The organism is Streptomyces sp. NPDC101132, from assembly GCF_044759225.1.
Classification (GTDB): domain Bacteria; phylum Actinomycetota; class Actinomycetes; order Streptomycetales; family Streptomycetaceae; genus Streptomyces.
On sequence record NZ_JBIVYX010000004.1, the window covers coordinates 200,429 to 257,213 of the forward strand.

Annotated in this window: 50 protein-coding genes and 2 riboswitches (1 of these 52 only partly in view); of the genes, 25 read left to right on the forward strand and 25 right to left on the reverse strand. The window is 72.8% G+C overall.

The window, feature by feature from the left end:
• Positions 1–124: 124 nt before the first annotated feature.
• From ACIQUR_RS11380 to ACIQUR_RS11415, 8 genes are all read right to left on the reverse strand, one after another.
• Positions 125–1,207: an ABC transporter ATP-binding protein gene (locus ACIQUR_RS11380; RefSeq protein ID WP_403661910.1), complete on the reverse strand. Its 1,083-nt coding sequence runs from the start codon at positions 1,205–1,207 to the stop codon at positions 125–127.
• Positions 1,208–1,212: 5 nt separating this feature from the next.
• Positions 1,213–2,271 carry an ABC transporter ATP-binding protein gene (locus ACIQUR_RS11385; protein ID WP_399948999.1) on the reverse strand — a complete coding sequence of 353 codons (1,059 nt, stop codon included), beginning with the start codon at positions 2,269–2,271 and terminating at the stop codon, positions 1,213–1,215.
• Between the two features lie 62 nt (positions 2,272–2,333).
• Positions 2,334–3,335, reverse strand: a complete 1,002-nt coding sequence (locus tag ACIQUR_RS11390) for an ABC transporter permease (protein WP_399948835.1) — start codon at positions 3,333–3,335, stop codon at positions 2,334–2,336.
• A 117-nt stretch (positions 3,336–3,452) separates the two neighbouring features.
• A complete protein-coding gene (locus tag ACIQUR_RS11395) occupies positions 3,453–5,219 on the reverse strand; it encodes an ABC transporter substrate-binding protein (protein WP_403661914.1) in 1,767 nt (588 codons plus the stop codon).
• A 48-nt stretch (positions 5,220–5,267) separates the two neighbouring features.
• Positions 5,268–6,257 carry an ABC transporter permease gene (locus ACIQUR_RS11400; RefSeq protein WP_403661917.1) on the reverse strand — a complete coding sequence of 330 codons (990 nt, stop codon included), beginning with the start codon at positions 6,255–6,257 and terminating at the stop codon, positions 5,268–5,270.
• A 500-nt stretch (positions 6,258–6,757) separates the two neighbouring features.
• Positions 6,758–7,498 carry an enhanced serine sensitivity protein SseB C-terminal domain-containing protein gene (locus ACIQUR_RS11405; RefSeq protein WP_403661920.1) on the reverse strand — a complete coding sequence of 247 codons (741 nt, stop codon included), beginning with the start codon at positions 7,496–7,498 and terminating at the stop codon, positions 6,758–6,760.
• Positions 7,499–7,596: 98 nt separating this feature from the next.
• Complete coding sequence (locus ACIQUR_RS11410; RefSeq protein WP_403662673.1) at positions 7,597–8,373, reverse strand: enhanced serine sensitivity protein SseB; 777 nt, start codon at positions 8,371–8,373, stop codon at positions 7,597–7,599.
• A gap of 69 nt (positions 8,374–8,442) precedes the next feature.
• On the reverse strand, positions 8,443–9,180 hold the full coding sequence (locus tag ACIQUR_RS11415) for an AAA family ATPase (RefSeq protein ID WP_403661923.1): 738 nt from the start codon (positions 9,178–9,180) through the stop codon (positions 8,443–8,445).
• Between the two features lie 484 nt (positions 9,181–9,664).
• Positions 9,665–9,776, forward strand: a riboswitch (glycine riboswitch).
• A 191-nt stretch (positions 9,777–9,967) separates the two neighbouring features.
• Between ACIQUR_RS11415 and gcvT the strand changes: the two genes are divergently transcribed.
• The 11 genes from gcvT (at position 9,968) to ACIQUR_RS11470 (ending at position 20,516) form a co-directional block, all read left to right on the forward strand.
• Positions 9,968–11,083: a glycine cleavage system aminomethyltransferase GcvT gene (gcvT, locus tag ACIQUR_RS11420; RefSeq protein ID WP_403661926.1), complete on the forward strand. Its 1,116-nt coding sequence runs from the start codon at positions 9,968–9,970 to the stop codon at positions 11,081–11,083.
• A gap of 91 nt (positions 11,084–11,174) precedes the next feature.
• Entirely contained in the window at positions 11,175–11,549 is a 375-nt protein-coding gene (gene gcvH, locus ACIQUR_RS11425; protein ID WP_399948826.1) for a glycine cleavage system protein GcvH, read from the forward strand.
• Between the two features lie 18 nt (positions 11,550–11,567).
• Positions 11,568–12,824 carry a serine hydroxymethyltransferase gene (gene glyA / locus ACIQUR_RS11430; protein ID WP_403661929.1) on the forward strand — a complete coding sequence of 419 codons (1,257 nt, stop codon included), beginning with the start codon at positions 11,568–11,570 and terminating at the stop codon, positions 12,822–12,824.
• Between the two features lie 176 nt (positions 12,825–13,000).
• On the forward strand, positions 13,001–14,662 hold the full coding sequence (locus ACIQUR_RS11435) for an APC family permease (RefSeq protein ID WP_403661932.1): 1,662 nt from the start codon (positions 13,001–13,003) through the stop codon (positions 14,660–14,662).
• 122 nt (positions 14,663–14,784) lie between these two features.
• Complete coding sequence (locus ACIQUR_RS11440; protein WP_399948820.1) at positions 14,785–16,167, forward strand: L-serine ammonia-lyase; 1,383 nt, start codon at positions 14,785–14,787, stop codon at positions 16,165–16,167.
• 162 nt (positions 16,168–16,329) lie between these two features.
• Positions 16,330–16,869: a hypothetical protein gene (locus tag ACIQUR_RS11445; RefSeq protein WP_403661935.1), complete on the forward strand. Its 540-nt coding sequence runs from the start codon at positions 16,330–16,332 to the stop codon at positions 16,867–16,869.
• 111 nt (positions 16,870–16,980) lie between these two features.
• A riboswitch (cobalamin riboswitch) is annotated at positions 16,981–17,179 on the forward strand.
• Between the two features lie 29 nt (positions 17,180–17,208).
• Positions 17,209–17,922 (forward strand): energy-coupling factor ABC transporter permease, encoded by a 714-nt coding sequence (locus tag ACIQUR_RS11450; protein WP_403662676.1) that lies wholly within the window; start codon positions 17,209–17,211, stop codon positions 17,920–17,922.
• Positions 17,919–18,359: an energy-coupling factor ABC transporter substrate-binding protein gene (locus ACIQUR_RS11455; protein ID WP_403661938.1), complete on the forward strand. Its 441-nt coding sequence runs from the start codon at positions 17,919–17,921 to the stop codon at positions 18,357–18,359. The genes ACIQUR_RS11450 and ACIQUR_RS11455 overlap by 4 nt, the downstream gene beginning before the upstream one ends.
• A gap of 3 nt (positions 18,360–18,362) precedes the next feature.
• Positions 18,363–19,112 carry a cobalt ECF transporter T component CbiQ gene (gene cbiQ, locus ACIQUR_RS11460; protein WP_403661941.1) on the forward strand — a complete coding sequence of 250 codons (750 nt, stop codon included), beginning with the start codon at positions 18,363–18,365 and terminating at the stop codon, positions 19,110–19,112.
• A complete protein-coding gene (locus ACIQUR_RS11465; protein ID WP_403662679.1) occupies positions 19,112–19,942 on the forward strand; it encodes an energy-coupling factor ABC transporter ATP-binding protein in 831 nt (276 codons plus the stop codon). Before cbiQ ends, ACIQUR_RS11465 begins: the two co-directional genes overlap by 1 nt.
• Before the next feature lie 22 nt (positions 19,943–19,964).
• Entirely contained in the window at positions 19,965–20,516 is a 552-nt protein-coding gene (locus ACIQUR_RS11470; protein ID WP_403661944.1) for a PadR family transcriptional regulator, read from the forward strand.
• Between the two features lie 106 nt (positions 20,517–20,622).
• Here ACIQUR_RS11470 and ACIQUR_RS11475 read toward each other — a convergent pair whose 3' ends face one another.
• The 3 genes from ACIQUR_RS11475 to ACIQUR_RS11485 all read right to left on the reverse strand — a co-directional run bounded on the left by ACIQUR_RS11475 (position 20,623) and on the right by ACIQUR_RS11485 (position 22,899).
• Positions 20,623–20,835, reverse strand: a complete 213-nt coding sequence (locus ACIQUR_RS11475; protein ID WP_403661947.1) for an EF-hand domain-containing protein — start codon at positions 20,833–20,835, stop codon at positions 20,623–20,625.
• Positions 20,836–20,935: 100 nt separating this feature from the next.
• Positions 20,936–22,123 (reverse strand): YncE family protein, encoded by a 1,188-nt coding sequence (locus ACIQUR_RS11480; protein ID WP_403661949.1) that lies wholly within the window; start codon positions 22,121–22,123, stop codon positions 20,936–20,938.
• A complete protein-coding gene (locus tag ACIQUR_RS11485) occupies positions 22,120–22,899 on the reverse strand; it encodes a polysaccharide deacetylase family protein (RefSeq protein WP_403661952.1) in 780 nt (259 codons plus the stop codon). Before ACIQUR_RS11485 ends, ACIQUR_RS11480 begins: the two co-directional genes overlap by 4 nt.
• A gap of 415 nt (positions 22,900–23,314) precedes the next feature.
• Here ACIQUR_RS11485 and ACIQUR_RS11490 point away from each other — a divergent pair, with 415 nt between their 5' ends.
• Positions 23,315–24,082 (forward strand): ATP-grasp domain-containing protein, encoded by a 768-nt coding sequence (locus ACIQUR_RS11490; RefSeq protein WP_403661955.1) that lies wholly within the window; start codon positions 23,315–23,317, stop codon positions 24,080–24,082.
• Here ACIQUR_RS11490 and ACIQUR_RS11495 read toward each other — a convergent pair.
• The 6 genes from ACIQUR_RS11495 to ACIQUR_RS11520 form a co-directional block, all read right to left on the reverse strand.
• Positions 24,079–24,591 carry an ATP-binding protein gene (locus ACIQUR_RS11495; RefSeq protein ID WP_403661958.1) on the reverse strand — a complete coding sequence of 171 codons (513 nt, stop codon included), beginning with the start codon at positions 24,589–24,591 and terminating at the stop codon, positions 24,079–24,081. The genes ACIQUR_RS11490 and ACIQUR_RS11495 overlap by 4 nt on opposite strands.
• Positions 24,592–24,831: 240 nt before the next feature.
• Complete coding sequence (locus ACIQUR_RS11500) at positions 24,832–25,599, reverse strand: enoyl-CoA hydratase/isomerase family protein (RefSeq protein ID WP_403661961.1); 768 nt, start codon at positions 25,597–25,599, stop codon at positions 24,832–24,834.
• Positions 25,600–25,649: 50 nt separating this feature from the next.
• Positions 25,650–26,894 carry an Ig-like domain-containing protein gene (locus ACIQUR_RS11505; protein WP_403661964.1) on the reverse strand — a complete coding sequence of 415 codons (1,245 nt, stop codon included), beginning with the start codon at positions 26,892–26,894 and terminating at the stop codon, positions 25,650–25,652.
• Positions 26,895–27,053: 159 nt separating this feature from the next.
• Complete coding sequence (locus tag ACIQUR_RS11510) at positions 27,054–27,770, reverse strand: L,D-transpeptidase family protein (RefSeq protein WP_403661967.1); 717 nt, start codon at positions 27,768–27,770, stop codon at positions 27,054–27,056.
• Positions 27,771–27,902: 132 nt separating this feature from the next.
• Positions 27,903–28,664: a SpaA isopeptide-forming pilin-related protein gene (locus ACIQUR_RS11515; protein WP_403661970.1), complete on the reverse strand. Its 762-nt coding sequence runs from the start codon at positions 28,662–28,664 to the stop codon at positions 27,903–27,905.
• A 114-nt stretch (positions 28,665–28,778) separates the two neighbouring features.
• Positions 28,779–29,978, reverse strand: coding sequence for an Ig-like domain-containing protein (locus tag ACIQUR_RS11520; RefSeq protein ID WP_403661973.1), 1,200 nt, complete (start codon positions 29,976–29,978; stop codon positions 28,779–28,781).
• Positions 29,979–30,159: 181 nt separating this feature from the next.
• Here ACIQUR_RS11520 and glgX point away from each other — a divergent pair, with 181 nt between their 5' ends.
• The 4 genes from glgX to ACIQUR_RS11540 all read left to right on the forward strand — a co-directional run bounded on the left by glgX (position 30,160) and on the right by ACIQUR_RS11540 (position 37,733).
• Positions 30,160–32,514, forward strand: coding sequence for a glycogen debranching protein GlgX (gene glgX, locus ACIQUR_RS11525; RefSeq protein ID WP_403661976.1), 2,355 nt, complete (start codon positions 30,160–30,162; stop codon positions 32,512–32,514).
• 51 nt (positions 32,515–32,565) lie between these two features.
• Positions 32,566–34,464, forward strand: a complete 1,899-nt coding sequence (locus ACIQUR_RS11530) for an ABC transporter ATP-binding protein (RefSeq protein ID WP_403661980.1) — start codon at positions 32,566–32,568, stop codon at positions 34,462–34,464.
• Complete coding sequence (locus ACIQUR_RS11535) at positions 34,461–36,269, forward strand: ABC transporter ATP-binding protein (protein WP_403661983.1); 1,809 nt, start codon at positions 34,461–34,463, stop codon at positions 36,267–36,269. Before ACIQUR_RS11530 ends, ACIQUR_RS11535 begins: the two co-directional genes overlap by 4 nt.
• A 384-nt stretch (positions 36,270–36,653) precedes the next feature.
• On the forward strand, positions 36,654–37,733 hold the full coding sequence (locus ACIQUR_RS11540; protein ID WP_403661986.1) for a helix-turn-helix domain-containing protein: 1,080 nt from the start codon (positions 36,654–36,656) through the stop codon (positions 37,731–37,733).
• 75 nt (positions 37,734–37,808) lie between these two features.
• Here the strand turns inward: ACIQUR_RS11540 and ACIQUR_RS11545 are convergent, their stop codons facing one another.
• Positions 37,809–38,315, reverse strand: coding sequence for a MarR family winged helix-turn-helix transcriptional regulator (locus tag ACIQUR_RS11545; RefSeq protein WP_403661989.1), 507 nt, complete (start codon positions 38,313–38,315; stop codon positions 37,809–37,811).
• A gap of 92 nt (positions 38,316–38,407) precedes the next feature.
• On the opposite strand from ACIQUR_RS11545, the gene ACIQUR_RS11550 reads away from it, so the two are divergent.
• Both ACIQUR_RS11550 and ACIQUR_RS11555 read left to right on the forward strand, forming a co-directional pair.
• Positions 38,408–39,619 carry an MFS transporter gene (locus ACIQUR_RS11550; RefSeq protein ID WP_403661992.1) on the forward strand — a complete coding sequence of 404 codons (1,212 nt, stop codon included), beginning with the start codon at positions 38,408–38,410 and terminating at the stop codon, positions 39,617–39,619.
• A gap of 54 nt (positions 39,620–39,673) precedes the next feature.
• Positions 39,674–40,405 carry a CDP-alcohol phosphatidyltransferase family protein gene (locus tag ACIQUR_RS11555; protein WP_403661995.1) on the forward strand — a complete coding sequence of 244 codons (732 nt, stop codon included), beginning with the start codon at positions 39,674–39,676 and terminating at the stop codon, positions 40,403–40,405.
• A gap of 106 nt (positions 40,406–40,511) precedes the next feature.
• On the opposite strand, the gene ACIQUR_RS11560 is transcribed toward ACIQUR_RS11555, so the two are convergent.
• Positions 40,512–41,000, reverse strand: a complete 489-nt coding sequence (locus ACIQUR_RS11560; RefSeq protein WP_403661998.1) for an adenylyltransferase/cytidyltransferase family protein — start codon at positions 40,998–41,000, stop codon at positions 40,512–40,514.
• A gap of 172 nt (positions 41,001–41,172) precedes the next feature.
• On the opposite strand from ACIQUR_RS11560, the gene ACIQUR_RS11565 reads away from it, so the two are divergent.
• From ACIQUR_RS11565 to ACIQUR_RS11575, 3 genes are all read left to right on the forward strand, one after another.
• The gene (locus ACIQUR_RS11565; RefSeq protein ID WP_403662682.1) at positions 41,173–42,378 is read left to right on the forward strand and encodes a glycosyltransferase family 4 protein; all 1,206 of its coding nucleotides are present in this window, start codon (positions 41,173–41,175) and stop codon (positions 42,376–42,378) included.
• Positions 42,375–44,159: a lipopolysaccharide biosynthesis protein gene (locus ACIQUR_RS11570; RefSeq protein ID WP_403662001.1), complete on the forward strand. Its 1,785-nt coding sequence runs from the start codon at positions 42,375–42,377 to the stop codon at positions 44,157–44,159. The genes ACIQUR_RS11565 and ACIQUR_RS11570 overlap by 4 nt, the downstream gene beginning before the upstream one ends.
• Positions 44,160–44,242: 83 nt before the next feature.
• On the forward strand, positions 44,243–45,499 hold the full coding sequence (locus tag ACIQUR_RS11575; RefSeq protein WP_403662004.1) for a hypothetical protein: 1,257 nt from the start codon (positions 44,243–44,245) through the stop codon (positions 45,497–45,499).
• Between the two features lie 194 nt (positions 45,500–45,693).
• Here ACIQUR_RS11575 and ACIQUR_RS11580 read toward each other — a convergent pair whose 3' ends face one another.
• From ACIQUR_RS11580 to ACIQUR_RS11590, 3 genes are all read right to left on the reverse strand, one after another.
• Positions 45,694–46,617, reverse strand: a complete 924-nt coding sequence (locus ACIQUR_RS11580) for an RNA polymerase sigma-70 factor (protein WP_403662007.1) — start codon at positions 46,615–46,617, stop codon at positions 45,694–45,696.
• Between the two features lie 32 nt (positions 46,618–46,649).
• A complete protein-coding gene (locus ACIQUR_RS11585; protein WP_403662010.1) occupies positions 46,650–47,123 on the reverse strand; it encodes a carboxymuconolactone decarboxylase family protein in 474 nt (157 codons plus the stop codon).
• Positions 47,124–47,209: 86 nt separating this feature from the next.
• Positions 47,210–48,331, reverse strand: coding sequence for an AI-2E family transporter (locus tag ACIQUR_RS11590; protein WP_403662013.1), 1,122 nt, complete (start codon positions 48,329–48,331; stop codon positions 47,210–47,212).
• Positions 48,332–48,463: 132 nt separating this feature from the next.
• On the opposite strand from ACIQUR_RS11590, the gene ACIQUR_RS11595 reads away from it, so the two are divergent.
• Together ACIQUR_RS11595 and ACIQUR_RS11600 are read left to right on the forward strand one after the other, a co-directional pair.
• Positions 48,464–49,339 carry a DMT family transporter gene (locus ACIQUR_RS11595; RefSeq protein ID WP_403662016.1) on the forward strand — a complete coding sequence of 292 codons (876 nt, stop codon included), beginning with the start codon at positions 48,464–48,466 and terminating at the stop codon, positions 49,337–49,339.
• A gap of 39 nt (positions 49,340–49,378) precedes the next feature.
• A complete protein-coding gene (locus ACIQUR_RS11600; RefSeq protein ID WP_403662019.1) occupies positions 49,379–49,741 on the forward strand; it encodes a DUF4180 domain-containing protein in 363 nt (120 codons plus the stop codon).
• A gap of 106 nt (positions 49,742–49,847) precedes the next feature.
• Here ACIQUR_RS11600 and ACIQUR_RS11605 read toward each other — a convergent pair whose 3' ends face one another.
• Entirely contained in the window at positions 49,848–51,371 is a 1,524-nt protein-coding gene (locus ACIQUR_RS11605) for a hypothetical protein (RefSeq protein ID WP_403662685.1), read from the reverse strand.
• A 144-nt stretch (positions 51,372–51,515) separates the two neighbouring features.
• Between ACIQUR_RS11605 and ACIQUR_RS11610 the strand changes: the two genes are divergently transcribed.
• Both ACIQUR_RS11610 and ACIQUR_RS11615 read left to right on the forward strand, forming a co-directional pair.
• Positions 51,516–52,055, forward strand: coding sequence for a WcaF family extracellular polysaccharide biosynthesis acetyltransferase (locus tag ACIQUR_RS11610; RefSeq protein ID WP_403662022.1), 540 nt, complete (start codon positions 51,516–51,518; stop codon positions 52,053–52,055).
• A gap of 10 nt (positions 52,056–52,065) precedes the next feature.
• On the forward strand, positions 52,066–53,184 hold the full coding sequence (locus ACIQUR_RS11615) for a glycosyltransferase (protein ID WP_403662025.1): 1,119 nt from the start codon (positions 52,066–52,068) through the stop codon (positions 53,182–53,184).
• An 80-nt stretch (positions 53,185–53,264) separates the two neighbouring features.
• On the opposite strand, the gene ACIQUR_RS11620 is transcribed toward ACIQUR_RS11615, so the two are convergent.
• Together ACIQUR_RS11620 and ACIQUR_RS11625 are read right to left on the reverse strand one after the other, a co-directional pair.
• Positions 53,265–53,942 carry a hypothetical protein gene (locus ACIQUR_RS11620; RefSeq protein WP_403662028.1) on the reverse strand — a complete coding sequence of 226 codons (678 nt, stop codon included), beginning with the start codon at positions 53,940–53,942 and terminating at the stop codon, positions 53,265–53,267.
• A 78-nt stretch (positions 53,943–54,020) separates the two neighbouring features.
• On the reverse strand, positions 54,021–56,785 hold the 3' portion of the coding sequence (locus ACIQUR_RS11625) for a DNRLRE domain-containing protein (protein WP_403662031.1). 22 nt of this gene lie beyond the right edge of the window; 2,765 of the gene's 2,787 nt are visible here — the last part of the coding sequence; its start codon lies off the right edge, out of view; it ends in the stop codon at positions 54,021–54,023.

Sequence of the window (56,785 nt, forward strand, 5' to 3'; positions counted from 1 at the left end):
GGGGGGGGTTTTTTACGTGGGTTGTTCCCGGACCCCCCCACGGGGGGGGGGGCGGGGGCCGCCCCCCCCGGGGGGGGGGGGGGGGGGGGCGGGGGCCCCCCCCCGGCCCCCCCCGCACCCCCGTCTACTCGGCGGCGTCCACCGCCTCCGGCAGCGCCGGGTCGCCCGGGGCCTGGTCCGGAGCGTTCTCCGGGTGGTGGCAGGCGACCTGGTGGCCGGTCTTGAGCGCCAGCAGCGGCGGCTCGGTGGTCTTGCAGATCTGCGTGGCCTTCCAGCACCGGGTGTGGAACCGGCAGCCGCTCGGCGGCGAGATCGGCGAGGGCACGTCGCCCTTGAGCAGGATGCGGCCGGTCTTGGCGCCGCGGCGCTTCGGGTCCGGCACCGGCACGGCCGACAGCAGCGCCTTGGTGTACGGGTGCATCGGCGCCTCGTACAGCGACTTGCGGTCGGTCAGCTCGACCATCTTGCCGAGGTACATGACCGCGATGCGGTCCGAGACGTGCCGGATGACCGACAGGTCGTGCGCGATGATCACGTACGTGAGGCCCAGCTCGTCCTGGAGGTCGTCCAGCAGGTTGACCACCTGCGCCTGGATCGACACGTCGAGGGCCGAGACTGGCTCGTCCGCGACCACGAGCTTCGGCTTGAGCGCGAGCGCGCGGGCGATGCCGATGCGCTGGCGCTGGCCGCCGGAGAACTCGTGGGGGTAGCGGTTGTAGTGCTCCGGGTTCAGGCCCACGAGGCTGAGCAGGCGCTGGACCTCCTGCTTCAGGCCGCCCTCGGGCTCGATGCCCTGGAGCTTGAAGGGGGCGCTGATGATCGTGCCGACCGTGTGGCGCGGGTTCAGCGAGCCGTACGGGTCCTGGAAGATCATCTGCACGTCGCGGCGCAGCGGGCGCATGCCCGAGACGCCGAGGTGCGTGATGTCCTTGCCCTCGAACTCGACCTTTCCGCCGGTCGGTTCGAGCAGCCGCGTGATCAGCCGGCCCATGGTCGACTTGCCGCATCCGGACTCGCCGACCACGCCGAGGGTCTCACCCGGGTAGACCTCGAAGTCGAGGCCGTCGACGGCCTTGACCGCGCCGACCTGGCGCCGCAGCAGCCCCTTGTTGATGGGGAAGTGCTTGGTCAGACCGGAGACCCTCAGCAGCGGCTCGGGCGAGGCGGTGGCCTGCGCGGGGACGGTGGCCGCGTCCGTCTTCTTCATGTCGGTCACAGCTTCGGCGCAATCTCTTCGGTCCAGATCCGGGTCCGCTCCTCCTGCGACATGTGGCAGGCGGACCAGTGCTTCGTCCCGTCGTCCGTCAGCTCGGGCCGCACGGTGCGGGTGACCCCGCCCTTGGGCACGTCGGCGTACGGGCAGCGCGGGTTGAAGGCACAGCCGCTGGGGATGTTGATGAGGCTGGGCGGCGAGCCCTTGACCGGGATGAGCCGCTCGGTCTGGTCGCGGTCGATGCGCGGCATGGAGCCCAGCAGACCCCAGGTGTAGGGGTGCCGGGGCTCGTAGAAGACCTTCTCGGCCGTGCCGCGCTCGACGCACCGGCCGCCGTACATCACGAGGATGTCGTCGGCCATCTCGGCGACCACGCCGAGGTCGTGCGTGATCATGATGACCGCCGAGCCGAACTCCTTCTGGAGGTCCCGGATGAGGTCGAGGATCTGCGCCTGGACGGTGACGTCCAGGGCGGTGGTCGGCTCGTCCGCGATCAGCAGCTCGGGGTTGTTGACCAGACCCATGGCGATCATGGCGCGCTGGCGCATGCCGCCGGAGAACTCGTGCGGGTACGCGTCGACGCGCTTGCCCGGCTCGGGGATGCCGACCCGGTCGAGCATCTCGATCGCACGCTTGCGCGCGGTCTTCTTGTCGACGTCGTTGTGGTTCCGGTACGCCTCGACGATCTGGGAGCCCACCGAGTAGTACGGGTGCATCGCGGACAGCGGGTCCTGGAAGACCATCGCCATCTTGCGGCCGCGCAGCTGCCGTACGTCGTCGGCGTCGGCGCGCAGCAGCTCCTGGCCGTCCAGCCAGATCTCGCCGGAGATCTGCGGGCGGTTGCGGCTGTGGCCGGTCCGGTGCAGGCCCATGACGGCGAGCGAGGTGACCGACTTGCCGGAGCCGGACTCGCCCACGATGCCGAGGGTCTTGCCGCGCTCCAGGTCGAAGGAGAGGCCGTCGACGGACTTCACGATGCCGTCGTCGGTCGGGAAGTGGACCTTGAGGTCGCGGACCGAGAGGAAGGCCTCCGGGCGGGGGCCGGCCTGCTCGGGGATGCCGACCGGGCCGGTGGCGGTTCCCGCGACCTGGGCGCCTTCGTTGTTCAGCGGGGTCTCGGTCACGTCAGCCTCACGCGCGGGTCTACGACGGAGTACATGATGTCCACGATCAGGTTGGCCATCACGATGAAGAAGGCGGCGACCAGGGTCACGCCCATGATCACGGGCAGGTCGCCCTGGCTGATCGCGCCGACCGCGGCGGTGCCGAGGCCGGGGAAGTTGAAGGTCGACTCGGTGAGGACGGCGCCGCCGAGCAGACCGCCCAGGTCGAGGCCGACGAGGGTGAGGACCGGGGTCAGGGTGGAGCGCAGCGCGTGCTTCCCGATGACCACGTTCTCCTTGAGGCCCTTGGCGCGGGCCGTCCGGATGTAGTCCTCGCCCAGGACTTCGAGCATGGTGGCCCGGGTGATGCGGGCGTACGTCGCGGCGAAGAGGAAGGCCAGTGTGATCCAGGGCAGCAGCATGCTGTTGAACCAGGCCGCCGGATCGTCGACGAGCGGCGCGTACTCACTCGCGTCCAGCCACTGGAGGGAGTAGACGAAGATCGCGGTCGCCAGCATGCCCGTGAAGTAGATGGGCAGGGACACGCCGGCCAGGGCACCGATCATGGTGAACCGGTCCCAGATCGTGCCTCTCCTGAGTGCGGAGATCACGCCGGTGAGCACACCGCCGATGACCCAGAGGATCACCGCTCCGCTCGCGAGGGAGAGGGTGACGGGAATGCGGTCGAGCAGCATCTCCCACACCGGCTGCTCGGCCTTGAACGAGTAGCCGAAGCACGGCGCGGGGCAGTGCGTTACCTCCGTGCCCTGGTTGTAGTCGCGGCCGGCGACGATGCCCTTGAGGAAGATTCCGTACTGCTCAGGGATGGACTTGTCGAAGCCCATCTTGACGCGGATGCCCTGAAGAGCCGTTTCGTTGGTCTCGCGGCCGGCGTACATCAGAGCCGGGTCGCTGCCGGTGATTTTCGGCACCGCGAAGAAGATGCCGAAGGTGACCGCGGAGACCACCAGCAGCGTGGCGACGACATTGAAGAGCCGCCGAATGAGGTAGACGAGCACTGCAGTCGGCCGCTCGGGCGGGCGGCCGCCGTCCCTTGTGGGGACGGCAGCCGCCGCCTGCGGCCTTCACCTGCCCTTCGAACTAGCGCATGTGTGGTGAAGGCACATGTCCTGCTGTTACTTGACGACACCCACGGTGGCGAGGTCGATCTTGCCCATCGACTCGTTGAAGTAGACGTTCGTCAGGCGCGGGTTGTGGTAGACGAAGGCCTTGTCGAAGTTGATCGGCAGGTAGAGCGCCTTCTCCATGACCTTCTTGTTGATGTCCGTGTAGAACGGGGCGGCCTCTTCCGGGGTGGCGGCGTCGGCGGCCTTGTCGAACAGCCCGTTGACCTCGGGGTCGTTCAGCATGGAGTAGTTGTTGTTGCCGTTCGGCAGGATGAAGCTGCCGTCGACCAGCGGCTGCAGGAAGCCGGAGCCGGAGTTGTAGTCGGCACCCCAGCCCATGACGATGATGCCGTAGCCCTTCTTCTTCACGTTCTCGGGCGAGCCGATCGTGGAGGAGGAGAGCTTGCCGTCGTACTGGTCGATGGAGGCCTCGATGCCGACGGCCTTCAGCGACTCCTGGAGCGACTCGGCGGTCTTGACCTCGGCGGCGCGGTTGTTGCGGACCGCGATCGTGGTCTTGAAGCCGTTCGGCTGGCCGCAGGCGGCCAGGGCGGCCTTGGCCTTGTCGACCTGCGGGGCGCCACCGGTCAGGCCGTACGGGTCGTACGACTTGTCGGAGCCCGGGATGCCCGGAGGCAGCATGTTCGCGCCGAGGTCACCCGAGGTCGGGCCGCCGCGGGCGGTCTGCAGGGACTTCGGGTTGGCCGCGTAGATGACGGCCTTGCGGCACTCGATGTTGTCGAACGGCTTGACCGTCTGCGGGAAGACGAAGTAGCGGATGTAGCCCGTGAACGGGTTGTCCGCGTTCTTCTTCAGCTTCGGGTCCTGCAGGATCTTGATCTTGGCGGCCTGCTGGACACCGGTGCCGTCGACGGCGAGGTCGATGTCGCCGTTGAGCAGGCGCGCGTCCATGTCCTCGGCGTTGGTGGTCACCGTGAACGAGACCTTGTCCGGCAGACCCTTGCGGATCGTGTCGGTCTTCGGGTCCCAGTTCGGGTTGCGCTCGAAGGTGGCGCCCTTGCTCGCGGTGAAGCTGGTGACCTTGTACGGGCCCGTGGAGATCGGGGCGTTGGTGTACTTGGCGCCCGTGTCCTTCGCGGCCGGGACCGGCGAGGAGGACGGCATGGCCAGCAGGTAGGAGAAGTCCGAGTTCGGCTTCGCCAGGTTGAAGACGATGGTCTTGTCGTCCGGCGTCTGGACCGACTTCAGACCCATCTTGTTGGGGTCCTTGTCCTTGTACGGGCCGGGGTACTTCTGGCCCTGGTCAAGGACGTCGATCAGGTAGGTCGGACCGCCGGAGAGGACGTCCTGCGCGAAGACGCGCTCGATGCCGTACTTGATGTCCTTCGAGGTGATCGGCGTGCCGTCCTCGAACTTCACGCCGTCCTTGAGCTTCAGCGTGTAGGTCTTGCCGCCGTTGCTCAGGACCGGCAGGGCCTCGGCGAGGTCCGGGACCAGCTTGGTGCCGTCCTTGCCCGGCTTGCTGTCGTACGCGAGCAGCTGGCGGATGTAGAGGCGCTGCAGGTTCCAGACGAAGCCGTAGTAGGCACGCGCCGGGTCGAGGTAGTCGACGTCCTGGGGCGACCAGAGCTTGAGCTCGCCGCCCTTCTTGTCGGACGGGTTCACGACACCGGTGGTCGCGGCGTTGAACGCGGCGTTGGAGGAGCCGCCTTCCTTGCCCTTGCCTTCATCCGAGCCGCCGCCGCACGCGGTGGCCGTGAGGGACAGCGCAGCCACCGTGGCGGCGATCGCGACTGCCTGCTTTCTGCGGATCACTGTGTTCCAACCTCCAGGAATGGATTCAGGTGAATCAGGTGAAACGGTTCAGCTGCCCTTGGGGTCGAGTGCGTCACGCAGCCCGTCCCCGAAGAGGTTGAACGCCAGGACGGTGAGGAAGATCGCGACACCGGGGACCACCATCGACATGGGGTCCGCCTGGTAGAGGGGCAGCGCGTCGGAGAGCATCTTTCCCCAGGAAGGGGTGGGGGGCTTGACGCCCGCGCCCAGGAAGCTCAGGGCCGCCTCGGTGAGGATGTTGGTCGGGATGATCAGCGTCGTGTAGACGAGGATCGGGGCGACCAGGTTGGGGAGCAGTTCCTTGAAGAGGATGTAGCCGCGGCCGGCGCCCAGGGAACGGGCGGCCTCGACGTACTCCCGCTCGCGGAGCGAGATGGTCTGGCCGCGGACGATGCGTCCGATGTACGGCCAGCCGAAGAAGCCGATGACCACGATCAGCACGCCCATCCGGACGCCCGTGCCGGTCAGGCCCCACAGCTCGTTGGGGACCACCGAGACCAGCGCGATCGTGAACAGCAGCTGCGGGAAGGCGAGCAGCAGGTCCATCGTGCGGCTGATGGCCGCGTCGACCCAGCCGCCGAGGAAGCCGGCCAGGGCTCCCAGGATGCTGCCCAGGACCACGGAGACGAACGCGGCGAGGAAGGCGACGAGCAGCGAGATGCGCGAACCGTAGACGATCCGGCTGAAGACGTCGCGTCCGTTGGTCGGCTCGACGCCGAGCAGGAAGTCCGAACTGATGCCGCCGAAGGCGCCCTTCGGGATGCCCAGGTCGGGGTCGAGCATGTCCTCGTGGAACTCGTTCGGCGGGTGGCCGAGGAGGCTGACGATCTGCGGTGCGAACACCGCGACCAGGATCAGGAAGATCACGACGAAGCCGCCGGTCAGGGCGACCTTGTCGCGCTTGAGGCGCATCCACGCGATCTTGCCGGGCGAACGACCTTCGATGGCCTTGGCAGGGACTTCGGCGGCGACGGCTGCGATCTCGTCCGCGGCTGTGTCGTGCAGTGGTGCCGTCATCGTGGTGGGGACCCCTCTCGGCCGACGGGTGGCCGGCCCATGCCCGCCGCTGTAGCGGCTTGGTTCACATCGGTGTCGCTGATGGTGCGATTGCTGGCTGATGTTGCTGCGTGTGCTGGCTGGAAAAGGGCTGCTGAAGTGCACGTGAAGAGCAGGTGGTTGCAGGTTCGCAGCTCTTGGTGGGGGGAGTCTTCAACGGTCGCGCGATCACCCGCCAGACCCGACGGGGATGTGATGCGCAACCGTGATGTGGCTCGATACCTTCCGTTATCCGGACCAAGCGCGCGGCTCAGCGGAGCAACACCGGCCGATCGGCGCGGATCGGACATCGGGCCCAACTGCCCTTTCGGGTGCGCTTTTTGGGCGGAACCAACCGCCCGGAGCCGGACATACGGCAAAGGCCGCACCGATGCGGATCGGTACGGCCTTCGAGATGCCCGTCTCACATTCCGGCCACCCGGCAGGCGGGGCACCGGACCGGCGCGGGGGCCGGGCGGGGGTCAGTACGCCGGGGCGTGCGCCTCGCGGTCGTAGAAGGGGCGGGCCTGCGCGCGCAGCCACATCGCCACCGGATCGTGCTCGTCGGCGAGCGCGACGGTGGACACGGGGAGCCCGTCGGGAACGGCGGAGACGGCCCGGCGCATCATGTCCCGCACCGACTCGACCGCCGGCGCGGAGGTGTCGTAGAGGTCGAGGCCGATCGCGAGGTACGGGGTCCCGAGCGCCGGCTGCACCCAGGCGCGGCGCAGCGAGCGGACGGCGGTGGTGCGGTGCGCGTGCTGCGTGAGCAGGGCGTAGAACTGCGGGAGTTCGATGGCCGGCTCGGAGATCCGCAGCGGGCCGGCCGGCATCCGGTCCAGGCCGGTGGCGATGCGCCGCAGGTCGGCCCACGGGACGCCGAGGCCGCCGCCGCTGGCGTGCGGGTTGAGCCAGATCCCCCAGCGCTCGGGGTACAGGGAGCGGGCCACCTCACGGCCGCTGACCACCTCGTACGCGCGGTTCCAGCCGCTGGCGGCGAGTTCCGCGGCGGAGGTCACGCAGGGCGCGTAGCCCAGGCCCTCGACCTCCATGCCGCCGTACTGGGCGTCGGGCGACCCGGGCCGGCCGTGCCAGAGCAGCATCCACAGCTGCCCGTCGGCCAGCGCCTGGAGCAGCGCCTCGTAGGTCTCGTAGCGCCCGGGCGTGACCTGGCGCAGCATGTGCTCGACCTGGCCTGCCGCGGCCGTGCCTGACGCACTCACCCGGTACCCCTCTTCGTCCGCCCGACGTCACGCGTGTCGGCCGCCCGGCGTCCGGGTGCGGCCTGCAACGGAAAACAGCTTACGGTCCCCGCTGCCGCTCAGGGCAGGTAGAAGGGGCGTACGCGCTCCAGCATCCAGTCGCCGACCGGGTCCTGGGCCACGTCGAGGAGCAGCAGGTTCACCTGCCAGGCCGGCCGGACCCGGGCCAGGGCGCGGCCGAGGGCCTCCATGGGGGCGTTGCTGTCGGCCAGTTCCCAGTTCAGGAACTGCACCCCGATGAAGAGGACCGGGTCGCCGCCCTCGATGCTCGCCAGGCAGCGGCGGGCCGAGGCGACCACACCGGTGGCGCGGAACTCCTCGCCGGCCGCGGCGAGGAAGTCGACCGGGTCCTCCTGCCAGTCCGGTTCGAAGAGCCGGACCCGGCCGCCGCTGGCGGGGCCGTCGAGCGCGGTGCGCCCGGCGCGGCACAGCTCGGCGACCGCGGGGGGCGGCAGGGGGACGCCGACGGCGCCCTCGGGGTTCACGGCGATGCCGAGCTGCGGGGGCAGGCCGCGGGCGAACTCGACCGCGGGGGCCACGGTGAAGGGCATCTGGGGGCCGGCGCACTGCTCGAACTGCTGCTGGGAGCTGTAGACGGGCACGTAGGGGGCGCCGTCGAGCTCCAGGGTGGGCAGCCGGAGGCTGGGGCTGTCGGGTCCGCCGCCCTCGGGCAGCGGGATCCAGAGCTGGCTGCGGCCGAGCACCTCGACGATGCGGCCGCCCGCGCCCGGGTTGCCGAGGGAGGCGCCGAGGGTCTCCTCGAGCTCGTTAGCGGGCCACCCGTGCCCGGCCAGGCCGGCGCCGCCGTAGGTGCCGTCGTGCGTGCCGCTGGTCATGTCCACCCCGGTCGTCCTCTCCGCGTGCCGCCCCGACCCTACCGGTCCCGGGCCCCGGGCGGCCGCCCGTCATCCCCCGAAGCCCACCCGCGTGAGACGGGCTGCCGCGGGACGGTCGAGGAGCGTGACCGAGGCGCAGCCGGCCGGCGGGCCGCCGCCCTCGGCGGTGGAGAGGAGGCGGGCGACCGTACGGCGGTGGCGCAGGAACGCGTACGCGGAGACGCCGCGGCCCCGCGCGGCCTGGCCGGACAGCGCCTCCTCGGGGCTCGCGTCCAGCAGCAGCAGGTGCAGGCCACGGCCGCGCCGCCGGGCGGCACGGGCCAGCAGCCCGCGGACCCAGGCCTGCGTGCCGCAGTCGTGGACGACCAGGCTCTCGCCGGAGCGCAGGGCCCGCCAGAGGCCGGTGTAGTGGGCCGCCCTGACCACGGGGCGGTAGACCGCGTACGGCAGGAGGGCCGGCATGCGCCGCTCCCAGCGCTCGCGCACGTCCTGGGAGTCGATGCCGCGCCCCGCGACGGCCCGCTTCATCAGCGTGCTCTTGCCGCTGCCCGGCAGCCCGGAGACCACCACCACGTCCCCGGCGGCGAACTCCAGCCGGGCCGGGCCGCGCGCGCCCGTACCCCGCAGGTCGCAGACGCCCTCGGGACCGGGGCGGACCACCGTCCGCGGCGGCAGTGCCCGGGACGCCTCGCGCGCCCCCGGCTGGGCCGGTACGGCCGGAGCGGCGGCCGGCACCGCGGGGACCGCGGCCGGCACCGCGGGAGCCGCCGCCTGGGCCGCGGGAACCGCCGCCGGCGCGGCCGCCACGCGTCCGGCAGCCTCCGGGGCCTCCCCGGGGCCCGCCGGTGCAAGGCCCTGGCCTCCCCCGGCGCCGCCGGGTCCGGGGCGCGCGGTCGCCCCGGGGCCGCCCGCTCCGGGGCGTGCCCCGTCCGGCAGGGCACGCGCACCGCCCGCCACCGCTCCGAAGATCCGCACAGTGCTCGCCTCCCCTGGGGGCCCCTCCCGGCGGAGGCCGGGAGGAAGGGTCACGGGACCCTTGCCCACTGAGTGTAAAGAGACGGTAATCCGACCGCCCCGGTTCCGTCCGGGACCCGTCCCCCCACTCGCCCCGCGGTCCCTCCGCGGTCCCCCCAGCCTCCCACCGCCGCCCGCTCCGGTCTCCCCCTTGTCCGCCCACTGACCGCCCGCTGACCGCCCGCTGACCGCCCGCGGGTGATTCCGCCGGGCCCCGGGCCCCCCGTTCCCGGCGGACGCGTGCAATGATGTGCGCGCCAACTCCATACAGGCCGCTTGAATCCGCGCGGGAGAGTGCCGGGCACCGCAGTCGTACGACCGCCGCCCCGGACGCCGAAGGAGCAAGACCCTCCCTTGAATCTCTCAGGCCCCGATACCGCGCGGGCGAGGCACATCTGAAAAGCGAGCCCGGCAGGCACGTCCACCGCCTGTCCCCGGCTCCACCCAAGGTGCAAGTCACCCCGCAGTCGCCTTACGTTCGTACGGGCGTGCGGTCGTGACGAACCTCTCAGGTTCCGATGACAGATGGGGAGGAACGTCCTTCAGTCACTCATGCGGGCCTGCCCTGGGAGCCACCCCTATGACGAACACCCCCCGTCTGACCGCCCTCGACGCCGTGCACCGCTCCCTCGGTGCCACGATGACCGACTTCGCGGGCTGGGACATGCCGCTGCGGTACGCGAGCGAGCGCGACGAGCACAACGCCGTGCGCACCAAGGCCGGCCTCTTCGACCTCTCCCACATGGGCGAGATCACCGTGACCGGCGCCGAGGCCGTGAAGGTCCTCGACCACGCGCTGGTGGGCAACATCTCCACGGTCGGCGTGGGCCGCGCCCGCTACACGATGATCTGCCAGGAGGACGGCGGCATCCTGGACGACCTGATCGTCTACCGCCTGGGCGAGACCGAGTACATGGTCGTCGCCAACGCCTCGAACGCCCAGGTCGTCCTCGACGCGATCACCGAGCGCGCCGCCGGCTTCGACGCCGAGGTCCGCGACGACCGCGACGCGTACGCGCTGGTGGCCGTCCAGGGCCCGGAGTCCCCCGGCATCCTGAAGTCGCTCACCGACGCCGACCTGGACAACCTGAAGTACTACGCGGGCCTGCCGGGCACCGTCGCCGGTGTCCCCGCGCTGATCGCCCGCACCGGCTACACCGGCGAGGACGGCTTCGAGCTGTTCGTCAAGCCCGAGCACGCGGTCGAGCTGTGGAACGCGCTGCTGAAGGCCGGCGAGGGCGTCGGCCTGGTCCCGGCGGGCCTGTCCTGCCGCGACACCCTGCGCCTGGAGGCGGGCATGCCGCTGTACGGGCATGAGCTGACCACCTCCCTGACCCCCTTCGACGCGGGTCTCGGCCGAGTGGTGAAGTTCGAGAAGGAGGGCGACTTCGTCGGCCGCGCCGCGCTGGAGGCCGCCGCCGAGCGCGCCGCGACCAACCCGCCGCGCAAGCTGGTCGGCCTGATCGCCGAGGGCCGCCGCGTCCCGCGCGCCGGCTTCTCCGTGGTCGCCGACGGCCAGGTCATCGGCGAGGTCACCTCCGGCGCCCCGTCCCCGACGCTGGGCAAGCCGATCGCCATGGCGTACGTGGACGCCGCGCACGCCGCGCCGGGCACCTCCGGTGTCGGCGTCGACATCCGCGGTACGCATGAGCCGTACGAGGTCGTGGCCCTGCCGTTCTACAAGCGGCAGAAGTGACGATCCCCGCCCGGGAATCCGTCGCGGCGTTCGTCTCACCCTCCAAGACATCCGTTCATCAGCAGTCCCCCGCATCCAGGAGAATCAGGTCATGAGCAACCCCCAGCAGCTGCGTTACACCAAGGAGCACGAGTGGCTGTCGGCCGCCGAGGACGGCGTCGCGACGGTCGGCATCACGGAGTTCGCGGCCAACGCGCTCGGTGACGTCGTCTACGCCCAGCTCCCCGAGGTGGGTTCCACGGTGACCGCGGGCGAGACCTGCGGCGAGCTGGAGTCCACCAAGTCGGTCAGCGACCTGTACTCCCCCGTCACCGGCGAGGTCGTCGAGGCCAACCAGGACGTCGTCGACGACCCGGCCCTGGTGAACAGCGCCCCCTTCGAGGGCGGCTGGCTGTTCAAGGTCCGCGTCTCCGAGGAGCCGGCCGACCTGCTCTCCGCCGACGAGTACACCGACTTCGCGGGCTGAACCGACCGAGGGATCCTGATGTCTGTTCTGAACACTCCCCTTCACGAGCTGGACCCGGACGTCGCGGCCGCCGTCGACGCCGAGCTCCACCGCCAGCAGTCCACCCTCGAGATGATCGCCTCGGAGAACTTCGCTCCGGTCGCGGTCATGGAGGCCCAGGGCTCGGTCCTGACCAACAAGTACGCCGAGGGCTACCCGGGCCGCCGCTACTACGGCGGCTGCGAGCACGTCGACGTGGTCGAGCAGATCGCGATCGACCGCATCAAGGCGCTGTTCGGTGCCGAGGCGGCCAACGTGCAGCCCCACTCGGGCGCGCAGGCCAACGCCGCCGCGATGTTCGCGCTGCTGAAGCCGGGCGACACGATCATGGGCCTGAACCTGGCCCACGGCGGTCACCTGACCCACGGCATGAAGATCAACTTCTCCGGCAAGCTCTACAACGTGGTCCCGTACCACGTCGGTGAGGACGGCCAGGTCGACATGGCCGAGGTCGAGCGCCTCGCCAAGGAGTCGAAGCCGCAGCTGATCGTCGCCGGCTGGTCCGCGTACCCGCGCCAGCTGGACTTCGCCGCCTTCCGCCGCATCGCGGACGAGGTCGGCGCGTACCTGATGGTCGACATGGCGCACTTCGCCGGCCTGGTGGCCGCGGGCCTGCACCCGAACCCGGTGCCGCACGCCCACGTCGTCACCACCACCACGCACAAGACCCTGGGCGGTCCGCGCGGCGGTGTCATCCTGTCGACGCAGGAGCTGGCCAAGAAGATCAACTCCGCGGTCTTCCCGGGTCAGCAGGGCGGTCCGCTGGAGCACGTGATCGCGGCCAAGGCGGTCTCCTTCAAGGTCGCCGCCTCGCCCGAGTTCAAGGAGCGCCAGGAGCGCACCCTGGCCGGCGCGAAGATCATCGCCGAGCGCCTGGTCCAGGACGACGCCAAGGCCGTCGGCGTGGACGTCCTCACCGGCGGCACCGACGTGCACCTGGTCCTGGTGGACCTGCGCAACTCGGAGCTGGACGGCCAGCAGGCCGAGGACCGCCTCCACGAGGTCGGCATCACGGTCAACCGGAACGCGATCCCGAACGACCCGCGGCCGCCGATGGTCACCTCGGGTCTGCGCATCGGCACGCCGGCGCTGGCCACCCGCGGCTTCCAGGCCGAGGACTTCACCGAGGTCGCCGACATCATCGCGGAGGCCCTGAAGCCCACGTACGACGCCGAGGCCCTCAAGGCCCGCGTGTCGGCGCTGGCCGCGAAGCACCCGCTGTACCCCTCGCTGTAAGCGGACCCGCCGCCGCGTGCGGCACGTGAGCGGGCCCGGCCTTCGGTTTCCACAGGCCGGGCCCTTCTCATGACCAACGTCCCTGGTGGATGCGTCCTCTTGCCTCTGAAAACACCAAAAAACGGCAAATAAGCTCCGGATAAAGGCATCCCGTCAAGGACGACAGGCAGGCACCCATGGACATGAGCGCGGGCAACCGGAAGGGACTCAGTCTCTTCGCCCTGGTCATGATCGGCATCGGCTCGATCTTCGGCTCCGGATGGCTGTTCGGCGCCGGTACGGCGGCCCAGGTGGCCGGCCCCGCGGCGCTGGCGGCGTGGGTGATCGGGGCGGTCTTCATCGGGATGATCGCCATGTCGTACGCCGAGGTGGGCGCCGCCTACCCGATCCCGGGCGGCATGGCCCGCTACGGCCACATCAGCCACGGCCCGGTGCTGGGCTTCATCACCGGCTGGGCGGTCTGGATCGCGGTGGCCTCGCTGATCCCGATCGAGTCGATCGCCGCCACGCAGTACATGTCCTCCTGGAGCTTCGGCTGGGCGAAGGACCTGGTCGACGCGCAGACCCACCAGCTGACCGCCTTCGGCATGGGCGTGGCCCTGGTGCTGACGGTGCTGCTGTGGCTGTCCTGCTACTGGTCGGTCCAGCTTCTGGCCAAGATCAACTCCCTGCTCACCCTGGTGAAGTTCGCCATCCCGGTCCTCGCGGTGGCCGCGCTCGTCGCCTCGGGCTTCCACACGGAGAACTTCTCCGCCCACGGCGGCTTCGCCCCCAACGGCTGGACGGCCGTCCTGACCGCCGTCACCACCTCGGGCGTGGTCTTCGCCTTCAACGGCTTCCAGGCCGTGGTCAACCTCGGGGGCGCCGCCAAGAACCCCGGCCGGGCCATCCCGGTCGCCCTGGTCGGCGCGCTCTCCCTGGGGCTGGTGATCTACCTCGCCCTCCAGGCCGCCTTCCTGGGCGCCGTACCGCCGGAGCACCTGGCGGAGGCCGGCGGCTGGGCCGGGGTCAACTTCAACTCGCCCTTCGCGGAGCTGGCCCAGCTGCTGATGATCCACTGGGTGGTGGTGATGCTCCAGTTCGGCGCCTTCATCTCCCCCGCCGGCTCCAACATCGCCAACGTGGCCTCGGCCGCGTACATGGTCCAGAACCTCTCCGAGACCGGCTTCTTCCCGAAGAAGCTGAAGGAGACCCACCCCGTCTACGGCACGGCCCGCCCGGCCATGTGGATGAACCTGGGCTTCTCCGTGCTGCTGCTGGTCACCGTCGGCCACAGCTGGAAGACCCTGGCGCCGATCATCTCGGCCGCCATGGTCATCTCGTACCTGATCGGACCGGTCGCGGTCGGCGTCTTCCGCCGCACCAAGCCGGACCTCCCCCGCCCCTTCCGCCTCCCCTTCGCCCGGGTGCTGTGCCCGCTGACCTTCGTCTTCGCCGCCTGCGCGCTGTACTGGTCGAAGTGGCCCAACACCGGGATCGTCACCGCCCTGACCCTGGTCGCGGCGCCCATCGCCGCCCTGGTCCTGACCCGCAGGGGCCGCCGGAACCTGACCGAGCAGTTCGCCCCGGCGTGGTGGATGGTCGCTTTCCTCGGCACCCTGTCCCTGCTGTCCTACCTGGGCAGCACCGAGTTCGGCGGCACCGGACGCATCCCGGGCGGCGTGGACGTCGCCCTGGTCGCGGTCGCCGCACTCGGCCACTACCACTGGGCCGTCCACGCGGGCGTCAAGGCCCACCGTGCCGGGCTGCCGGGCCCGGACCCCGTCCTCGACGGCGACACCGCCGCCGGGGAGCCCCGGGCGACCGGGCAGCGCGAACGTGAGCTGTCCCACGCCTGACCCCCAGAGACCGTCCGGCAGGCGAGCTGTTCACCCACACGGGTTAGGCTCGTCTGTCGGACAAAATCCGCACACATCCCCATCTCCTGCCCCCTCCACGAGCAGACAAAGGAGTCCGACCCGTGGCCATCTCCGTGTTCGACCTCTTCTCCATCGGCATCGGTCCGTCCTCCTCCCACACGGTCGGCCCGATGCGGGCGGCCCGGATGTTCGTGAACCGCCTGAAGAAGGACGGCGTCCTCGCCCAGACGGCGTCGGTGCGCGCGGAGCTCTACGGCTCGCTGGGCGCGACCGGGCACGGCCACGGCACCCCCAAGGCCGTCCTGCTCGGCCTGGAGGGCTACTCGCCCCGCACCGTCGACGTCGAGAAGGCCGACGACGAGGTCGAGCGCATCCGGCAGAACGGCCGGCTGCGGCTGCTGGGCGCCGAGATAGGGGACGTCCACGAGATCGCGTTCGACGAGCCGAACCAGCTGATCCTGCACCGCCGCCGCTCGCTGCCGTACCACGCGAACGGCATGACCCTCTTCGCGTACGACGAGTCCGGCGCCCCGCTGCTGGAGAAGACCTACTACTCGGTCGGCGGCGGCTTCGTCGTCGACGAGGACGCGGTCGGCGAGGACCGGATCAAGCTCGACGACACCGTGCTGAAGTACCCCTTCCGCACCGGCGACGAGATGCTCCGGCTGACCCGCGAGACCGGCCTGTCGATCTCCTCGCTGATGCTGGAGAACGAGAAGGCCTGGCGCACGGAGGAGGAGATCCGCGAGGGCCTCCTGGAGATCTGGCGGGTCATGCAGGCCTGCGTCCAGCGCGGCATGTCCCGCGAGGGCATCCTCCCCGGCGGCCTCCGGGTCAAGCGCCGGGCCGCCTCGACGGCGCGCCAGCTGCGCACCGAGGGCGACCCGATGATGCACCGCAGCGAGTGGACCACGATCTACGCGATGGCGGTGAACGAGGAGAACGCGGCCGGCGGCCGGGTCGTGACCGCCCCGACCAACGGCGCCGCGGGCGTCCTGCCGGCCGTCCTGCACTACTACATGAACTTCGTGCCGGGCGCGGACGAGGACGGCGTGGTCCGCTTCCTCCTCGCGGCGGGCGCGATCGGCATGCTGTTCAAGGAGAACGCCTCGATCTCCGGCGCCGAGGTCGGCTGCCAGGGCGAGGTCGGCTCGGCCTGCTCGATGGCGGCGGGCGCCCTCGCCGAGGTGCTGGGCGGCACTCCGGAGCAGGTGGAGAACGCGGCCGAGATCGGCATGGAGCACAACCTGGGCCTGACCTGCGACCCGGTCGGCGGCCTGGTCCAGATCCCGTGCATCGAGCGCAACGGCATGGCGGCGGTGAAGGCCGTCACGGCGGCGAAGATGGCGATGCGCGGCGACGGCAGCCACAAGGTCTCCCTGGACAAGGTCATCAAGACCATGAAGGAGACCGGCGCCGACATGAAGATCAAGTACAAGGAGACCGCCCGCGGCGGCCTCGCGGTCAACGTCATCGAGTGCTGACCTGACCGTCGCGCCGACGACGGCAGGACGCCGAAGGGGCGGTACCCGGATCCTCCGGGTACCGCCCCTTCTTCCTGCCCGGACCGTGCAACCGGACGGGGGGTGCCGGGTGTCTTCCGTAGTGACACCACTGTCCCCACATCCGGAGAATCGGGGGACTCAATGCCTCACCGTCACTTCAACCGCCGGCGCCTCGTGGCCGTGGCCACGGGTGTCGTCCTCACCGCCGGGATCGGGCTCGCCGTACCGGCTTCCGCGTTCGCGCAGTCCCGCGCGGCCGCTCCCGCCACGACCACCGCGACGCAGACGCCGCTCGTGGTCAACGCCCGCTGGGGCGGGCACTGCACGTACGACCGGATCGTCATCGACATCAAGGGGTACATCCCGACGACGACGGTCAAGCGGGTCTCCGAGCTGCGCTACGACGGCTCGGGCAGGCTGGTGCCGCTCGCCGGGCGGTACTTCCTGGAGGTCAGGCTGACGCCGGCCGCGGCGCACAACGACGCGGGCCAGTCCGTCTACAAGGGCCCGAAGCTTCAGAAGATCTACCTGCCGAAGCTCAAGGGCATCGCCCTGACCGGCGACTACGAGGGTGTCGTCACCTTCGGCGCCGCGTTCAACACCTATCCGAACTACAGCACGTTCAAGCTCCACAACCCGGAGCGCTTCGTGCTGGACGTGAAGCACACCAACGTCTGCTGAGCGCTCCGGCACGACGGCGGGGTGCGGGGTGAGGGGCCGGGCGCGTACGCGTCCGGCCCCTCGCGCGTCCGGCGGAGGGGAGGCCGGGTTGTGGCTGCTCCACACGGGCGATTAGGGTCAATGGGCCTTGGTGTACGGGAAACCGGTGTGAAACCGGTGCGGCCCTCGCCACTGTGATCGGGAAGTCCGGCTCCACTCCGCGAGGAAGCCACTGGGCTGCCGCGGCTGACCGACCGCGCGGCCCGGGAAGGCGGAGCCCGGGCATCAGCACCCGTGAGCCAGGAGACCGGCCAGGGCGCGTTGTCCATCCACGAGGTGCTGGAGAGGTCTCCCCCACTCATGCATATTGCCGAGGGGTTTCTGCCCCCCTTGCACGCGGCCGCCTGGGGCGCCGCGTCCGCTCCCTTCGTCGTCCACGGGGTCCGCGCGCTGACCCGTGAGGTGAAGGCGAACCCCGAGAGCACGCTGCTGCTCGGCGCGTCCGGAGCGTTCACTTTCGTCCTGTCCGCCCTGAAGATCCCTTCGGTGACGGGCAGTTGTTCCCACCCCACGGGCACCGGGCTGGGCGCCATCCTGTTCCGGCCGCCGGTGATGGCCGTGCTGGGCACGATCACCCTGCTGTTCCAGGCGCTGCTGCTGGCCCACGGGGGCCTGACCACGCTGGGCGCCAACGTCTTCTCGATGGCCATCGCGGGCCCCTGGGCCGGGTACGGGACGTACCTGCTGCTCCGCAGGACCGGCGTCCCGCTGATGGTGTCCGTGTTCTTCGGAGCGTTCGTCGCGGACCTGAGCACGTACTGCGTCACGAGCGTCCAGCTCGCCCTGGCGTTCCCCGACCCGGGCACCGGATTCGCGGGCGCGCTCGCCAAGTTCGGCGGCATCTTCGCGCTCACCCAGATCCCGCTCGCCATCAGCGAGGGGCTGCTGACGGTTCTCGTGATGCGGCTGCTGTCGCAGTCGAGCAAGGCGGACCTGCTGCGCCTCGGGGTGCTCAGGGGGGCCGGCGCGGGATCCGGCAGCCAGTCCGGTGCGGCCGCGGAGGTGGCGCGATGAGCCGTAACGCGAAGATCAACTCCCTGCTGCTGCTCCTGGTCGCGGCGCTGGCGGTGCTGCCGCTCGCGCTGGGGCTGGGCGAGGGCAAGGAGGAGCCGTTCGCCGGCGCGGACGCGCAGGCCGAGGCGGCGATCACCGAGCTGGAGCCGGACTACGAGCCCTGGTTCTCGCCGCTGTACGAACCGCCGTCGGGCGAGATCGAGTCGGCGCTGTTCGCGCTCCAGGCGGCGCTCGGCGCGGGCGTGCTCGCGTACTACTTCGGGCTCCGGCGGGGCCGGCGGCAGGGCGAGCTGAAGAGCGCCCTGCGGGCCGCGGGGATGCCGCGGGAGAGCGCCGCGGGCGACGCGGCGGAGCCGGCCGGCTCCGCCGGTTCATCCGCTCCGTCAGGTTCCGTCGGTTCCGCCGGCTCCGCCGGCTCGGCCGGTCCGGGCGCGTAGCCGGTGCTGCCCATCGACGCGGCGGCGCACGCGAGCCGCTGGCGCCGCCGCCACCCCCTGGAGAAGGCCGTGCTGGGGCTCGGGCTGACCGTCTCGGCGGTCTGCCTGCCGCCCTGGCCCGGCGGCCCGGTGGTGGCGGCGGCCGCGCTCGCGGTGCTGCTCGGCCCGGCCGGGGTGGCGCCCCGCCGGCTGTGGCGGGCGTTCCGGATCCCGCTGGGCTTCTGCTTCACCGGCGCGGTCCCGCTGCTCTTCCAGGTGGGCGGGGACGCCGGCTGGGTGTCCCTGGCGCCGCACGGCCCGGTGGCCGCCGCCGAGCTGCTGCTGCGCACCTCGGCGGCCTCGCTGGGGGTGCTGCTGTTCGCCTTCACCACGCCCGTCTCGGACGTGCTGCCGCGACTGGTGCGGGCCGGGGTGCCGGCGCCGGTCGTGGACGTGGCGATGGTGATGTACCGGATCAGCTTCCTGCTGCTCGACTCGCTGGCCCGGATCCGGCAGGCGCAGGCCGCCCGGCTGGGGGCCACCGGGCGGGCGGCGGCCTGGCGTTCGCTGGCCGGGCTGGCGGCGACCTCGTTCGTACGGGCCTTCGACCGGGCGGCGCGGCTCCAGTCCGGGCTGGCCGGGCGGGGCTACGACGGGACGCTGCGGGTGCTGGTGCCGGAGGCCGCTGTGTCGTGGCGCTTCCTGGGGGCCACGGGTGTACTGCTGGGCGCGGTCGTCGCGCTCACCTTGGGTGTGGAGGGGCGGTGGCTGTGATGCCGGTCGTGGAGCTGGTGGCGGCGGGGTACGCGTACGAGGACGGGCCCGCGGTGCTGGCGGACGTCGGCTTCGGGATCCCGGCCGGCCGCGCCCTGGTGCTGCTGGGCCGCAACGGCGCGGGAAAGACCACGCTGCTGCGGCTGCTGAGCGGGGGGCTGCGGCCGGGCTCGGGGGAACTGCGGCTGGACGGCGAGCGGGTGCGGCACGACCGCGCCGGGCTGACCCGGCTGCGGACCTCCGTACAGCTGGTGACGCAGGACCCGGACGACCAGCTGTTCGCGGCGTCCGTGGAGCAGGACGTGTCCTTCGGACCGATGAACCTGGGCCTGCCCGAGGAGGAGGTCAGGGCGCGGGTGGCGGAGGCGCTGGCCGCACTGGACATCGAGGCCCTGCGGGACCGGCCCACGCACCTGCTGTCCTTCGGGCAGCGCAAACGGGCCGCGATCGCCGGGGCGGTGGCGATGCGCCCGCGGGTGCTGATCCTGGACGAGCCGACGGCCGGGCTCGACCCGAACGGCCAGGAGCGGCTGCTGGCCGCGCTGGGGCGGCTGCGGGAGCTGGGCACGACGGTGGTGATGGCCACCCACGACGTGGACCTGGCGCTGCGGTGGGCGGACGACGCCGCGGTGCTGGTGCCCGGCGGGGTACGGACGGGCCCGGTGGCCGAGCTGCTGGCGGACGCGGAGCTGCTGGCCGCGGCCGGGCTGCGGCTGCCGTGGGCCACGGCGGTGGCCGGCCTGCTGCGGGAGCGGGGGCTGCTGGCGCCGGACGCGCCGGTCCCGCGTACCCCCGAGGCCCTGGCGGCCTGGGCGGCGGCCGCGCTCTGACGCGGAAAAATAGGATGTCGGCATGTCCTTGCCGCACGCGATCCTCACCGCCCTGCTGGAGAAGCCCTCGTCCGGCCTGGAGCTGACCCGGCGGTTCGACCGGTCGATCGGCTACTTCTGGTCCGCGACGCACCAGCAGATCTACCGCGAGCTGGGGCGGCTGGAGGAGACCGGCCTGATCAGGGCGCTGCCCTCGGAGACCCCGGCGCGCGGCCGGCGCAAGGAGTTCGAGGTGCTCCCGGCGGGCCGGGAGGAGCTGACCCGCTGGGTGGCGGAGAGCCAGGACCCGAAGCCGATCCGGGACCCGCTGCTGCTGAGGCTGCGGGCGGCCGGCGTGGTGGGGGTGGACGGCCTGGCGGCCGAGCTGCGGCGCCACCTGGAGCTGCACGAGCGCCAGCTGGCGGTGTACGAGGCCATCGAGGAGCGGGACTTCCCGCCGGGGCGGCGCACCGCGGACGAGGACCGGCTGCGGCGGCTGGTGCTGCGGGGCGGCATCGAGCTGGAGACGTTCTGGCTGCGCTGGCTCTCCGAGGCGCTGCCGGAGGTCTCCGGCATGGACGGCGAGGAGTCCTAGGGCGTCGGGCCGGCCGGCGGGCGTCCGGACATGCGTGCGCCCCGCCCCGGGATTGGCGCCCGCGAAGGGGCCCGCGGGCCCCGGGGGCGGGGCGCGACGGCTCGGGTCACTTGTTCAGGGCGTCCCAGAACTCGTCGAAGCTCATGCGGCCGTCGTGGTTGGCGTCCTTCGCGGCGATGACGGCCTCGGCGACCGGGCCGGTGACGAACGGGTCGCCCATCAGGGCCATGGCCTTCTTGAACTCCTCGGCCGTCACGAAGCCGTCGCCGTCCACGTCGAACTTGCCGAAGGTCTCGCGTGCGCTCTCGATGTCCGCCACTGGGATCCACCCCTTTGCTGGTGCTTGTTAGACCGGGCAAGGTTAGCGACCCCCCGCCCGGTCCCGGCACCCCGGGGGACGGCAGCGCCCGCACGGGGCCCTACCGGAAGATCCCCGTGTGGCCGAGCGAGTAGCGGCCGGGCTGCGGGTAGACCGCCAGGCCGTGGGGGCCGCCGCCGACCGGGATGCGGGCGAGCTGCTTGCCGGTGGTGGTGTCGACGGCGTACACCTCGCCGTCGTACCGGCCGGAGAGCCACAGGACCTTGCCGTCCGCGGAGACGCCGCCCATGTCGGGGCTGCCGCCGTCGGGCAGCACCCACTTCTTGGTGAGCCGGTTCTTCGGGAAGTCGAAGACCGAGATCGTTCCCTCGCCGCGGTTGGAGACGTACATCTCACGCGAGTCGCGGCTGACGTACAGGCCGTGGCAGCCCTTGCCGGTGGGCAGCAGGGTGGGGGTGGTGAACTTCTCGCCGTCCAGGACCCACATGCCGTGCGCCATCATGTCGGCGACGTAGAACGTCTTGCCGTCCGGGGAGATCTTCACGTCCTGCGGCATGGCGCCCTCGAAGGGGATCTTCTGCTGGCCGACGACCTCCATCCTCTCGGTGTCGACCTTGAGCAGCTCTCCTGAGAACTCGCAGGAGACGATGAAGTAGCGGCCGTCCGCCGAGAAGTCGGCGTGGTTGACCCCGTAGCAGCTCACGGGCACGGTCTTGACCCGGTCCATGGTGTGCGGGTCGCGGAAGACGAGCTCGCGGTCCATCGAGGCCATGACCACCGCGTACTTGCCGTTGGGCGTGAAGTACAGGTTGTAGGGGTCGTGCACCTCGACCGGTTTGCCCGCCTCGCCCGTCGCGGGGTTGATGGGGGTCAGCGTGTGGCCCCGGTTGTTGTTGACCCAGAGGGTCTTCAGGTCCCAGGAGGGCACCACGTGCTGCGGCTGGACGCCCACGGGGATGGTGTCGACGACCTTGTAGGTGACCGGGTCGATCACCGAGACCGTGTTGGAGGTGGTGTTCGGCACGTAGACCCGGGAGGGGAAGTCCTTGACCACCGGCGAGAGCCTGCCGGGCCGGTCGGCGGCGTAGACGTCGTTCGGGTCGAGCAGGGGTGGCATCCCGGCCAGTCCTGCGGGTGCCGCGGGCACCGCCTTCGCGGGCCGGGCGGGGCCGTTGGAGCCGACCGCCTCGGGCCCGCCCTTCTCGGCCGGTGAGGTGCACCCGGCCAGGGCGGCGAGGGCCAGGCCGGCCAGCGCGGCGGCGGTCTTCCTGGTGAGGAGGGGGGTCATGGGGTCAGCAGCTCCGTGGTGGTCACCGCGCGCAGTCCCCGGCGCGCGAGTTCTTCGAGGAGGGCGGGCAGCGCGTCGACCGTGTCCGCGTAGCCGAGGTGCAGGCTCACCACCGATCCGTTGCGGACCGTCCCGGTGACGTTGCGGATGACGGCCGCGGCGCCGGGTGAGGTGAAGTCGAGGGAGTCCACGTCGTACGAGAGGACGTGCGGGTACCCGGCCCGGGCGGCCAGCCGCTGGACGAGGGGGGTGGCGTGGCGGGCGCGCGAGGGGCGGAACCAGCTGCCGATGGATCCGGTGAGGCGGCGGAGCCGGTCGGCGCAGGCGGTGATCTCGGCGTACGCCTCGGCCTCGGGCATGGCGCAGACGTCGAGGTGGCGCTGGGTGTGGTTGCCGAGTTCGTGGCCGCCGTCGAGGATCCGCCGGGCGAGTTCGGGATGGGCGTCGAGCCAGGTGCCGACGGCCAGTACGGTCAGCCGCGCGTCCGCCCGCTCGGCCTCGCGCAGCACCGCGTGGGCGGTGGCGGGGTCGCCGTTGCCGTGGAAGGTGAGGGCGACGCGGGCGGCGCCGCGGGGGCCGTGCTCGATCTGGGCCGGCAGGCCGGGGAGGGAGCGGGGGGCCGGGGCGGGGGTGCTGCGGGGCTGGGGGGCGGCGGCCTGGCGGGCGCTGGGGCGGGCCGGGGCGGGGCGGCCGTCCCCGCAGGCGGTGAGCGCCCCCGCGGCGAGCGCGGCGGCGGCGGCCCGCAGGGCGTCGCGCCGGTCCGGTGATGAAACCACCAGCCCATTTAAGGGCCAGTGCGCCCCAAAGATAACGATTGACCCAATTCGGGACGTTTGACGGGGCCGGTCGGCGGGGCGCACAGGCCCTAAAGGATCAAGGATTCTCCCGCCCGCATCGATACTTATTCATCGATTACGAGGCACGTGGCCCAACTCACCTAGGATTTAGGTGGAAACTCTCACTACTTACACACTTATGTCCCGTTTCGGGACTTTTGGCATCCGAGGCCTCTTCTGACATAGTCGGAGCCACGACTTCCCGTTGACCCGAGCGAGGTCGCCCGCCGCCGAGGACCACACCCCTTCCGGTCCTCGGCGCACTCACGAAGCCCCCGCAGCGCCCCACCCCGGCGACAGGGGGCTTCTGCGTATCCGAGGCCGGCCGTTCGGCGGGCTCGCTAGGCTCGCCGGAATGGACGACCGCACCCGGCCCGTACTGCTGCTGGCCGCACCCCGCACCTCCACCGCCGAACTCATCGCCACGGCGGCCGCCCGGCGCGGATACGACGTGACCGAGCGCGCGGCGAGCGCGCAAGGGCGCAGAGCGCACTGGTACGGCGGCCCCCGCGCGGCCGCACGCCTCGCCGGCCCTCTGGGCCTCGGGCTGCTCGAACCGGCCGACGACTGGCTGACGCGCGTACCGGGCGCCCTCCTGCGGCGCACCATACGGCTCACCACCCTCGCCGAGGCCCGCGCGCTGCGGGGACGGCACTTCGTGAAGCCGCCCTCGGCCAAGATTTCCCGGCTGCCCGCGGCGGTCCACGACGACGGGACCAGCCTGCCCCCCGGGCTCGACGGCTCGACGCCGGTCCTGGTGAGCGACGTGGTGGAGTTCGCCGCGGAGTACCGGCTGTTCGTCCTCGACGGAGAAGCCGTCACAGGCAGCCGCTACGCCGTGTACGGGCGCCTCGACCCGGCGCCGCTGGACGCCGCGAGCCGCGCGTTCGCCCGTACGGTCATCGACGCGACCGCCCCCGGCCTGCCCAGCGCGGTGTGCCTGGACATCGGCCGGCTCACCGACGGCGGCTGGGCGGTGGTCGAGGCGAACATGGCGTGGTTCGCCAACTGTTACGCCGCCGAGCCGGAACGCGTCCTGGACACGGTGCTCCGCGCAGCGGGCCCGATGGCCGCGGTCACCGACCGGGACAGACCGCACCTGAGCGGAGCTTCCCCGATCTAGCCGGGGTGGCGGTCGGCCACGCGCATTTCGAACCAGGTGTTCTTGCCGCGGGGTAACAGGTCGGCGCCCCAGCGGTCGGAGAGCTTGTCGACCAGGAAGAGGCCGCGGCCGCTCTCGTCGAGTTCGTGCACCGGCATCAGACACGGCAGGCCGCGCGAGGGGTCGCGCACCTCGATCCGGATCCAGCCGCGCCGCCGCAGCATCCGCAGGCCGAAGGAGCGGGCCCCGGTGTGACGGACGGCGTTGCCCACGAGCTCGGAGACCAGCAGCACGGCGTGCTCGGCCACCTGGGGCGAGAGCCCCCACTGGCGGACCACCACGCACTGGGTCAGCCGCCGGGCGGTCGAAGCGGATTCCGGACGGGACGGCAGCGTCACTTCCGCCTCGGTGGGATTGCCGTACAACTCCAGCGCCCGCAGCCCCTGTTCGTCCTCCAGGGCCGCCGAAAGACGTACGGCGGAAGCGCTTTCGCGCTGCCGCGGCTGCTCCACACCCTCCAGGCCCGCCATGCACCCATCATGGAGGGCCGGACCCTTCCCGCGTGCCGTTCCCCGCGAAAAGACCCCCTCGGAACGATGCGTTCCGAGGGGGTCCTTGGCATGTGCCAACGGCAAGCTTCACATCGCGAAACGGGCCCTGACCTGCGATGACTCACCGTTTAGCGATCATCACCGTGAGTGGATCTCCACGATTTCTTAAGGTTCCTTTAAGTCCTGGCTAATCCACCCACAGGGGTGGCGCGGGGTGGCTCAGACGAACTTCGCCTTCCCGGGGCCCTCCTCGACGAAGCTGCGCATGCCGATCTCGCGGTCCTCGGTGGCGAACAGCGCGGAGAACCAGTTGCGTTCGATGGTCAGGCCGGTGTCGATGTCGGCCTCCAGACCGCCGTCCACCGACTCCTTGGCCGCGCGCAGGGCGATGGCCGGCCCCTGGGCCAGCTTCGCGGCCCAGGCGAACGCCTGCTCGTAGACCTCGGCGGCCGGGACGACGCGGTCCACCAGGCCGAGGGCGAGCGCCTCGTCCGCCTTGACCATGCGGCCGGTGAAGATGAGGTCCTTGGCCTTGGACGGGCCGATCAGGCGGGCCAGCCGCTGGGTGCCGCCGGCGCCCGGGATCAGGCCGAGCAGGATCTCCGGCTGGCCGAGCTTGGCGTTGTCCGCGGCGATCCGGTAGTCGGCGCACAGCGTCAGCTCGCAGCCGCCGCCGAGCGCGTACCCGGTGACGGCCGCGACCACCGGCTTGGGGATCCGGGCCACCGCGGTGAAGGAGTCCTGCAGCGCACGGGACCGGGCGACCATGGCCGCGTGGTCCATCGTCTGCATCTCCTTGATGTCGGCGCCGGCGGCGAACACCTTCTCGCCGCCGTAGAGCACGACGGCCCGGACGTCGGTCCGGGCCGTCGCCTCCTCGGCCAGCTCGCGCAGGGCGTCCTGCGTGGCGATGTCCAGCGCGTTCATCGGCGGGCGGTTCAGCAGGATGGTGCCGACGCCTTCGGAGACTTCGAGAGAGATGGTCATACGGGCAGGTTAGTGCCCGTTAACGGGGTGGGGGCAAGCGCCCGGGAGTGTCAGGAAACCCACTCCGACCACGGCATGTTCCAGCCGTTGAGGCCGTTCTCCGGGGCGATCTGCTTGTCCTCGGAGTTCTTCACGATCACCACGTCGCCGATGATCGAGTTGTCGAAGAACCAGGCCGCCGGGGCCTTCTCGTCCCAGGCGCCGCGCACGTCGCGCAGGCCGACGCAGCCGTGGCTGACGTTCTCGCTGCCGAAGGTGGAGCCGGGGGCCCAGTAGTTGCCGTGCACGAAGGTGCCGGAGTTGGACAGCCGCATCGCGTGCGGGACGTCCTTGATGTCGTACTCCCCGCCGAAGCCCACGGTGGCGCCGTTCATCCGGGTCACCTTGTACTTCTCGCTGATCACCATCTGGCCGTTGTACGTGGTGGTGGCCGGGGCGCCCGCGGTGATCGGGACGTTCTTCAGGACCTGGCCGTCGCGGACCACCGTCATGCGGTGGGACTTGGCGTCGACCGTCGAGACCTGGGAGCGGCCGATGGTGAACTTCACCGTGCGGGTCTGCTTGCCGTACACGCCCTTGCGGCCCTCGACGCCGTCGAGGTTGAGCTTGACGGTGACCTTGGTGCCCGCCGCCCAGTACTTCTCCGGACGGAAGTCGAGCCGGTCGTTGCCGAACCAGTGGCCCTCGATCGGCACCGACGGCTCGGCGGTCACGGTGATGGCCTTCTCGACGGCCTCGGGGTTGGTGATGCCGCGGGTGAAGTTGATGGACACCGGCATGCCCACGCCGACGGTGGAACCGTCCTCGGGGGTGTAGTGGCCGACGAAGGTGTTCTTCGGGGTGAGCGTCGTGAAGGTGATGTCCTTGGCGGACTCGCGGCCGGCGCTGTCCTTGGCGACCGCGTGCACCTTGTACTCGGTGGCGGCGCCCAGGTGGCGCTCGGGCTCCCAGCTCGTCCCGTCGGCGGCGAGCCTGCCCTCGACGGGGTTGCCCTTGGTGTCGGCCACGGTGACCGTGGTGAGCTTGCCGTTGGCCGCGGTGATCTTCAGGATGCCGCTGGTCGCGACCTCCTTGGCGCCGTCGGCCGGAGTGATGGTGACGACGGCCTGCGAGGCCTCCGTACCGCTCTTGCCGGCGCCGCCGCCCTTCGGGTCGTCACCGCCCTTGCCGCCCGCGGCTCCGCCGCTGCACGCCGAGGTGAGCAGCAGGGCCGCCCCCAGCACAAGGGCGGACAGTCCGGTGCGGGCACGGCCCCGCCGCGTGCGCGACTCCCCCGGTATCGGCTGCACGTTCACGCTGTTCTTCTCCCCAGGTCCCCTGTCCCCCGCGCGCGGACAGTCGCGCGCTTGGCGCAAGGTAACCACACCGGAGGGTGACGATCGGACACGGCCGTGTCACCGTTCCGTCCCAACCGGTCGGAGGAGGGCGGCCCCCGGGGAGAACGGGGGCCGGGGTCAGTCGGCGGTGCCCGGTTTGGTGCCCCACACGTAGATCCGGTCGCCGATGGAGAGCAGGTTCCACAGGGCCTTGGCGTCGGAGAGGAACAGGTTGACGCACCCGGCGCTGCCGCCTCCGTCGTAGAGGTCGTCGAGCCGGCCGTGCAGCGCCTGACCGCCGTCGAAGAACTGGGCGTAGGGCATGGGGGCGTTGTCGTAGAGGCTGGACTTGTGGTCGATGTTGCGCCAGTACACCTCGTGCCAGCCGGACCGGGTCTCCTGGGTGTCGCGTCCGGTGCGGATGGGCACGGGGGCGAAGACGATCTTCTTGCCGGTCTGCACCCAGAGCAGCTGGCGGTCCATGTCGATGCAGGTGACGCGGTGCTCGCGGACCGGGCAGCGGCCGGCGGCGTTGGGGTCCTTGCGGGCCTTTACGGCGGTCATGGTGCGGTAGGTGGCGAGGTCCGCGTAGCCGTCGGCGGGCTCCAGGCGCTGCTGCTGCTGGAAGGCCCTGATGGCCTCGCAGTCGGCGGTGGACTGGCGGCCGTCGACGGTGCGGCCCAGGTAGGCCTCCATCGGGCGCTGGTACGGGCCGGTGCGCGCCCGGCAGGGAGCCGCGGCGGGGCCGGTGGCCGGGGCGGAGCCGGTGGCCCCGTCCGCCAGGGCCGGGGCGGCCGGGATGAGGGTGAGTGCCGCGAGGGCCAGGGCCCCTGCCAGGGCTATCCGGGAAGTCAAGCCGTCCTCCTCGTCCCCCCTGCTGAACACGGAACGGGGTGTCCCGTCCAGTGTCTGCGCACGTCCGGCGGTGGCGCCGGGGCGGGTGGTCCGAAGCGGTGACGGCCGAACCGGTGACGGTGACCGGGCGGTTCAGCGGGCGGGGGTCCTGCGGGCGTCCTCGCCGCCGCTCTCGATGGGTTCGGTGCGCGGGTGGGAGAAGTAGACCCGGACCAGTTTGGGCGGGGCGCTGCCGCTGCCGAGCCGTACCGGGCCCTTGACCGTCTGGTCGGGCAGTTCGTAGCCCTCGGAGATGTCGACGGAGCGGACGTAGTAGTCGCTCTTGGGCAGGCCGGTCCACTCGCAGATGCCGTTGCCGTCGGTGGCGCAGTCCGGCAGGACCTCCCGGTCGGCGCCCGGGTCGCGGGTCTGGAGGCCGGGCTTGCCGTTGCTCTCGACCCACAGCTCGAAGACGGATCCGGGCACCCGGTCGCCGTTCTTGGCGTCGCTCGCGACCACGCGGACGGTGCCGGCGAAGGCGGCCGGACCGGCGGGGGGCTTCTGACCGGCCGGGGTGGCGGGGGCGGCGGGCTTTCCGGCCGGCGGAGCCGGGGGCTGGACATCCGGCCGGGCGTCCGGCCGGCCGGACGGGTCGTCGGGTCCGCCGGCAGGGCGGCCGGGCAGTGCGTCGGGTCCGCCGGCCGGCTGTTGGCCCGGGGGACGGACGGCGGCCGGTGCGACCACCGGGCCGGGTCCTTCGGAGCCCGCCCCGCCGGCGCCCGGCCCGTCCGGCACCGGGCAGGCGGCGAACGCCTGGGGCGCGGCGGCCAGCAGGGCGCAGGCCGCGAGGCCGAGGGCCCGCAGCCCCGCCGTCCGTGCGGCGGCTGTCCTTCCGGGGACCGTCCTCGGGGTCATGGCTCTCCGTCCGTTGCCTGCGGCTCGTCCCGTGCAGGGCCAGGGTGGACGGGAGCCGGCGGGGGCGGCCGCTCGACACTCCCCCGCTACGGCATTCCGGTCAGACAATCACTCTCAGGTGAGGGCCGATCCGGCGACCCAGTCCGCCCACGAGAGGTTCCAGCCGCCCAGGCCGTTGTCCGGGGCGACGGTCTTGTCCTTGGAGTTGACGACCTCGACGACGTCGCCGATCAGGGTGCGGTCGAAGAACCAGCCGGCCGGGGTGTCGGAGCCGCCGCCCTTGTCGTCCCGCAGGCCCACGCAGCCGTGGCTGGTGTTCAGCGAGCCGAAGGTGTCCGGGGAGGCCCAGTAGTTGCCGTGCAGGAAGGTGCCGGAGGTGGTCAGCCGCATGGCGTGCGGGACGTCCGGGATGTCGTACTCGCCGCCGAACCCGACGGTCTGCCCGTTCATCCGGGTGACGTCGAACATCTCCATCACGACCATCTTCCCGTTGTAGGTGGTCGTCTTGGGGGCTCCGGCGCTGATCGGGACGGTGGACAGCACCTCGCCGCCGCGCCGCACCACCATCGTGTGCTCGGCCGCGTCCACGGTGGAGATCTGGGAGCGGCCCACGGTGAAGCGGACGGTCTTGTTCTGGATGCCGTACGAGCCGGGGGCGCCCTCGACGTCCCGCAGCGCCATCTCCACGCTCACCTGCGTGCCGGGCTTCCAGTACTCGCGGGGCCGGAAGTCCAGCCGGTCGTCGCCGAACCAGTGCCCGGTCACCTCGACCGGCGGCTCGGAGGTGACCGTGATGGCGCGCTCGACCTCGGCCCGGTTCTCGATGGAACGGTTGAAGTTGAAGGAGACGATCATCCCCGTGCCGACGGTGGAGCGGTTCTCGGGCTTGAAGTAGCCGATGAAGCGCTCCTCGGGCACGTAGGTGGTGAAGCTGGTGTGCCGGGCCTGGCGGCGGTTGTGGCCGTCGAGGGCCACGGCGTCCACGGTGTACTTGGCGGCCAGCGCGAGCCGTCCGGCCGAGGGGTCCGGGCTCCAGCTCAGCCCGTCCGCCGCGATGGACCCGCGTACGGGCTCCTCCTGGGCGTCCTCCACCTTGGTGACCACCACCCGCTCCAGCCGGCCCTCGGGCACGGTGACGGTCAGCGGACCGTCCGCCGGCACCCCCTTGGCCCCGTCCGCCGGGGTGACCCGGATGGCCTCGTGCGGCGCCAGGGCCTTGCCCGGCAGCTCGACCTCGACGCCCCCGGCCCCCGTGGAACCCGAACACCCGGCCAGTACGGCCACCAGCCCCGCCCAGGCCACCACGGCGGCCAAGCCCGCCCCTGCCCGCCTCTTCGCATCTCTCACGACCGTCCCAACGACCGCGGCCCTCCGGGGGAAACGTGAGTGCGGGGCGAGTTGCGGGCATGACAGGGAGAAGGACCAGACGGGGGCGGGACGCGGCCGGGACGCCGCGTCCCCTCCGCGGGTACCCAGAGCCGCGGGAGGCCGGAGAGTGTCGAGCGCAGCGGAGCGGGAGGCGGCATCGGCGGCGCGGGGCGGACAGTCCTCGCCCGTGCCGCGGGTGAACGGAGCGGTACGGGAGGAGGTGCGGGACGGACGCCGCGACGACGGGCGGCCCGAGGAACGGCGGCCCGGGGAGCGGCGGTGGGCGGAGCCCGGGCCCCGGCGCGCGGCGCCCGCCGTGCCGGGGCCCGCGGTGTGGCCGGGGGCCCCGACCCCGCTGGGGGCTCGGTACCGGGTGGGCCCGGACGGGGTGGCGGGCACCAACTTCGCGCTGTGGGCGGGGGGCGGCGCGGAGGCGGTGGAGCTGTGCCTCTTCGACGAGCAGGGTGGTGTGGTCACCGAGACGCGCTGCGCGCTGCCCGAGCTGACGCACGAGATCTGGCACGGCTTCGTGCCGGGCGTGCGGCCCGGCCAGCGGTACGGCTTCCGGGTGCACGGGCGCTGGGACCCGTGGACGGGGTCCCGGTTCAATCCGGCGAAGCTGCTGCTCGACCCGTACGCCCGTGCGGTGGACGGCGACTTCTCGCTGCCCCCCGAGGTGTACGGGCACGTCCGCGACTGGCCCCAGCAGTACATCGCCGACACCGTCCGCGACGACCGGGACTCGGGCCCGTACGTCCCGAAGGGGGTGGTGGTCCACGACGACGACGACTGGTCGGACGACGTCCGGCCCAAGACCCCGTGGGCCGATTCGGTCATCTACGAGCTGCACGTGCGCGGCTTCACCATGCGGCACCCCGAGGTCCCGCCCGAGCTGCGCGGCACGTACGCCGGGCTGGCGCACCCGGCGGCCGTCGCCCACCTGACGCGGCTCGGGGTGACGGCGGTGGAGCTGCTGCCGGTGCACCAGTTCGCGCACGAGGACCACCTGCTGCGCCGGGGCCTGCGCAACTACTGGGGCTACAACTCGATCGGCTACTTCGCCCCGCACGCGGGCTACTCGGCCTCCGGGACGGCCGGGCAGCAGGTGGGCGAGTTCAAGCGGATGGTGCGGGCGCTGCACGCGGCCGGCATCGAGGTGATCCTCGACGTGGTCTACAACCACACGGCGGAGGCCGGGGAACTGGGCCCCACCCTCTCGCTGCGCGGCATCGACAACCGCGGCTACTACCGCCTCCAGTCGGACCAGCGCCGCTACGCCGACTACACCGGCTGCGGGAACACCCTGCACGCGGGCCGCCCGCACGTGCTGCGGCTGATCACCGACTCGCTGCGGTACTGGGTGACCGAGATGGGCGTGGACGGCTTCCGCTTCGACCTGGCGGCGGCACTCGCCCGGTCCATGCACGACGTGGACATGCTCTCGCCGTTCCTCGCGGTGATCGCCCAGGACCCGGTGCTGCGCCGGGTGAAGCTGATCGCGGAGCCCTGGGACGTGGGGTCGGGCGGCTACCAGGTGGGGGCCTTCCCGCCGCTGTGGACCGAGTGGAACGACCGGTACCGCGACGCGGTGCGCGACTTCTGGCGGGGCGCGCTGCCCGACGTACGGGACCTCGGGTACCGGCTGTCCGGCTCCAGCGACCTGTACGCGTGGGGCGGCCGGCGCCCGTACGCGTCGGTCAACTTCGTCACCGCCCACGACGGCTTCACCCTGCGCGATCTCGTGAGCTACGAGCACAAGCACAACGAGGCGAACGGGGAGGACAACCGCGACGGCACGCACGACAACCGGTCCTGGAACTCCGGCGCCGAGGGCGAGACGGACGACGCGCGGATCGCCGCGCTGCGCCGCCGCCGGCTGCGCGCCCTGGTCACCACCCTCCTGCTGTCCACGGGCGTGCCGATGCTGACGGCGGGCGACGAGATGGGCCGCACACAGGGCGGCAACAACAACGCGTACTGCCAGGACAACGCGGTGAGCTGGGTGGACTGGTCGCTGCTGGAGGACCCGGGCTGGCGGGAGCTGTGCGCGCTGACCGCCCGGCTGACCGGGCTGCGCCGGGCCCATCCGGTGCTGCGGCGGCGGGCGTTCTTCTCGGGGCGGCCGCAGGAGGCGGACGGGCTGCGGGACCTGGCCTGGTTCACGCCCGCGGGTACGGAGATGACGGAGCGGGACTGGTACGCGCCGGCCGCGGCGGTGGGCCTGTTCCTGTCCGGCCGGGACATCCCCGGACGGGACGCGCGGGGCCGGAAGGTGACGGACGACAGCTTCCTGGCCCTGCTGCACTCGGGTGACCGGCCGCTGTCCTGGACCCTGCCCGGGCCGCCGTGGGCCTCGGGGTACGAACTGGTGGTGGACACCTCGCGGGAGGACCAGGCGGAGGCGCCGGGCGACCGCCACCGGGGCGGTGCGGCGGTGACGGTTCCGGCGCGGTCGGTGCTGCTGTGGCGGGTGACCGGGTGAGGCCCGATATTCGCTGTCCGATGTCAGGAGCGATCCGTAGGCTCGCCCCTGATGTCTGCCCTCGATACCTCCCCCGCAGCCCCGTCCGACGCCCCGGCCGGGGCCGGTTCCCCTGATCCCGCGCCGCCCGAGCGGTCGGCGGTCCGCACGCTGCTGCGCCTGTGGCCGTACGTGCGGCCGGTCAGGGGACGCTGGCTGCTGGCCGTGTTCATCGCGATCGTCGCCTCGTGCGTCGGGCTGGTCATCCCGCTCGTCCTGAAGTGGCTGGTCGACGGCCCGGTGGCGGCGGGCGACACCCGCGGGGTGTGGCTCGGCGCGCTGGCCGTGCTGGCGCTCGGCGTCGTCGAGGCGCTGCTGTTCGGCTTCCGGCGCTGGCTGGTGGCCCGGCCTCTGTCGCGGGTCGAGGCCGACATGCGGGCGGACCTGTACGCGCACCTCCAGCGCGTGCCGGTGGCGTTCCACGACCGGTGGGCGTCGGGGCAGCTGCTGTCGCGCGGCACCACCGACCTGATGCTCCTGCGGCTCTTCCTCGCCTTCCCGCTGACCTTCCTCGTCGTCAACGGCGTCACCGTGGCCGTGGGATGCGTGATCCTGCTGGTGCAGGAGTGGACGCTGGGGCTGGTGCTGCTGACCCCGGTGGTACCGCTGGTGGTGCTGTGCGGGGTGTTCGAGGCGAGGTACTCGCTGGTGGCCCGGCGCTCCCAGGACCAGGTGGGCGACCTGACCACGGTGGTGGAGGAGAGCGTCCTCGGCATCCGGATCGTCAAGGGCTTCGGCCGGCACCGCAGCCAGGCCCGCGCCTTCCGCGAGCTGTCCGGGCAGCTGCGCGGCACGGAACTGGCCAAGGCCCGGCTGCTGGCGAACATCTCCGCGGTCATCACCACCCTGCCCGAACTGGCGATCGGCGCGGCCCTGGTGCTCGGCGCGGTGCGGGTCGCGGACGGGGACCTGACCGCCGGCACGCTGGTGGCCTTCCTCTCCACGGCGCTGGCGCTGCGCTGGCCGGTGGAGTCGATCGGCTACCTGCTCGCCATGAGCCAGGAGGCCGCGACCGCCACCGAGCGGTTCTTCGAGGCGATGGACGCGGACCGCGAGGACGGCACCGCCGAGTCGGACGAGGGGACGAAGGGCGGGGACGCCGGGGCCGGGAGCGGGCGGGCCGGGGACGGCCGGGCCGGGGACGGGCCCCGCGAGGACGGGCTGCGCGAGGACGGGCTGCGCTTCGAGGGCGTCAGCTTCCGCTATCCGGACGCGGAACCCGGCTCGCTGCCCGTGCTGGACGGCATCGACCTGCACATCCGGCCGGGCGAGACGATGGCGCTGGTCGGCGCCACGGGCAGCGGCAAGACCACGCTGACCGCGCTCGTGCCGCGGCTGCACGAGGCGGACTCCGGGCGGATCACGCTGGACGGCGAGGACATCACGGCGATGCCCCGCGAGCGGCTGCGGTCGCTGGTGTCGGTGGCCTTCGAGGAACCCACCCTGTTCTCGGCGAGCGTGGCGGAGAACGTCCTGATGGGCGGGCCCGAGCTGACCCGTGCCCTGGAGACCGCACAGGCCGGTTTCGTGCACGACCTGCCGGAGGGCGTGCAGACGCAGGTCGGCGAGCAGGGCCTGAGCCTGTCCGGCGGCCAGCGGCAGCGGCTGGCCCTGGCCCGGGCGGTGGCCGGCAGCCCGCGCTTCCTGGTGCTGGACGACCCGCTGTCGGCGCTGGACGTGCACACCGAGGCGCTGGTCGAGGCCGCGCTGCGGCAGGTGCTCGCGGACACCACCGCGCTGGTGGTGGCGCACCGCCCGTCGACGGTGCTGCTGGCCGACCGGGTGGCGCTGCTGTCCGGCGGCCGGGTCACCGCCGTGGGCACGCACCAGGAACTGCTGCGCGACAACGCCGAGTACGCCTGGCTGATGTCGGGTACGGGGCCCTTCGGGGCAGAGGGGGACGAACGATGACGGCGGTGCCGGAGGGCGACGCCTTCGACCGGGACGAACTGGACGCGCCGCCGGGCGCGACGCGCGCGCTGCTGCGGGACCTGGTGGCCGCGCGGCGCGGGATGGTGGCGCTGGCCGGGCTGCTGCTGGTACTCCAGCAGGCGGCACGGCAGGCCGGGCCGCTGCTGGTCGCGTACGCGATCGACCGCGGGGTGCCCGCGGTGCGGGCCGGCGGCCACGGTCCGCTGCTCGCGGTGGCCTCGGGGTACCTGGTGTGCGCGCTGGGCGCGGGGGCCTTCGAGTACGGCTTCATCCGCGCCGCGGCCCGGGTCAACCAGGACGTGCTGCTCGACCTGCGGGGCCGGATCTTCCGCCACGCGCAGGCGCTGAGCGTGGACTTCCACGAGCGCTACACCTCGGGGCGGCTGATCTCCCGGTCCACCACGGACGTGGAGTCGCTGCGGGAGCTGCTCAGCGAGGGGCTCCAGGAACTCCTGTCGATGCTGCTGTCCTTCGTGTTCATCGGGTCGATGCTGCTCTGGCTCGACCTGGGGCTCGGCGCGGTCGCGGTGGCCAGCTTCGGGCCGCTCGCGTTCTTCGTGCGGCGCTACCGGCGGCGCTCGCAGGTCATCTACTCGGCCCGGTCCACGGCCACCGCCTCGGTGATCGTGAAGTTCGCCGAAACCCTCAACGGCATCCGCCCGGTGCGGGTGTTCCGGCGCGAGCGGGCGAACGAGGCGGAGTTCCGTACGCTCAACCGCGACCTGGAGGTGCGCAACGGCGACGCCCTGGTGGAGATGGCCCGCTACGTGGTCCGTTCCCGGCTGACCGCCAACACCGCGGTGGCGGCGATCGTGCTGTGGGGCGGCTACCGGGTGGCGACCGGGTCGCTCGACCTGGGCGTGCTGGCGGCGTGCGTGCTGTACCTGCGGCGGCTGTACGAGCCCATCGACCAGCTGGCGATGTTCCTGAGTTCCTACCAGTCGGCCTACGCCTCGCTGGAGAAGATCGCCGGGCTGCTGGCGCAGGTGCCGTCGGTGCCGGAGCCGGCCGCGCCGCGGGAGCTGCCGCCCAGGGACGCCGCCCACCCGGGCCGCGAGGTGGTCTTCGACGGGGTGAGCTTCGGCTACCGCACGGGCGGCGAGGTGCTGCCCCGGTTCGGGCTGCGGCTGGCGGCCGGCAGCACGGTCGCCGTGGTCGGGTCCACGGGGGCGGGCAAGTCGACGCTGGCCAAGCTGCTGGCGCGGTTCTACGACCCCTCCGAGGGCCGGGTGCTGCTGGACGGCACGGACCTGAGGGAGCTGTCCACCGCCGAACTGCGGCGGGGGGTGGTGATGGTGACGCAGGAGGCGTTCCTGTTCTCCGGGAGCGTCGCGGAGAACATCGCCATCGGCCGGCCGGACGCGACCCGGGCGGAGATCGAGCAGGCCGCGAAGGCGATCGGCGCCCACGACTTCATCAGCGCGCTGCCCGACGGCTACGACACCGACGTGCGCAAGCGGGGCGGCCGGATCTCGGCGGGGCAGCGGCAGCTCGTGGCGTTCGCGCGGGCCCTGCTCGCCGACCCGGCGGTGCTGATCCTCGACGAGGCGACCAGCTCCCTCGACGTGCCCGGCGAGCGGGCGGTGCAGCGGGCGATGCGCACCGTCCTGGAGGGCCGGACGGCCGTGGTGATCGCACACCGGCTGTCGACGGTCGAGATCGCGGACCGGGTCCTGGTCATGGACTCGGGCCGGATCGTCGAGGACGGGACGCCCGCCGAACTGATCGCGGGCTCCGGCCGGTTCGCCGATCTCCACCGCGCCTGGCGCGACAGCCTGGTCTAGGCCGTGCCGCCGGGCGGTCTGCCGGCCCTGGGCGGGGCCCGGGCCGGGCGAGGTCTGCCGTCGTGGACCCCCGTGCCACGACGGTGGCGACGTCCGCTGGGGATCCCGCCCGAGCCGGGGTGCCCGTGTGTGGCGGGCACCCCGGGGTTCGTGGGGGGAACGGAACCAGCCGGAGACCGGGGGGCGGCCGTATCCGGCTGTTCGTCGCGGAACAGACATTGACACGGGCTGCCCGGAATCACGACACCTTCCGGCTGTCCCGGACGCCGGACAACTGTCCTGCCTGGTCAGCGGGTGTCCGGATATGCGCCGCGTCCCGTGCGGGCGGCCGCAACGTCCGGAACTGGCCTTGTCCGGGGAGGCCGCTCGGGCAGGATGAGCCGCATGGAGCAGATCCACCGGGAGCCCGCACCCCACGAGGCGGGTGACGCGGCCGGGTTCGTCGACCTCATGCGCTCGCTCAAGGACCGTTCGGGGTACACCTACCGGCAGTTGGAGGAGCGGGCGGCGGAGCGCGGCGACGTGCTGCCGCGGTCGACGCTCGCGTCGGTGCTGGGCGGTCGGACGCTGCCGCGGCCGGAGCTGCTGGCCGCGTTCGTACGGGCCTGCGGTGACGAGGACCGGATGGACGAGTGGGTCGGCGCGTGGGCCGGGCTGGCCGGCCAGCAGGCCGTGGAGGCGGGGTCCGGGACCACGGCGGTGCCGCCGGCCGGAGGTCCCGTGCCGGGCATACCCGGCGCGTCCGGTGCCTCCGTGCCGGACGCGGGTACGGGCGGAGCGGAGCCGGCGTCCCGGCGGGAGTCCACCGCACGGATGCGGGCGGCCGGTACGGCGGGCGGGGCTCGGCGGACGCTGCCCTGGCGGCTGAACTGGCGTACCGCGGCGGCGGCCCTGGTGACCGCGGCCGCGCTGACCGCCGCGGGGATGCTGGCCGGCCAGGAGTCCTCCGGCGGGGACGCGGAGAGCGGGTCCGCGAGCGGTGCCGGGAGCACGGCCGACCCGGTGCTGCCCACCGGCTGGGTGCAGATCCATCCGGCCGGGGCGCGGTCCCTGTGCCTCACGGACGGGCGGGTGCGCGACCGGAGGTACACCCCGCTGGTCGCCGTACAGCGTCCGTGCGCGTCGGTCGGGCCCCAGAACACGCTGCTCCACCCGCTGGGCGGGGACCTGTACGAGATCCAGTGGCACCACCCGGACTACGGCAAGGGCTGCCTGCGGGCACTGACCGAGGCGGACGGCGCGGGCGGCACCGGGCTGCTGGAGCCGATGGACGACTGTTCGCGGGGCAGCCGCTTCCACGTCGAGCCCTCGGGGCCGCGCGGGGACGGGGTGTACGTGTTCCGCGTCGACGGCCAGGGCTGTGTCGGCATCAGGGGTGCGGGCCGGGAGGCCGGGACCGAGGCCGTGATGGAGCGCTGTACGGGCAAGGGCGGCCAGCTGTTCACCATCGAGGCGGTCAGCTGACGGCACCGCGGGCGGGCCGGGCCCGGCGACCGCACCCGCGGACGGGCGGCGTCCGGCCGGCGGCAGGGGCCGGGTTCAGCCGTTCTCGACGCGCAGCAGCATCCGCTTGAGCAGGGCCGACACGGCGGCCTGCTCGTCGGCGTCCAGGGGTTCGACCATCGCGTCCTCGGCCACGCCGCGCAGCCGCATCGCCTCGTCCCAGCGGGCGTGGCCCTCGCCGGTCAGCTCCACGTCCACCCGGCGCCGGTCCTCGGTGCCGCGCAGCCGGCGGACCAGCCCGGCCTTCTCCAGGGTGTCGAGCCGCCCGCTCATGCCGGCCGGGGAGAGCAGGAGTTCGGCGGCGAGTTCGGAGGGCGTGGCCCGCCAGGGGGCGCCGCGGGAGGCGAGGCGGTGCAGGGTCTCGTACTCGAAGAGCTGGAGCCCGACCTCGGCGAGGGCACGGTCCTTGGCCTGGTTCACGTGCTTGGCGAGCATCTGGATGCGGGTGACGATCTCCTCGACGCGCTCGTCGAAGGGCGCCTTGCCGCGCCAGCGGGCGATGTGCCGGTCGACCGAGTCCTCGCCCTGCGGCTCCTCTTCCATGCGGCCCATTATCGGGGCCGGCGGTGCCGGGCCCGCGTGGCACCCTTTTATTTCGTTGACGAATGATTCGGTGCCGAAATACTTTCCGTGTCATGACCACGATGACCCCGCGAACGTGGCGGCTGCTCACCGGCCGCACCTTCGCCTCCTTCGCCACCGCGCTGATCCCCACCACCCTCACCCTGGCCGTGGTCCGCACCGGTTCGGCCGGCGACCTCGGCCTGGTGCTGGCCTGCGAGCTGCTGCCGATGCTGCTCCTGCTGCCCGTCGCGGGCGTGGCGGCCGACCGGTTCCCGGCCCAGCGGGTGGTGCTCGCCGCCGACCTGGTGCGGGCCGCCGCGCAGTTCGCCACCGGCGCGCTGCTGCTGGCCGGGCCCGTGCGGGTGGCCGAACTGGCCGCGCTGGCCGCGGTGACCGGAGCCGCCGTGGCCTTCGGCACGCCCTCCACGCACACGCTGGTGGTGGCCGTGGTGACCGAACCCGAGCGGCTGCTGCGGGTCAACGCCCGGCTGGGGGTGGCCACCGGGCTGGCCCAGATCGCCGGTCCCGCCTCGGCGGGTGCCCTGATGCTGGCCGTCGGACCGGGCTGGTCCTCACTGCTGACCGGCGCCCTGTTCACCCTCTCCGCGCTCACCCTCGGGGGGCTGCGCACCGCGCGTGCCGCGCGCCCTGCCGTACGCACCGGCTTCGCCGCGGAGTTGCGCGAGGGATGGGCCGAGACCCGGCGGCACCCGTGGTTCCTGGCCAATGTGCTGGCCCACGGGGTCTGGCACCTGGCGGCCGGGCTGCTGCTCACCCTGGGTCCGCTGATCGCGGTGGAGTCCCTGGGCGGCGCGGCGTCCTGGGTGGCCGTCGCCCAGGTCGGCACGGTGGGCATGCTCGCCGGGGTCTGGGCCGCCGGGAGGCTGCCGGTCCGCAGTCCGCTGGCCTGGGTGGCCGTGGGCGCCGCGGTGTACGCGCTGCCGCTCGCCGCCCTGGCGCTGCGGCTGCCCGTGCCGCTCACCGCCACCGCCTACTGCCTGGGGATGTTCGGCCTCGGGGTGCTCAGCCCGCTGTGGGAGACCGAGATGCAGCGCCGGATCCCGGGCGAGGCCCTGGGCCGGGTGGGCTCCTTCGACGCCCTGATCTCCTTCGCCTCGCGGCCGTTGGGGCTCGCCGTGGCCGCGCCGCTGGCCGCCGTGACGGGGACCGCCGCGCCGCTGCTGGTCGCCGCCGTCCTCGTGGCCGCCGCCAACCTGTCCGTCCTGCTGCTTCCGGACGTTCGTGAACATCCCGTGAAGGAAAACGGACTCGCCCTGCGATGATGTGCGCCGAAGCGGGCGGTTCGGACCCGCGTTCTACCGAGGGGATCGGGTGCGATGGGCAGAGTCGGGACCGCGCTGCACGAACTGCGCGGGGCGCAGAAGTCCGCGAAGGGAGTGTCGCTCTACTCCCGGTTCGTGAACCGGCCGGCGGGCCGCTACCTGGCCGCGGGCTCGTACGCGCTGGGGCTCACCCCGAACCAGGTCACGCTGGTGAGCGCCGCGTTCAGCTTCGCCGCGGTGGCCGCGGTCGCGCTGAGCGCGCCGTCGTGGGGGCTGGGCGTCGCCGTCTGGGCGGCGCTCGCGGTGGGCTTCGCCTTCGACTCGGCCGACGGGCAGCTCGCCCGGCTGCGCGGCAGCGGGAGCGCCGCGGGCGAGTGGCTGGACCACGTGGTGGACTGCGCCAAGCTCACCGCGCTGCACACCTGCGTGCTGATCGCCTTCTACCGCTTCCCCGAGGCGTACGGCATATCCGGCGACGGCGGCGAGGCCTGGCTGCTGGTGCCGCTGGGCTTCCAGTTCGCCGCGATCGTCACCTTCTTCGGCGGGCTGCTGACCGAGAAGCTCAAGCCGAAGCCCGCCCCGGGCAGCGCCGCCGCGGCGCCGTCCACGCTGCGCGCGGTCGCGCTGCTGCCGGTGGACTACGGGGTGTTCTGCCTGGTGTTCCTGCTGCTCGGCGGCGGTGGGCTGTTCCGCTGGGCGTACGCGGCGCTCGGGGCGGTGGCCGCGCTGTTCCTGGTCGCGTTCCTCGCCAAGTGGTTCCGGGAGCTGAGCGCCGTCAAGCGGTGAGCCGGGGCCCGGTGCGGTCCGCCGCCCGGTGGCCCGCCGGGCGGCGGACCGGCCGCGGCGGGCGGACCCGGCCGGTCCGCGCGGCCCGGCGCGGTCCGGCGGGTGGTCAGCGCAGTTCGGCGGTGAGCGGCGGCTCGGCCGCGAGCGGCTGCGAGAGCGCGTCCAGGGCGCGGCGCAGCTGCGTGCTGGACGTGTGCACGGTGTACGGGAAGTAGACGACGTCCACGCCGACGGTCGCGAAGTCGGCCTCCAGCTTGTCGCCCTTGGGCGTGCCCCGCCAGTCGTCGCCCTTGAAGATCACGTCGAAGCGGACCTGCTTCCAGGTCTCCAGCTTGTCCGGAACCGTCTCCACGAAGGCCGCGTCCACGTACTTGACGCTGCGCACGATCTCCAGACGCTCCACCAGCGGGATCATCGGGCGGCGGCCCTTGGCCAGTTCGGCCATCTCGTCCGAGACGACTCCGGCGACGAGGTAGTCACACTGACTGCGCGCGTGGCGGAGGATGTTGAGATGCCCGATGTGGAACAGATCGTAGGCGCCCGGGGCGTAGCCGACCCGGTACGGCTTGCGCACGGACGAACCGGCTTCGGACATGTCTCGCTCCGTCATCGATAACCCCCCAAAGGCCGCACTCCCCAGTGCGGCGGATTATCAGACGATAGCGTGCACGTTCCGCACCGTGCGGGTGAACGAATAGGGTGGCGGCCGCGCCACCCAGGGGGGAAGGGGACCTTCAGTGTCCATATCCGGCCGCAGAACACTGCTTCTGGTGTCCACGAACTACGCACCCGAACACGCCGGAATCGGCCCATACGCCACGCAGATCGCGGAGCACTGGGCCGGTCTCGGCCATGACACCCACGTCTTCGCGGGCATGCCGCACTACCCCTCGTGGTCGCTGGACCCGCAGTACAAGGGGGCGTTCCAGCGCACCGAGAAGCGCGCGGGCGTCACCGTCCACCGGCGCAGGCACACCGTGCCGGGTCGCCAGACCGCCGTCAAGCGGGCGGCCTTCGAGGGGTCGATCCTGGTGCACGGCGCCGTGGCGCCGCCGCGGATGCCGAAGCCCGACGCGGTCCTCGCGCAGATGCCCAGCCTGGCCGGCGGCGTGCTGGCCGCACGGCTCGCCGCGCGCTGGAAGGTCCCGTACGTCCCGGTGGTCCAGGACCTGATGGGCGCGGCCGCCGCGCAGAGCGGGATCAGCGGCGGCGACAAGGCCGCGGCGCTCGCCGCCAAGGCGGAGGCGTACGCGCTGAAGCGGGCCACCCTGGTCGGCGTGATCCACGAGACCTTCGTGGACAAGGTCGTCGCGATGGGCGTGGACCCCAAGCGCATCCGGCTCGTCCCGAACTGGTCGCACGTCGAGGTGCCTTCGGCGCCCCGCGGCGAGACCCGACGGCACATGGGCTGGGCGCCGGACCAGACGGTCGTGCTGCACTCCGGCAACATGGGCCTGAAGCAGGGTCTGGAAGTCCTGGTGGGCGCGGCCCGGCTGGACCCGCGGGTCCGCTTCGTGCTGATGGGCGACGGAAGTCAGCGTTCCGCTTTGGCCGAACTGTCCGCTGATGTACCCAACCTGGACATCATCCCCCCTGCCGAGGACGGAAAGTTCCCGGATATCCTCGCCGCGGCGGACGTACTCGCTGTCACGCAGCACGCGGCCGTCCTGGACATGAGCGTGCCGTCCAAGCTGACCTCCTACTTCGCGGCCGGGCGACCGGTCGTCGCGTCGGTCGCGGCCGAAGGCGGCACCGCCCAGGAGGTCGAGCGCTCGGGCGCCGGTGTGCTCGTGGCACCGGAGGACCCGCGCGCCCTGCTCAAGGCCGTGCACGCACTGGCCGACGACCCGGTCACGGCCGACGAGCTCGGCGCCGCGGGCCCGCGCCACGTGGCCGCGAACCTCAGCCGCGAGGCGGGCCTGGCCCGGATCGACGCACTGATAGACGAAGCACTTGGGGGACCCCTGCCGTGACGGAGACGAACCGGCCCGCCGCGGCCGTGACCGCGGGCGAGGACGAACCAGACCTTCTGAGGGACCAGTTCCGGCAGCTGACCCGCTACCGGCGGATCCTGCTCGGCGGCATCGGCGTCGGCCTGGTGGGCGGCGCGTGGCTGGGCATCACCTCCGCAGACACGTACGTGGCCAGCTCCGACGTGGTGCTGCGGGCCCCCGCGCTCAACCCGTTCGACGCGAACGGCTCCTCCCCCGACAAGCTGATCAACATCGGCTCGGAGCGGCAGGCGGCCCTCGGCAACGAGGTCGCCAAGAACGCCGCCAAGGACCTGGGCCTGGCTGACGACGAGCTCGGCGCCCTGCGCCGGGGCCTGCAGGTCACCAACCCGCCGCAGACCCTCGTGCTGCGCTTCACGTACACCGCGAGCTCGCCGCAGCAGGCCGCCAAGCGGGCCAACGCGATGACCGAGGCGTACCTGAAGAACCGCCAGGCCTCCTACGAGGCCCAGCGGGACAACATGGTCAAGGCGAAGAAGAAGCAGGTCGCGCCCATCGCCGAGCGCATCGAGGACCTGAACAAGGAGATCAGCCGGACGCCCGACGGCCCCGGCCGGGACACGCTCTACACCCAGAAGGCCGAGGCGGCCAGCACCAAGGGCAGCATCGACGGCGACATCCAGAAGCTCGGCTCGCTGGACATGTCCCCGGGCCGGATCACCAACACCGCCACGCCGCCCAAGGCCCCGGACGGCCCCGGCCTGATCATGTCGCTGCTGATCGGCGGCGCGGTCGGCCTGGCCATCGGCCTGCTCGCGGCCTGGGTGCGGCTGGTCTTCGACCCCGCGCCCCGCTCCGACGGCGACGTGGCCCGCGCCCTGCGCGCGCCCGTCCTCGGCAACCTGCCGCGCGACCGCACCGGCGGCGGGCCGCTGCTCGCGGCCGGCGAGGCGGACCCGCGGCTCGCCGAGGAGTACCGCTCGGTGGCCTTCCGGCTCGCGTACGACGCCCGGTTCGCCGACCGGCGACGGCTGCTCGTGGTCGCCCCGCGCGGCTCCAGCGAGACGGCCGCCGCGGTCGCCGTGAACCTCGCCGCCTCCTTCGCCGAGACCGGCAAGGACGTGCTGATGATCGAGGCCGACCTGCGCACCCCCGTGCTGGCCAGCCAGCTGCGCACCGACACCGGGGCCCGGCCGCGCTGGAGCAGCCAGATGTCCGGGGGCGCCGAGACCGAGTGGCCCGACGGCCGCCAGCTCGTCGTGGACGCCGGCGAGTCCGGCTCCTTCGACCTGATCCCCGGCGAGAGCGTGCGCAACGTCGCCCGCGCCCTGACCTCCCAGCGGGCCTCCCGCCTGATCTCCGAGGCCGACTCGCCCAACTCGACCGTGGTCGTGCTGGCCCCGCCCGTGCTCTCGTACGCCGACGCGCTCGCGCTGGTCGACCGCGTCGACGGCGTCCTGGTGGTCTGCGCCCCGCGCGCGGTGCACCGTACGGACCTGGTCCGCATCCGCGAGCTGATCAGCGGCGCGGGCGGCACGGTGCTGGGCGCGGTGCTGCACAGCGCGCTGCCGGCCGACAAGAAGGGCGGCCGGAAGGGCGGCAAGGGTGCCGGCCGGCACCCCGAACCCCCCGCACCCGCCCCCGCACCCCCGCGCCGGCAGCACGTGCCGCCGCCGTCCGCCGCCGACCGCGAGCGGGAGCAGGTCCGCAACGCCGAGCGGGTGCCGGACCCCACGCAGCACATCCCCGGCGACGGCAGTGACACGGTCGCCCTGCGCATGGTCCGCCCGGGCGAGCGGTGACGGCCGCCCCCGGCGCGATACCGGGGCCCCGGACCGACGGACCGGCGGACGGGGCTCCCCGTGAGCCCCGCCGGCTGGTCGCCGTGGTCTCGTCCGTGCTGGACCAGGCCGCGTCCAGCCTGACCAACATCCTGGTCCTGGTGCTGGCCGCGCGGCTGTCGTCCGCCGAGGGCTTCGCCGCGTTCTCGATGGTCTACGTGGCCTTCAGCGTGCTGCTCGGACTCAACATGGCGTACGTCGGCCAGACCGTGGTGCTGGAGCGCGGCGCCGGGACCGGCGCGGTGTGCCGGTCCGCGGTGGCCTTCACCGCCCTCGGCTCGCTGGCCGCCGGCGCCCTGACGGCGGCGGCCGGGCTGCTGGTGCCCGGGCCGGCCGGCGGGGCGTTCCTCGCCCTGGGCGCCGTCCTCCCCCTGGTGCTGAGCCAGGACGGGCTGCGGTACTGCTTCTCCGCCCTGCGGCAGCCGCACCGGGCGCTGGCCGCCGACTCCGTACGGCTGCTGTGCGTGCTCGGCGCGCTGGCCGCCCAGCCGCAGGGCGCCTCGCCGGCCCGGCTGGTGCTGGTGTGGGGTCTGTCGGCGCTGCCGGCGCTGGCGCTCGGCCTGTGGCTGCTGCGCCCCTTCACGGCGGGCGCGCGGGCGGACGTACGCCCCTACCTGCGGCGGGGTCACCTGGGCCGTCGCTTCGTGGTCGAGTTCGCCGTGGGCAACGGCTCCAGCCAGCTCGCCGTGTTCGGGCTCGGCGTGCTGGCCACCCCGCTGGCGGTGGGCGCGCTGCGCGGCGCGACCACCCTCTTCGGGCCGCTGAACGTGCTGTTCAACTCCGCGAACGCCTTCGGGCCGCCGCTGCTGGGCCGGTTCCGCGGCAAGCGCGCGGTGGTCCGCGCCACGCTCGGCCTCGGCGGGGTGCTGGCGCTGGTGGGCGCGGGGTGGGGTGCGGCCCTGTACGCGCTGCCGGACCGGCTGGGCCGCGAACTGCTGGGCGACACCTGGGACGCGGCGGCCGCGCTGCTGCCGGCCACCGGGGCCCAGTACGCGGTGATGGGGCTCGGCACGTGTGCGCTGCTGACGCTGCGGGTGCTGAGTCCCCGGGCCACGCTGTCGGTGCAGGTCGTCTTCTCGCTGCTGTCGGTGGGCTTCCTGCTGGGCGGCTACGCGCTGTTCGGCGTGGCCGGTGCGGCGTGGGGGCTGGCGCTGGGCTCCGCGCTCAAGGCGGTGGCCGCGTGGTGGCGCGTCTCCCGGACGACCCCGGTTGCCGATGCCGGTTCCGGGCCGTCCGGTTCCGGGCCGTCCGGTTCCGGTGAGGCTCCCGGGCACCCCGCCCCCTCCCCGGCCCAGGGCTGACCCCGCGTCCTGGGCCGCCCTGCGGGGCAGGTTCCCCGCCCCCGCTCCCGCTCACCGGCGCCCCGGCCCGGCCCCGCGCCCGAGGCGGCGGCGAGACCGGAGGCGTCCGGGACGGCCTGGGCCGGCCCCTTCCGGCGTGCGGGGAGCGGAGGTGTGCAGGCGGCCCCCGCAAGGTCCGGGCGGGGGCACGACCGCTACGGCGTGGGGCGGCGCAGTCGCCTCAGTTCGCGCTGGAGCGCCCACGCGTCCGCGACCGGCCCCACGTGCGCGAGCTTGTCGGGGTTGAGGACCATGCGGATCGCCTGCACCCGGCCGCCCAGCACGTCCAGCGCCATCGCCTGGACCACCCTGCCCTCCCGGTCCCGGAAGAGCGCCCCCGGCTGGCCGTTGACCTCCCGCGGCTCCAGCGTGACGTCGATCTCCGCCAGCCGCGGGAACACGGCCGCCAGCAGCCGGGCCACGTTGTCCGCGCCCAGGACCGACCTGGCCAGCTGCGGCGCCTTGCCCCCGCCGTCCCCGGTCATCGCCACGTCGGCGGCCAGCAGGTCCTGGAGCCCCGCGACGTCACCCTCGCGGAGGGCGTCGAAGAACCGGGCCGCGAGTTCGTCCCGCTCCCTGCGGTCCGCCTCGAAGCGGGGCCGGCCCTCGCGCATGTGCCTGCGCGCCCGGGACAGCAGCTGCCGGCAGGCCGGCTCCGAGCGCCCCACCGCCCCGGCGATCTCGTCGAAGCCGAAGGCGAACACGTCCCGCAGGACGAACACCGACCGCTCCAGCGGGGTGAGCCGCTCCAGCAGGAGCAGCGCGGCCATCGACAGCGAGTCGGCCAGTTCCGCGGAGCGCGCCGGGTCCTCGTAGGGGTCGGCGAGCAGCGGCTCGGGGAACCACGGGCCGACGTACTCCTCCCGCCGGACCCGCGCGGAGCGCAGCACGTCGATCGACAGGCGCGTCACCGTGGTGCACAGGTACGACTTCACCGACGCGGGCCGGGTCGACGACCGGTCGTACCGCAGCCAGGCCTCCTGTACGGCGTCCTCGGCCTCGGTGACGCTGCCCAGGATCCGGTACGCGATGGAGAACAGCAGCGGCCGCAGCTCCTCGAACTCCTCGGTCTTGTCCATGTCCTGCCTCCCCCTCGGGTCCCCGCCGCCGATCAGTGGAACTGGCCCGGCACGTAGTCGCCGGCCGGCTGCTGGGTGATCACGTTCAGCCTGTTCACCATGTTCATGAAGGAAACCAGGACCACCAGGGCGGTGAGCTGCTCCTCGTCGTAGTGCCGGCCGGCCCGTTCCCAGACCTCGTCGGGGACGCCGCCGGCGCCGTCGCCGACGCGGGTGCCCTCCTCGGCCAGTTCCAGCGCCGCGCGCTCGGCCTCGGTGAAGACCTTGGCCTCCCGCCAGGCCGCCACCAGGTTCAGCCGTACCGCGGTCTCACCGGCGGCCGCGGCGTCCTTGGTGTGCATGTCGATGCAGACGGCGCAGCCGTTGACCTGGCTCACCCGCAGGGCCACCAGCTCCTGCGTCGCGGCCGGCAGCGCCGACGCCCTGAGCTCCCGGCCCGCGGCCATCAGGTGCTTGAAGGCCTTGGGGGCGTTCGGGCCGGTGACGAAGTCCAGTCGCGCGTCCATGGGGTGCTCCTCCGGTGTGGTGTTCGGCTACACCCACGGGACGGCCGGACCCCGCTCCCCGTGACACGGCCGGAAGGTGAGCCGCGTCACACCGGCTGCGGTTGCCCCCGCCCGGGGTCCGGCGGCCCGGTGGGGCCGCCGTCGTCCCCCGGGTCCTCGGGGGGCTCGGGTTCCGCCGCCGCGCGGAGGGACGTGTGGACCGCCCAGACGACCGAGACCAGGGGGACCGCGACCACCGCGCCGACGATGCCGGCGGCGATGGTGCCGGCGACGACCGAGATCGCGACCACCAGCGGGTGCAGCCGGACCGCCCAGCTCATCACCAGCGGGTGCAACAGGTGGCCCTCGATCTGCCCGATGACCACGATGAGCGCGACCACGATCCCGGCCACCAGAGGTCCCTTCGACGCCAGCGCCACCACCGCGGCCACCGCCAGCGCCACCGGCGAGCCGATCAGCGGCACGAAGGCGGCGAAGAACTCCAGCAGCGCCAGCGGCACCGCGAGCGGCACCCCCAGGAAGTACAGGGCGATGCCGACCAGGAGCGCGTTGACGGCCGCCACCAGCACGATGCCGTGGGTGTAGCCGGTGAAGGTGCGCCAGGCGGCCTCCCCCGCCACGCCCCAGCGCCCGCGCACCCCGTCCGGCAGCTGCCCGCGGTACCAGGCCCACATCCGGTCGCCGGAGTACGTGAAGAACACCGCGGAGAACAGGGCGAGGGCCAGCACCGTCAGCACGTGCACCAGCTGGCCGGCACCGCTGAGCGCGGTGGACACCAGCGTCGACCGGTGGCTCGACAGGTACTCGCCCAGCCGGGCCTCCAGGTTGCCCAGCGCCTGCGGGTCCACGTGGAACGGCGGCCGGGACAGCCACTCCTGGATGCTGGCGAGCCCGTCGCGGAACTCCCGCGCCAGCGTGGTGCGCTCCCCCGCCACCGCCTCCCCCACGAAGGCGAGGAGCCCCAGGACCAGCGCGATGCTGCCGAGCATCGTCAGGCCCACCGCGAGCCCGCGCGGCAGGCCGCGGGCCACCAGGTCGGCGACCGGCCGCAGCAGCGCGGTGACCACGAGGCCGAGGAACAGGGCCACGCCGATCTCGTGGAAGCGGCCGAGGACGGCGAAGACCGCGTACACGGCGGCGCCGACGACGATCAGGCGCCACGCGTACGCCGCGGCCGTGCGCAGGAGCGGTGACACCCGGGGCTGCATGCCCTTGGACGTACCACCGGGGGCCGGGCCCGCCACGCCGCCGGTCCGAGGTTCCCCCGACCGGGGGGCCGTACGGGCGACCCGCGCCGGGCCGTCCGCCCCCGGGAGCCGGCGGGCCCGAGGCTGGACCCCGTGTCCCTCGTCCTCCCGGTCGTCTTCGCCGTGTTCGCCGCCTTCAGCAACGCGGCCGCCACCGTGCTCCAGCGGCGGGCGGCCCTGACCGTGCCGCAGAGCCGGGGCTTCCGGCCGGGCCTGGTCCTTGACCTGCTGAAACGGCCGCTCTGGCTGGGCGGGATCGCGGCGGTCATCGCGGCCGGGGCGGGCCAGGCGCTGGCCCTGGCGACCGGCCCGCTGTCGCTCGTACAGCCCCTGTTCGTCCTGGAGCTGCCGCTGGCCCTGCTGATCGCCTCGCTGTTCGCCCGGCGGCCGCTGCCGGGCGCGCTGTGGCTCGCGGTGGCCGCCGTGGTGGCCGGGCTCGGGGTCGCGATGGTGGCGGCCTCGCCGGACGGGAACCGTACGCACGTGCCCCTGGACCGGTGGGTGCCGGCGCTGGCCGGCTGCGCGGCGGCCGTGTGCGCGCTGGCCGTGGCGGGGCTGCGGCGCCCGCCGGGCCGGGCGCGCGCCGGCTGCCTGGGCGCGGCCACCGCGATCTGCTACGCGGTGACCGCGGCGCTGATGAAGTCGGCCGTGCACGTACTGGACGAGCGCGGCCCGGGCGGCTTCCTGACGGCCTGGCAGACGTACGCCTTCGCGCTCACCGGGATCGCCGCGCTGCTGCTCCTGGAGCACGCCATGCAGGGCGGCCCGCTGATCGCCTCGCAGCCCGCCCTCACCCTGGGGGACGCGAGCCTGAGCCTGCTGCTGGGGGTGCTGCTGTACGAGGAGCACGTGCGGGCGGGCTGGTGGCTGGTCCCGGAGCTCGCGGGGCTGGCGCTGATCGTGACCGGGGTCCTGTCCCTGTCCCGCCGCTCACCGGAGGAGGAAGCGCCCGCAAGAGCGCCGGAATAGGGTCGCCGGGCGGGACGCGGCTGCCTACGCTGGCCCGTCATGAACACGCTTGAGGTGATCCACGACGTCCCGGTCCTGCTCTGCTCCGCCGAGGGTGCGCCCGTACGCGGCGAGGCCGACGCGCTCGACCTGATCGGCGAGGCCTGGTATCAGGGGGCGCAGTGGGTGGTCGTGCCGGCCGGGCGGTTCGACGACGCGTTCTTCCGGCTGCGCACGCGGGTGGCTGGGGACATCGTCCAGAAGCTGGTGAACTACCGCATGGGGATGGTGGTGCTGGGCGACGTCTCCCGGCACACGGAGGCGAGCGAGGCGCTGCGGGACTTCGTCCGCGAGTGCAACCGCGGGAGCCAGACCTGGTTCCTGCCGGACCTGGACGCGCTCCGCGCCCGGCTCGCCGGCTGACCCGCCGGCGGAACGGGCCGTTGCCGGACCCGCCGGCGGAACGGGCCGGAGCCCGCACCGGTGCGGGGGCCGGCTCCCGTGCAGCGGCCCGGACCCCGGCGGGGCGTCAGCGCAGGGTGCGCTTGTCCTGGCGGTGGGTCATGACCAGGGCCAGGCACAGTCCCGCGATCGCCACCCGGCCCGAGGCCTGCAGGAGCGGGCCGCGCAGCAGGATGAACGAGTAGCCCGCGACCAGCGGGACCACGACCGAGATCAGGCTGCCCGGGGGCGACCGCCGGGTGGCCCGGCGGGCGTACCTGCGGTCGACCCGGGCGGACGCGTACCCCAGGCCCAGGAGTCCCGCGCCCATGCCGACGGGGCCGAAGTCCAGCCACAGCTCGGCCCACACCGGCGAGGAGAGGTTGGTGTTGACGGTGCCCATCCACTGGCCGACCATCACGCCGGTGTCGCGCGGTTTGCCGGGCCAGACCGAGCGCGGCACGATGAAGAACACCGAGCCGGCCAGCTGGCGCCCGTAGAAGTGGCCTGGGCCGGAGTCGGCGAAGGTGATGGTGTTGGCGAACATGCCGACCTGGTCGTAGTCCTTGAGCGCCATGGGCTCCAGGAACGAGGTCGTCTCGACCGGCTTGTAGTTCTTCTCGTCGTACCGGAACCGGTCGGCGAAGGGGAAGATCAGCAGCGCGGCGATCACGCCCATGCTGAGCGCCACCCGGTACATCGCCGCGCTCACCGGGAAGACGGTGAAGAGCAGCGAGAACATGACCGTCATGAACCAGTAGCGCGGGTTCGAGATCGGGTTGTTGACGATCACGTTGAGGACGGCCAGCGCCGCCGTGGTGGCGATGACCGACGGCATCCGGCGGGCGCGCGTCGACGTGACCATCCAGCGGGTGTACATCAGCAGGGCCAGCAGGGCCGGCACCGTGCCGAAGCCGCGCAGGAAGGCCTGGCCCGCCTGGCTGTCGTCGGCGGAGACGCCGGCCTCCTCGATGCCGGCGATGATCTCCTGCCGGCTGCTGAAGAAGACGGCGGGGCCGCCGAGCTTGAGGATGAACAGCGCGGAGCAGGCGAAGGCGATGACCGTCAGCAGCTGGAGCCGGCGCCGGTGGACCATCACCGGCTGCTGCTCCTTCTCCGTGCGGCGGTCGGGCCGGCTGCGGGCCAGCAGCGCGCCGACGTCGAAGGCGATGCAGCCGAGCAGGATGAGCGCGATGGCCTGGGTGAGGTCGGACCGGGGGCCGACCACGGGGGTCGGGACCTGGCCCAGTACCGCCTGCGCGAGGGGGGCCACGCCCAGCGCCATGTAGACGAAGAGCCAGAAGGAGCCCTGGAGCAGCTTGCGGCGGCTGGTGAGGATCATGCCGGAGAGGCGGGCGCCGGCGTACATGGTGAGGGCGAGCTGGAGCCAGAAGGCCGCGTCCCGCACGCCGGCCCCGGACTGGGAGGCGATGAACAGCGGGAGGAAGACGGTGAACCCGAGGGCCAGCGGCACCGACAGGGCGCGGGAGAGCAGCGTGCGGGGCGTGGTGACCTTGCCCCACTGCGCGTCGTCGGGCTCGTCGCGTCCGCGCGGCGGTACGGGCGGCCGGGGGCCGGACCCCCAGGGCGCGCCCGGCGTGGGTCCCTGTATGTCTGTCGCCGCCACCGCGCCCCCACCCCTGTCGTGCAATTCGGCCCGAAGTCTAGTCAGCGGTGCGCGGAGCGGCGATGGGCGGTCCGCCGAACCGATAATGTGAACGCCCGGTGCCAGGGGGGTGCCGGTGGGGGTGAATCGATGCGTGATCTCCCGGCCTTCACGCTGGCCGGTTACGACAAGGGCCGGGGCAAGCTGACCCAGGCGCTCTGGTTCGCCGTGATGAACACGGTCTTCATGGCCTGGTTCACGCCGGCCCGGGTGCGGGTGGCCCTGCTGCGCGCCTTCGGCGCCGAGATCGGTACGGGCGTGCTCATCCGGCACCGCGTCCGCGTCCTGTGGCCCTGGAAGCTCCGCATCGGCGACCACACGTGGATCGGCGAGGGCGCCTGGCTGCTGAACCTGGAGCCGGTCACCATCGGGGCCAACGTGTGCGTGTCCCAGGAGGCGCTGCTGTGCACCGGCAGCCACGACCACCGGGCCGCCGACTTCCGCTACCGCAACGCCCCCATCACCGTCGAGGACGGCGCCTGGATCGCGGCCCGCGCCACCGTGCTCGCCGGGGTCACCATCGGCCGCCACGCGGTGGCCGCCGCCGGGTCCGTGGTCCACCGGGACCTGCCCGAGCTGACGCTGCAGACCATGGACGGGCGCCGCCGCGCCGTCGACGAGCCCAAGTGAGGGTCCACCAGTGAGAGTCCTGCACGCGGTCACGCTGCATTCCCCCACCCACGCCTTCGGCGGCCCCGTACGGGTGGCCCTGAACCTCTCCAAGGGCCTGCGCGCCCGCGGCCACGAGGCCGCCCTCGTCGCGCTCGGCGAGGGCTTCGACGACCCCTGGCCCACCGAGGTCGAGGGGGTGCCCGCCCGCCTCTACCCGGCCCGTCGGCTGCTGCCGCTCGGCTTCAGCGGGATGACCTCGCCCGCGCTGCTGGCCCGGGCCGGCCGCCTGGTGCGGGACGCGGACCTGGTCCACGTGCACCTGGCCCGCGACCTGGTGACCCTGCCGGTGGCGCTCGCCGCGCTGCGCGCCGGCAAGCCGCTGGTGCTGCAGACCCACGGCATGGTGGACCCGAGCGGGAAGCTGCTGGCCAAGGTGCTGGACGCGGTCGCGGTGCGCCGGCTGCTGCGCGGCGCGGGCGCGGTGCTGTACCTGACGCCGCACGAGCGCGAGGCGCTGGACGCGGTGGTCGGCGGCACCGGGCTGGCGAACACGGTACGGCTGGTCAACGGCGTGCCGGCGCAGGACGAGCGGCCGCCGCTGGCCGGCCCGCCGCGGATCCTTTACTCGGCACGGCTGCAGGCCCGCAAGCGGCCGGTGGACTTCGTCCGGGCGGCCGCGCTGGTGCGGGAGCGGGTGCCGGACGCGGAGTTCGTGGTGGCCGGTCCCGACGAGGGCGAACTGGCCGCGGTGTCCGAGGCGGTCGGCTCGCTGGGGCTGGACGACTCGGTCTCCGTACCCGGGGCGCTGACCAGCGCTCAGGTCCTCACGGAGCTGCGGCGGGCGCACGTGTACGTCCTGCCGTCGGTCGACGAGCCGTTCCCCATGTCGGTGCTGGAGGCCCTCGCCGTGGGCGTGCCGGCCGTGGTCACGCACTCCAACGGCCTGGCGCGCGACATCGCCGGCGCCGGTGCCGGGCGCGCGGTCGAGCCGGGCCCCGAGGGCGTGGCCGCCGCGGTGCTGGAGCTGCTGGACGAGGCGGCGAACCGGGACGCGTCCACGGCCGCCCGCAAACTGGCCGCGGAGTCCTTCTCGATGGACGCGGTGCTGGACACGCTCCTGGACACGTACGCGCGGGTCGCGGCGTAGGACGCGGAGAGGGCCCGCACCCCCGTGCGTGACACGGCGGGTACGGGCCCTCTGCGGTGTGCGGGAGGGAGCCGGGACGGCTACGCGGGGATCCAGGCGTAGCAGCCGGTGGAGACGAACTCCGCGGTGCCCGCGGGGATCTTCGCGGTGATCTTCTCGCCGGGCTTGGTGCCCAGCTCGGGGCCGGCGGCCAGGCTCTTGCCGGAGCTGCTCCGGGCCTGCCAGGTGCAGCTCGCCGTCGGGGCCGGCGCGCGGTAGGTGCCCGGCTCCGGCCGCTTGCGCGTGCCGTCCCCGAAGCCCCGCTCGGCCGCGGCCAGCACCGGCTTCTGCTCGGGGCAGAGGTACGGGATGGCCTCTTCGGCGGCCGGGATCTCGCCCGCGACGATGGAGGCCACGGCGGCGTCCTTGTCGTGCTTGGCGGTACGGGCGACCCGCTGGCAGGCCTCCTGTCCGGTCTGGAGGACGGCCGCCGGGTCGGTCTTCTCGGGCACCCGCCCGCTCAGGTACTTCTTCTCCTGCGGGGTGAAGGACCCGGTGACCGGCTTGAGCGAGTCGTCCGGGACGACCGGCCCGGTGGGCTTGGCCGCGGGAGGCACCGTCGAGGGCTCGGCGGTGGGCGGCTCCGGCGCGGAGGAGCTGGCCGGCGGCTTGGCGTTGGCGGTGCCGCCGTCGGCCTTGTCGCCCGAGCTGCAGGCGGTGAGCGTGAGGGCGGCGGCCAGCAGGGCCCCGGCCGCGACGCGTCGGTTCAGGTGACGCATGAGGTGCTCCAGGTGTGTCGGTGCAGGTGCGGGGTCCGGCCTGGTGGGCCGGACCCCGCACCCTCGTTCACTCGGCCGTTACGGCTGGCCGAAGGTGAGGATCAGCTTCGGCGTCCCCTCGTTGGCCGTGGACTCGGAGGACCACAGCCACAGCGGGTCGCTGCCGTTGCTGGTCAGCGCCACGCTGTACTCGCCGCCCAGGACGGCCGACAGGGCGGCCTTGTCCAGGTCGACGTTGTGCACGGCGGAGCCGTCGGCGATGCCGCCGATGGTGCCGAGCACGGTCGCGCCCAGCGCCGGCTTGGTCTTGTACGAGGTGGTCGCGCCGCTCCAGGTGCCGGTGACCGGGACCACGGAGACGGTGTCGGCGGTGCCGGCGCCCGTCTGGGTGGTGGTCTTGATCTGGAGGGAGGCGGTCTTCAGGACCTGGCCGGCCGGGGCGGCCGGGAGGTTGAAGCGCAGGTAGGTCTCGTACAGCGAGCCGCTGCCGCGGACCGCCATGGAGGTGGTGGTGCCGTAGCTCGCGCTGGGGGCACCCTGGTTGACGTAGGTGTCCTCGGCCGCGGAGACCTCGGTGACCGTCTCGGTCTGCGCCTTGGCCAGGTTGTAGTGGTTCTGGGCCTGGGCCTGGGTGAGGGCGGTCGGGTAGACCGCGGTCTCGTCGAGCTGGCCGGCGAAGAAGTTGCTCGTCGGGCGGTTCGGCCAGCTGGCCAGGTTGTCGCCGCCGACGTGCCAGTAGCCCGCGTAGGCCTGGTGCGTGGTGACGTTCAGGGTGCCCTTGTTCTGGCCGTCGACGTACAGGGCCATGCCGCTCGGGCCCTGGGTGGCGACCACGTGGTGCCACTTGTTGTCGTTGTACGAGTCGAACAGGCCGGTCGTGATGGTCCGGGTGGAGCCGTTGTAGACGCCGAAGACCAGACGACCCGAGTTCGTCATGTAGATCTGCTTGTCGTAGCTGCTGCTGTTGCGGGTCGTGTTGTTGCCGAACCCGATCAGCTTGCCGCCGCGCGTGGTGCCGGTCTTGAACCAGGTCTCCAGGGTGTAGGCGGAGCCCACGGTCTGGCGGCGGTCGCTGTGCAGCTGCTCGTCGGTTCCGTTGAAGCCGATGGCCGTGCTGGTGCCGGAGATGGCACCCGGGGCCTGGCGCAGGGCGGGGGCGTTGATGTGCAGACCGCTGGTGTTGCCGTTGGACGAGTCGGCCACGTAGGGGGTGACCGCGTCGTCGTAGCGCCAGTACAGCTCGGCGCCGTCCTGGCGGACCTGGTTCGGGTACGCCTGGACCGAGGCCGGGACGGTCACGGTGGAGGCGGTCGACAGGGCGCTGGTGTTGCCCGCGGCGTCGGTGGCGGTCACCCGGTAGGTGTACGAGTTGCCGGCCTTGACGGTGCTGTCGGTCCAGGAGGCCTGCGGGCGCTCCCACTCCAGGGACTCGGCGGTGACGGTGGCGACCGGGGTGCCGGAGCCGTTCCGGTAGATCCGGTACGTCAGCTTGCTGTCGTCCTGGTCGTAGCTGGTGCGCCAGCGGACCTGGGCTTCGCCGGGCTTGACGGAGGAGGCGCTGGCGACCGGGGTGGTCGGGGCGCCGACGTCGCCGGTGGAGGCGAAGCGGGTCAGGCCCATCTGCGGCTTGCCGTTGATGAGGGTGAACTCACCGCCGACCCACATGTACTTGACGTCGTTCTTCTCCGCGATGGCCATGACGCGCGGGCCGATGCCCTCGCCGATGCCGTCGTTGGCGTTGGGGTGCCAGCCGAGCTTGCGGGGGCTGCGGACGTAGCCGTCGACGGGCGCGGGGGCCGCACCCTCGTGGTTGGTCAGCTGGGCCAGCAGGAAGTTCCGCTTGCCGTCGGGGAACTGGAGCTCGGTGGAGCAGTCGTGCGCGTGCGAGGAGCTGTAGAGCACGCCCTGGTACGGGAGCACGAACTGGGTGGCGCCGAGGCAGCGGTCGCGCCACTTCTCGGAGAAGTCGCTCAGGCGCAGGCCGATGCGGCCGTCGAAGACGCCGCCGCCGGAGCCCTCGTTGCCCGTGTAGAAGCCGCCCTCGTCGTCGGTGGCGATGTGCTTGACCACCGAGTTCGTGGGGATGTAGCCGTTCGCGTAGCTCTTCGTGACGGCACCGGTGGTCGCGTTGACCACGGCCAGCGCGTGGCTGTTGGCGCCGTTGACGGAGAAGAAGTCGCCGCCGATGATCACGTTCGCGCCGTCGGGCGTGACGGCGATGGCGCGGCCGGGCTCGTCGGCGTTGGCCGTGAACGGCTTCAGGGCGCCGGTGGAGGCGTCGACCGCGGCGAAGCGCTGGCGGGTCGCGCCCTCGACGGTGCCGAAGTCGCCGGCCGCGTAGAGGGTGTCGTCCGTGACGGCGAGCGCGCGGACGGTGGCCGGGAAGGCCGGGTGGAACGCCGCCTTGGGGGTGCAGCTCTCGATGTCGATGGCCGCGACGCTGCTGACCGGGACGTTGTTGACGGCACCGAAGTAGCCGCCCGCGTACAGCGTCTTGCCGTCCTTGGAGACGACGAGCGCGCGGACCGTCGCGGAGCCCTCACCGACGGTGAAGGACAGCGCGCAGTCGGTCGGCGCGCCGGTCGCGGCGTCCAGCGCCACGAAGTTGACGGCCTCCTTCTCGGTGCCGCTGCCGCCCTCGGGCGGGGTGACGGCGGAGAAGGTGCCGCCGGCGAACACGGTGCCGTTGGCCTGCGCCATGGCGAACACGATGCCGTTGGTCTGCCAGGTCGGCAGCTCGTCGGCCGTGAAGGCCACGGGCGTGGTGATGGCGGACGCCTGAGGCATCACCATCAGCCCGATGCCGGCACCTGCGCCGGCGAGAGACAGGACGAGGGCGGCGG

Coding starts and splice junctions, on each gene's coding strand:
- ACIQUR_RS11380 (WP_403661910.1), bottom strand. CDS start 1,207: ATGAAGAAGACGGACGCGGCCACCGTCCCCGCGCAGGCCACCGCCTCG.
- ACIQUR_RS11400 (WP_403661917.1), bottom strand. CDS start 6,257: ATGACGGCACCACTGCACGACACAGCCGCGGACGAGATCGCAGCCGTC.
- ACIQUR_RS11410 (WP_403662673.1), bottom strand. CDS start 8,373: ATGACCAGCGGCACGCACGACGGCACCTACGGCGGCGCCGGCCTGGCC.
- gcvT (WP_403661926.1), top strand. CDS start 9,968: ATGACGAACACCCCCCGTCTGACCGCCCTCGACGCCGTGCACCGCTCC.
- gcvH (WP_399948826.1), top strand. CDS start 11,175: ATGAGCAACCCCCAGCAGCTGCGTTACACCAAGGAGCACGAGTGGCTG.
- glyA (WP_403661929.1), top strand. CDS start 11,568: ATGTCTGTTCTGAACACTCCCCTTCACGAGCTGGACCCGGACGTCGCG.
- ACIQUR_RS11435 (WP_403661932.1), top strand. CDS start 13,001: ATGGACATGAGCGCGGGCAACCGGAAGGGACTCAGTCTCTTCGCCCTG.
- ACIQUR_RS11445 (WP_403661935.1), top strand. CDS start 16,330: ATGCCTCACCGTCACTTCAACCGCCGGCGCCTCGTGGCCGTGGCCACG.
- ACIQUR_RS11450 (WP_403662676.1), top strand. CDS start 17,209: ATGCATATTGCCGAGGGGTTTCTGCCCCCCTTGCACGCGGCCGCCTGG.
- ACIQUR_RS11455 (WP_403661938.1), top strand. CDS start 17,919: ATGAGCCGTAACGCGAAGATCAACTCCCTGCTGCTGCTCCTGGTCGCG.
- ACIQUR_RS11465 (WP_403662679.1), top strand. CDS start 19,112: ATGCCGGTCGTGGAGCTGGTGGCGGCGGGGTACGCGTACGAGGACGGG.
- ACIQUR_RS11470 (WP_403661944.1), top strand. CDS start 19,965: ATGTCCTTGCCGCACGCGATCCTCACCGCCCTGCTGGAGAAGCCCTCG.
- ACIQUR_RS11480 (WP_403661949.1), bottom strand. CDS start 22,123: ATGACCCCCCTCCTCACCAGGAAGACCGCCGCCGCGCTGGCCGGCCTG.
- ACIQUR_RS11490 (WP_403661955.1), top strand. CDS start 23,315: ATGGACGACCGCACCCGGCCCGTACTGCTGCTGGCCGCACCCCGCACC.
- ACIQUR_RS11495 (WP_403661958.1), bottom strand. CDS start 24,591: ATGGCGGGCCTGGAGGGTGTGGAGCAGCCGCGGCAGCGCGAAAGCGCT.
- ACIQUR_RS11500 (WP_403661961.1), bottom strand. CDS start 25,599: ATGACCATCTCTCTCGAAGTCTCCGAAGGCGTCGGCACCATCCTGCTG.
- ACIQUR_RS11515 (WP_403661970.1), bottom strand. CDS start 28,664: ATGACCCCGAGGACGGTCCCCGGAAGGACAGCCGCCGCACGGACGGCG.
- ACIQUR_RS11530 (WP_403661980.1), top strand. CDS start 32,566: ATGTCTGCCCTCGATACCTCCCCCGCAGCCCCGTCCGACGCCCCGGCC.
- ACIQUR_RS11535 (WP_403661983.1), top strand. CDS start 34,461: ATGACGGCGGTGCCGGAGGGCGACGCCTTCGACCGGGACGAACTGGAC.
- ACIQUR_RS11540 (WP_403661986.1), top strand. CDS start 36,654: ATGGAGCAGATCCACCGGGAGCCCGCACCCCACGAGGCGGGTGACGCG.
- ACIQUR_RS11545 (WP_403661989.1), bottom strand. CDS start 38,315: ATGGAAGAGGAGCCGCAGGGCGAGGACTCGGTCGACCGGCACATCGCC.
- ACIQUR_RS11550 (WP_403661992.1), top strand. CDS start 38,408: ATGACCACGATGACCCCGCGAACGTGGCGGCTGCTCACCGGCCGCACC.
- ACIQUR_RS11555 (WP_403661995.1), top strand. CDS start 39,674: ATGGGCAGAGTCGGGACCGCGCTGCACGAACTGCGCGGGGCGCAGAAG.
- ACIQUR_RS11560 (WP_403661998.1), bottom strand. CDS start 41,000: ATGTCCGAAGCCGGTTCGTCCGTGCGCAAGCCGTACCGGGTCGGCTAC.
- ACIQUR_RS11580 (WP_403662007.1), bottom strand. CDS start 46,617: ATGGACAAGACCGAGGAGTTCGAGGAGCTGCGGCCGCTGCTGTTCTCC.
- ACIQUR_RS11585 (WP_403662010.1), bottom strand. CDS start 47,123: ATGGACGCGCGACTGGACTTCGTCACCGGCCCGAACGCCCCCAAGGCC.
- ACIQUR_RS11590 (WP_403662013.1), bottom strand. CDS start 48,331: ATGCAGCCCCGGGTGTCACCGCTCCTGCGCACGGCCGCGGCGTACGCG.
- ACIQUR_RS11600 (WP_403662019.1), top strand. CDS start 49,379: ATGAACACGCTTGAGGTGATCCACGACGTCCCGGTCCTGCTCTGCTCC.
- ACIQUR_RS11610 (WP_403662022.1), top strand. CDS start 51,516: ATGCGTGATCTCCCGGCCTTCACGCTGGCCGGTTACGACAAGGGCCGG.
- ACIQUR_RS11620 (WP_403662028.1), bottom strand. CDS start 53,942: ATGCGTCACCTGAACCGACGCGTCGCGGCCGGGGCCCTGCTGGCCGCC.